The 57,671-nt window shown below is 57.2% G+C and carries 51 protein-coding genes; 34 read left to right on the top strand and 17 right to left on the bottom strand.

Translation table 11 applies throughout. From position 1 onward, the window contains the following. The first annotated feature begins 347 nt into the window (after nucleotides 1-347). From mrcB to fhuB, 5 genes are all read left to right on the top strand, one after another. Nucleotides 348-2,894: a bifunctional glycosyl transferase/transpeptidase gene (gene mrcB / locus EDF75_RS19710; protein ID WP_133600612.1), complete on the top strand. Its 2,547-nt coding sequence runs from the start codon at nucleotides 348-350 to the stop codon at nucleotides 2,892-2,894. Nucleotides 2,895-3,180: 286 nt separating this feature from the next. Next, complete coding sequence (fhuA, locus tag EDF75_RS19705; RefSeq protein WP_133600611.1) at nucleotides 3,181-5,433, top strand: ferrichrome porin FhuA; 2,253 nt, start codon at nucleotides 3,181-3,183, stop codon at nucleotides 5,431-5,433. Nucleotides 5,434-5,480: 47 nt separating this feature from the next. Beyond that, on the top strand, nucleotides 5,481-6,278 hold the full coding sequence (gene fhuC, locus EDF75_RS19700; RefSeq protein ID WP_133600610.1) for a Fe3+-hydroxamate ABC transporter ATP-binding protein FhuC: 798 nt from the start codon (nucleotides 5,481-5,483) through the stop codon (nucleotides 6,276-6,278). Further along, complete coding sequence (gene fhuD, locus EDF75_RS19695) at nucleotides 6,278-7,168, top strand: Fe(3+)-hydroxamate ABC transporter substrate-binding protein FhuD (protein WP_133600609.1); 891 nt, start codon at nucleotides 6,278-6,280, stop codon at nucleotides 7,166-7,168. The genes fhuC and fhuD overlap by 1 nt, the downstream gene beginning before the upstream one ends. Then, nucleotides 7,165-9,147 carry a Fe(3+)-hydroxamate ABC transporter permease FhuB gene (fhuB, locus tag EDF75_RS19690; RefSeq protein WP_133600608.1) on the top strand — a complete coding sequence of 661 codons (1,983 nt, stop codon included), beginning with the start codon at nucleotides 7,165-7,167 and terminating at the stop codon, nucleotides 9,145-9,147. Before fhuD ends, fhuB begins: the two co-directional genes overlap by 4 nt. Nucleotides 9,148-9,209: 62 nt before the next feature. On the opposite strand, the gene hemL is transcribed toward fhuB, so the two are convergent. Next, nucleotides 9,210-10,490: a glutamate-1-semialdehyde 2,1-aminomutase gene (hemL, locus tag EDF75_RS19685; protein WP_133600607.1), complete on the bottom strand. Its 1,281-nt coding sequence runs from the start codon at nucleotides 10,488-10,490 to the stop codon at nucleotides 9,210-9,212. 180 nt (nucleotides 10,491-10,670) lie between these two features. Here hemL and clcA point away from each other — a divergent pair, with 180 nt between their 5' ends. Continuing rightward, nucleotides 10,671-12,089 (top strand): H(+)/Cl(-) exchange transporter ClcA, encoded by a 1,419-nt coding sequence (gene clcA / locus EDF75_RS19680; RefSeq protein ID WP_133600606.1) that lies wholly within the window; start codon nucleotides 10,671-10,673, stop codon nucleotides 12,087-12,089. A gap of 82 nt (nucleotides 12,090-12,171) precedes the next feature. Beyond that, nucleotides 12,172-12,516: an iron-sulfur cluster insertion protein ErpA gene (gene erpA, locus EDF75_RS19675; protein WP_041144119.1), complete on the top strand. Its 345-nt coding sequence runs from the start codon at nucleotides 12,172-12,174 to the stop codon at nucleotides 12,514-12,516. A 91-nt stretch (nucleotides 12,517-12,607) separates the two neighbouring features. Here the strand turns inward: erpA and EDF75_RS19670 are convergent, their stop codons facing one another. Genes EDF75_RS19670 through mtnN form a run of 3 tightly spaced genes read right to left on the bottom strand, consistent with a single transcriptional unit; the run spans nucleotide 12,608 to nucleotide 14,758 of the window. Continuing rightward, nucleotides 12,608-13,231: a TRIC cation channel family protein gene (locus tag EDF75_RS19670; RefSeq protein WP_041144120.1), complete on the bottom strand. Its 624-nt coding sequence runs from the start codon at nucleotides 13,229-13,231 to the stop codon at nucleotides 12,608-12,610. 35 nt (nucleotides 13,232-13,266) lie between these two features. Beyond that, nucleotides 13,267-14,067 carry a vitamin B12 ABC transporter substrate-binding protein BtuF gene (gene btuF, locus EDF75_RS19665; protein ID WP_133600605.1) on the bottom strand — a complete coding sequence of 267 codons (801 nt, stop codon included), beginning with the start codon at nucleotides 14,065-14,067 and terminating at the stop codon, nucleotides 13,267-13,269. Further along, nucleotides 14,060-14,758 carry a 5'-methylthioadenosine/S-adenosylhomocysteine nucleosidase gene (gene mtnN, locus EDF75_RS19660; RefSeq protein ID WP_128879034.1) on the bottom strand — a complete coding sequence of 233 codons (699 nt, stop codon included), beginning with the start codon at nucleotides 14,756-14,758 and terminating at the stop codon, nucleotides 14,060-14,062. The genes btuF and mtnN overlap by 8 nt, the downstream gene beginning before the upstream one ends. An 86-nt stretch (nucleotides 14,759-14,844) precedes the next feature. On the opposite strand from mtnN, the gene dgt reads away from it, so the two are divergent. From dgt to EDF75_RS19645, 3 genes are all read left to right on the top strand, one after another. Next, entirely contained in the window at nucleotides 14,845-16,359 is a 1,515-nt protein-coding gene (dgt, locus tag EDF75_RS19655) for a dGTPase (RefSeq protein WP_133600604.1), read from the top strand. A gap of 135 nt (nucleotides 16,360-16,494) precedes the next feature. Next, nucleotides 16,495-17,934 carry a serine endoprotease DegP gene (gene degP, locus EDF75_RS19650; RefSeq protein WP_133600603.1) on the top strand — a complete coding sequence of 480 codons (1,440 nt, stop codon included), beginning with the start codon at nucleotides 16,495-16,497 and terminating at the stop codon, nucleotides 17,932-17,934. Between the two features lie 190 nt (nucleotides 17,935-18,124). After that, a complete protein-coding gene (locus EDF75_RS19645) occupies nucleotides 18,125-19,282 on the top strand; it encodes a CdaR family transcriptional regulator (RefSeq protein WP_041144125.1) in 1,158 nt (385 codons plus the stop codon). A gap of 92 nt (nucleotides 19,283-19,374) precedes the next feature. Here EDF75_RS19645 and EDF75_RS19640 read toward each other — a convergent pair whose 3' ends face one another. The 5 genes from EDF75_RS19640 to map form a co-directional block, all read right to left on the bottom strand. Then, nucleotides 19,375-19,764, bottom strand: a complete 390-nt coding sequence (locus tag EDF75_RS19640) for a DUF3461 family protein (protein WP_004858100.1) — start codon at nucleotides 19,762-19,764, stop codon at nucleotides 19,375-19,377. A gap of 107 nt (nucleotides 19,765-19,871) precedes the next feature. Continuing rightward, a complete protein-coding gene (dapD, locus tag EDF75_RS19635; protein WP_004872026.1) occupies nucleotides 19,872-20,696 on the bottom strand; it encodes a 2,3,4,5-tetrahydropyridine-2,6-dicarboxylate N-succinyltransferase in 825 nt (274 codons plus the stop codon). A 34-nt stretch (nucleotides 20,697-20,730) separates the two neighbouring features. After that, a complete protein-coding gene (glnD, locus tag EDF75_RS19630) occupies nucleotides 20,731-23,394 on the bottom strand; it encodes a bifunctional uridylyltransferase/uridylyl-removing protein GlnD (protein ID WP_133600602.1) in 2,664 nt (887 codons plus the stop codon). Next, nucleotides 23,375-23,641: a hypothetical protein gene (locus EDF75_RS19625; RefSeq protein ID WP_133600601.1), complete on the bottom strand. Its 267-nt coding sequence runs from the start codon at nucleotides 23,639-23,641 to the stop codon at nucleotides 23,375-23,377. The genes glnD and EDF75_RS19625 overlap by 20 nt, the downstream gene beginning before the upstream one ends. A 28-nt stretch (nucleotides 23,642-23,669) precedes the next feature. After that, entirely contained in the window at nucleotides 23,670-24,464 is a 795-nt protein-coding gene (gene map / locus EDF75_RS19620; RefSeq protein WP_041144127.1) for a type I methionyl aminopeptidase, read from the bottom strand. 323 nt (nucleotides 24,465-24,787) lie between these two features. On the opposite strand from map, the gene rpsB reads away from it, so the two are divergent. The 20 genes from rpsB (at nucleotide 24,788) to tilS (ending at nucleotide 48,684) form a co-directional block, all read left to right on the top strand. After that, nucleotides 24,788-25,513 (top strand): 30S ribosomal protein S2, encoded by a 726-nt coding sequence (gene rpsB, locus EDF75_RS19615; protein WP_041144128.1) that lies wholly within the window; start codon nucleotides 24,788-24,790, stop codon nucleotides 25,511-25,513. Between the two features lie 122 nt (nucleotides 25,514-25,635). Beyond that, nucleotides 25,636-26,487, top strand: coding sequence for a translation elongation factor Ts (tsf, locus tag EDF75_RS19610; RefSeq protein ID WP_095103655.1), 852 nt, complete (start codon nucleotides 25,636-25,638; stop codon nucleotides 26,485-26,487). Between the two features lie 147 nt (nucleotides 26,488-26,634). Further along, the gene (gene pyrH / locus EDF75_RS19605) at nucleotides 26,635-27,360 is read left to right on the top strand and encodes a UMP kinase (RefSeq protein ID WP_041144130.1); all 726 of its coding nucleotides are present in this window, start codon (nucleotides 26,635-26,637) and stop codon (nucleotides 27,358-27,360) included. Between the two features lie 292 nt (nucleotides 27,361-27,652). Then, nucleotides 27,653-28,210 (top strand): ribosome recycling factor, encoded by a 558-nt coding sequence (frr, locus tag EDF75_RS19600; RefSeq protein ID WP_041144131.1) that lies wholly within the window; start codon nucleotides 27,653-27,655, stop codon nucleotides 28,208-28,210. 238 nt (nucleotides 28,211-28,448) lie between these two features. Beyond that, nucleotides 28,449-29,651, top strand: coding sequence for a 1-deoxy-D-xylulose-5-phosphate reductoisomerase (gene ispC, locus EDF75_RS19595; protein WP_133600600.1), 1,203 nt, complete (start codon nucleotides 28,449-28,451; stop codon nucleotides 29,649-29,651). Between the two features lie 239 nt (nucleotides 29,652-29,890). Further along, nucleotides 29,891-30,649, top strand: coding sequence for a (2E,6E)-farnesyl-diphosphate-specific ditrans,polycis-undecaprenyl-diphosphate synthase (ispU, locus tag EDF75_RS19585; RefSeq protein ID WP_041147522.1), 759 nt, complete (start codon nucleotides 29,891-29,893; stop codon nucleotides 30,647-30,649). Between the two features lie 12 nt (nucleotides 30,650-30,661). Then, nucleotides 30,662-31,519: a phosphatidate cytidylyltransferase gene (gene cdsA / locus EDF75_RS19580; protein ID WP_133600599.1), complete on the top strand. Its 858-nt coding sequence runs from the start codon at nucleotides 30,662-30,664 to the stop codon at nucleotides 31,517-31,519. A gap of 11 nt (nucleotides 31,520-31,530) precedes the next feature. Beyond that, nucleotides 31,531-32,886, top strand: coding sequence for a sigma E protease regulator RseP (gene rseP / locus EDF75_RS19575; protein ID WP_041144134.1), 1,356 nt, complete (start codon nucleotides 31,531-31,533; stop codon nucleotides 32,884-32,886). A 31-nt stretch (nucleotides 32,887-32,917) separates the two neighbouring features. Continuing rightward, the gene (bamA, locus tag EDF75_RS19570; RefSeq protein WP_041144135.1) at nucleotides 32,918-35,347 is read left to right on the top strand and encodes an outer membrane protein assembly factor BamA; all 2,430 of its coding nucleotides are present in this window, start codon (nucleotides 32,918-32,920) and stop codon (nucleotides 35,345-35,347) included. A 122-nt stretch (nucleotides 35,348-35,469) separates the two neighbouring features. Then, on the top strand, nucleotides 35,470-35,955 hold the full coding sequence (skp, locus tag EDF75_RS19565; protein WP_041144136.1) for a molecular chaperone Skp: 486 nt from the start codon (nucleotides 35,470-35,472) through the stop codon (nucleotides 35,953-35,955). A 3-nt stretch (nucleotides 35,956-35,958) separates the two neighbouring features. Further along, entirely contained in the window at nucleotides 35,959-36,984 is a 1,026-nt protein-coding gene (gene lpxD / locus EDF75_RS19560; protein ID WP_041144137.1) for a UDP-3-O-(3-hydroxymyristoyl)glucosamine N-acyltransferase, read from the top strand. 151 nt (nucleotides 36,985-37,135) lie between these two features. Beyond that, nucleotides 37,136-37,591, top strand: a complete 456-nt coding sequence (gene fabZ / locus EDF75_RS19555; protein WP_004098761.1) for a 3-hydroxyacyl-ACP dehydratase FabZ — start codon at nucleotides 37,136-37,138, stop codon at nucleotides 37,589-37,591. Between the two features lie 3 nt (nucleotides 37,592-37,594). Next, on the top strand, nucleotides 37,595-38,383 hold the full coding sequence (lpxA, locus tag EDF75_RS19550; protein WP_045859740.1) for an acyl-ACP--UDP-N-acetylglucosamine O-acyltransferase: 789 nt from the start codon (nucleotides 37,595-37,597) through the stop codon (nucleotides 38,381-38,383). Continuing rightward, on the top strand, nucleotides 38,383-39,531 hold the full coding sequence (gene lpxB / locus EDF75_RS19545; protein WP_133600598.1) for a lipid-A-disaccharide synthase: 1,149 nt from the start codon (nucleotides 38,383-38,385) through the stop codon (nucleotides 39,529-39,531). The genes lpxA and lpxB overlap by 1 nt, the downstream gene beginning before the upstream one ends. Continuing rightward, complete coding sequence (rnhB, locus tag EDF75_RS19540; protein ID WP_045859735.1) at nucleotides 39,528-40,124, top strand: ribonuclease HII; 597 nt, start codon at nucleotides 39,528-39,530, stop codon at nucleotides 40,122-40,124. Before lpxB ends, rnhB begins: the two co-directional genes overlap by 4 nt. A 34-nt stretch (nucleotides 40,125-40,158) precedes the next feature. Continuing rightward, nucleotides 40,159-43,641, top strand: a complete 3,483-nt coding sequence (gene dnaE, locus EDF75_RS19535; protein ID WP_133600597.1) for a DNA polymerase III subunit alpha — start codon at nucleotides 40,159-40,161, stop codon at nucleotides 43,639-43,641. 12 nt (nucleotides 43,642-43,653) lie between these two features. Further along, the gene (gene accA / locus EDF75_RS19530) at nucleotides 43,654-44,613 is read left to right on the top strand and encodes an acetyl-CoA carboxylase carboxyl transferase subunit alpha (protein WP_041144142.1); all 960 of its coding nucleotides are present in this window, start codon (nucleotides 43,654-43,656) and stop codon (nucleotides 44,611-44,613) included. A gap of 113 nt (nucleotides 44,614-44,726) precedes the next feature. Next, nucleotides 44,727-46,865 carry a lysine decarboxylase LdcC gene (locus EDF75_RS19525; RefSeq protein WP_133600596.1) on the top strand — a complete coding sequence of 713 codons (2,139 nt, stop codon included), beginning with the start codon at nucleotides 44,727-44,729 and terminating at the stop codon, nucleotides 46,863-46,865. A 58-nt stretch (nucleotides 46,866-46,923) separates the two neighbouring features. Further along, entirely contained in the window at nucleotides 46,924-47,313 is a 390-nt protein-coding gene (locus EDF75_RS19520; RefSeq protein ID WP_041144144.1) for a VOC family protein, read from the top strand. Nucleotides 47,314-47,382: 69 nt separating this feature from the next. Beyond that, nucleotides 47,383-48,684, top strand: a complete 1,302-nt coding sequence (gene tilS / locus EDF75_RS19515) for a tRNA lysidine(34) synthetase TilS (protein WP_133600797.1) — start codon at nucleotides 47,383-47,385, stop codon at nucleotides 48,682-48,684. A gap of 15 nt (nucleotides 48,685-48,699) precedes the next feature. Here tilS and rof read toward each other — a convergent pair whose 3' ends face one another. Both rof and EDF75_RS19505 read right to left on the bottom strand, forming a co-directional pair. Beyond that, nucleotides 48,700-48,960 carry a Rho-binding antiterminator gene (gene rof, locus EDF75_RS19510; RefSeq protein WP_041144145.1) on the bottom strand — a complete coding sequence of 87 codons (261 nt, stop codon included), beginning with the start codon at nucleotides 48,958-48,960 and terminating at the stop codon, nucleotides 48,700-48,702. Further along, the gene (locus EDF75_RS19505) at nucleotides 48,947-49,147 is read right to left on the bottom strand and encodes a YaeP family protein (RefSeq protein WP_041144146.1); all 201 of its coding nucleotides are present in this window, start codon (nucleotides 49,145-49,147) and stop codon (nucleotides 48,947-48,949) included. The genes rof and EDF75_RS19505 overlap by 14 nt, the downstream gene beginning before the upstream one ends. 196 nt (nucleotides 49,148-49,343) lie before the next feature. Here EDF75_RS19505 and EDF75_RS19500 point away from each other — a divergent pair, with 196 nt between their 5' ends. The 3 genes from EDF75_RS19500 to nlpE are packed head-to-tail and all read left to right on the top strand — an operon-like array spanning nucleotide 49,344 to nucleotide 51,040. Continuing rightward, complete coding sequence (locus tag EDF75_RS19500) at nucleotides 49,344-49,889, top strand: YaeQ family protein (RefSeq protein WP_133600595.1); 546 nt, start codon at nucleotides 49,344-49,346, stop codon at nucleotides 49,887-49,889. Then, nucleotides 49,886-50,299 carry an alternative ribosome rescue aminoacyl-tRNA hydrolase ArfB gene (arfB, locus tag EDF75_RS19495; protein ID WP_133600594.1) on the top strand — a complete coding sequence of 138 codons (414 nt, stop codon included), beginning with the start codon at nucleotides 49,886-49,888 and terminating at the stop codon, nucleotides 50,297-50,299. The genes EDF75_RS19500 and arfB overlap by 4 nt, the downstream gene beginning before the upstream one ends. A 42-nt stretch (nucleotides 50,300-50,341) precedes the next feature. Further along, the gene (gene nlpE / locus EDF75_RS19490) at nucleotides 50,342-51,040 is read left to right on the top strand and encodes an envelope stress response activation lipoprotein NlpE (protein WP_132513250.1); all 699 of its coding nucleotides are present in this window, start codon (nucleotides 50,342-50,344) and stop codon (nucleotides 51,038-51,040) included. A 63-nt stretch (nucleotides 51,041-51,103) separates the two neighbouring features. Here nlpE and proS read toward each other — a convergent pair whose 3' ends face one another. From proS to metN, 6 genes are all read right to left on the bottom strand, one after another. Further along, nucleotides 51,104-52,822 (bottom strand): proline--tRNA ligase, encoded by a 1,719-nt coding sequence (gene proS / locus EDF75_RS19485; protein WP_133600593.1) that lies wholly within the window; start codon nucleotides 52,820-52,822, stop codon nucleotides 51,104-51,106. A 112-nt stretch (nucleotides 52,823-52,934) separates the two neighbouring features. Next, nucleotides 52,935-53,642 carry a tRNA (N6-threonylcarbamoyladenosine(37)-N6)-methyltransferase TrmO gene (tsaA, locus tag EDF75_RS19480; protein ID WP_133600592.1) on the bottom strand — a complete coding sequence of 236 codons (708 nt, stop codon included), beginning with the start codon at nucleotides 53,640-53,642 and terminating at the stop codon, nucleotides 52,935-52,937. Further along, nucleotides 53,639-54,046 carry an Rcs stress response system protein RcsF gene (gene rcsF / locus EDF75_RS19475; protein WP_128879023.1) on the bottom strand — a complete coding sequence of 136 codons (408 nt, stop codon included), beginning with the start codon at nucleotides 54,044-54,046 and terminating at the stop codon, nucleotides 53,639-53,641. Before rcsF ends, tsaA begins: the two co-directional genes overlap by 4 nt. Nucleotides 54,047-54,154: 108 nt before the next feature. Further along, nucleotides 54,155-54,970, bottom strand: coding sequence for a MetQ/NlpA family lipoprotein (locus tag EDF75_RS19470; RefSeq protein WP_133600591.1), 816 nt, complete (start codon nucleotides 54,968-54,970; stop codon nucleotides 54,155-54,157). A gap of 85 nt (nucleotides 54,971-55,055) precedes the next feature. After that, nucleotides 55,056-55,709 (bottom strand): methionine ABC transporter permease MetI, encoded by a 654-nt coding sequence (locus EDF75_RS19465; protein WP_041144154.1) that lies wholly within the window; start codon nucleotides 55,707-55,709, stop codon nucleotides 55,056-55,058. Next, entirely contained in the window at nucleotides 55,702-56,733 is a 1,032-nt protein-coding gene (gene metN, locus EDF75_RS19460; protein ID WP_133600590.1) for a methionine ABC transporter ATP-binding protein MetN, read from the bottom strand. Before metN ends, EDF75_RS19465 begins: the two co-directional genes overlap by 8 nt. Nucleotides 56,734-56,921: 188 nt before the next feature. Here metN and gmhB point away from each other — a divergent pair, with 188 nt between their 5' ends. Further along, nucleotides 56,922-57,488 carry a D-glycero-beta-D-manno-heptose 1,7-bisphosphate 7-phosphatase gene (gene gmhB, locus EDF75_RS19455; protein WP_041144156.1) on the top strand — a complete coding sequence of 189 codons (567 nt, stop codon included), beginning with the start codon at nucleotides 56,922-56,924 and terminating at the stop codon, nucleotides 57,486-57,488. The last annotated feature ends 183 nt before the right edge of the window (nucleotides 57,489-57,671 follow it).

The following is a 57,671-nucleotide window of genomic DNA, read 5'->3' as shown; positions in this document are numbered from 1 at the left end:
AAACATAATATTTTCTCTTTTGTTACGCTTTGACGGGGTAAAATGCTGGTTAAGCATATCCTGGTTTAGTGCTATCCTGTGTTCCCTGGACGATTAGTGCTATGTCCCAAAATTCTCTGCAGGTGAAGTATGTAAAGTGATGATTTATTTTATGATTTTTTTAACTAAACTCATGAGAATCGATCATAGCTGCGCCGTGAGACGCTGACCGCGTGAAGTACGGTCAATAGAAGGTCGCCTGCAGGAATAAGACCCCAAGGGCGTGAATTTGAGAGATATCTTCTTCCTCTGGCAGGGGGAAGCATTGAGAATCAGGCTTTTACGCCTGAAAGTTGCGGAGAAAAAGCATGGCGGGAGATGACCGCGAGCCTATCGGACGTAAGGGTAAACCCTCCCGTCCGGCAAAACAAAAAGTGACTCGTCGTCGGGTTCGGGACGAGGACTATGACGATGATTACGACGACGATTATGAGGACGAAGAGCCGATGCCGAAGAAAGCGAAAGGCAAAGGTAACAAGCCTCGGCGTAAACGTACCTGGCTGTGGCTGTTGATCAAGCTGGGTATCGTTGTCGCGGTGCTGGTTGCCGCCTATGGCGTCTACCTCGATCAGAAGATCCGCAGCCGCATTGACGGCAAGGTTTGGGAGCTTCCGGCAGCGGTGTATGGCCGGATGGTCAACCTTGAGCCCGATATGCAGGTCAGCAAAAACGAAATGGTGCGCCTGCTGAACGCCACGCAGTATCGTCAGGTGAGCGCGATGACGCGCCCGGGCGAATACACCGTGCAGGCCAACAGCATCGAGATGATTCGCCGTCCGTTTGATTTCCCGGACAGTAAAGAAGGGCAGGTGCGCGCGCGTCTGACCTTTGATGGCGATCGTCTGGAAACGATCGAGAACATGGAGAATAACCGCCAGTTTGGCTTCTTCCGCCTCGATCCGCGGCTGATCACCATGCTGCAGTCGGCCAACGGCGAGCAGCGCCTGTTCGTGAAGCGCAGCGGCTTCCCGGATCTGCTGGTTGATACCCTGCTGGCGACCGAAGACCGCCACTTCTACGAGCATGACGGCATCAGCCTGTACTCGATCGGTCGTGCGGTGCTGGCCAACCTGACGGCGGGGCGCACGGTGCAGGGCGCCAGTACCCTGACCCAGCAGCTGGTGAAAAACCTGTTCCTCTCCAGCGAGCGCTCCTACTGGCGTAAGGCCAACGAAGCCTATATGGCGCTGATCGTTGACGCCCGTTACAGCAAGGATCGGATCCTCGAGCTGTATATGAACGAGGTCTACCTCGGCCAGAGCGGCGATAACGAAATTCGCGGCTTCCCGCTGGCCAGCCTTTACTACTTTGGCCGTCCGGTGGAAGAGCTGAGCCTTGACCAGCAGGCTCTGCTGGTGGGGATGGTAAAAGGCGCATCGATTTACAACCCGTGGCGTAATCCGAAGCTGTCGCTTGAGCGTCGTAACCTGGTTCTGCGCCTGCTGCAGCAGCAGAACGTTATCGACCAGGAGCTGTACGACATGCTGAGCGCCCGTCCTCTGGGCGTGCAGCCGCGCGGCGGCGTCATTTCTCCGCAGCCGGCGTTTATGCAGATGGTGCGTCAGGAGCTGCAGGCGAAGCTGGGCGATAAGGTGAAAGATCTCTCCGGCGTGAAGATCTTTACGACCTTCGATTCCGTTGCCCAGGACGCGGCGGAAAAGGCGGCCACCGAAGGGATCCCGGTGCTGAAGAAGCAGCGTAAGCTGGCGGATCTGGAAACCGCAATGGTGGTGGTTGACCGCTATACCGGCGAGGTGCGGGCCATGGTCGGCGGCGCGGAGCCGCAGTTTGCGGGCTATAACCGCGCGATGCAGGCCCGCCGTTCGATTGGTTCTCTGGCCAAGCCGGCGACCTATCTGACCGCGTTAAGCCAGCCGAACCAGTACCGCCTGAATACCGCCATTGCCGATGCGCCGGTGACGATTCGTCTCTCCAACGGCCAGACCTGGTCCCCGCAGAACGACGATCGTCGCTTTAGCGGCCAGGTTATGCTGGTTGACGCGCTGACGCGTTCGATGAACGTGCCGACGGTCAACCTCGGGATGGCGCTGGGCCTGCCGGCGGTGATCGATACCTGGGTTAAACTGGGGGCGCCGAAAGACCAGCTCAGCCCGGTCCCGGCGATGATCCTGGGGGCGCTGAACCTGACGCCGATTGAAGTGGCGCAGGCGTTCCAGACCATCGCCAGCGGCGGTAACCGCGCTACGCTGTCGGCGCTGCGTTCGGTGATCGCCGAAGATGGCACCGTTCTGTATCAGAGCTATCCGCAGGCGGAGCGGGCGGTTCCTGCGCAGGCCGCGTACATGACGCTGTGGACCATGCAGCAGGTTGTGCAGCGCGGCACCGGTCGCCAGCTTGGGGCGAAATATCCGGGCCTGCATCTGGCAGGGAAAACCGGGACCACCAACAACAACGTCGATACGTGGTTCGCCGGTATTGACGGAAGCCAGGTGACGATTACCTGGGTGGGTCGCGATAACAACCAGCCGACGAAGCTGTACGGTGCCAGCGGCGCGATGTCGATTTATCAGCGCTATCTGGCTAACCAGACGCCAACGCCGCTGGTGCTGACGGCGCCGGAAGACGTGGTGGATATGGGCGTCGACGGCAGCGGTAACTTCGTCTGCAGCGGCGGAGTGCGTACGCTGCCGGTATGGACCACCGCGCCGGATGCGCTCTGTCGCCAGGGCGAGCAGATGCAGCAGCAGCAGCTGGAGCAGCAGCAGCAGAACAATCCGTTTAATCAGTCCGGCCAGCAGCCTCAGCAGCAGCAGCCGGCGACCCAGCAGCCGCCGAAGCAGGAAAAAAGCGACGGCGTAGCGGGCTGGATTAAGGATATGTTCGGCAGTAACTAACGACCCGCCAGCTTCTGCAGGCCGCCTCGCTGCGGCCTGCAAGCAGTGCGAATAGGTTGTTACAACATTAGCCCTTTGATACTTCAGTATTAGAGGGCTTTTTCATTTCTGTAGATTACTTAACAGTCACTTAACCCCACAATTACCGTCTGGTTATTTATTCAGCCTTTAGCATCTCAGCAGGGGCATATCGCTTGCCTTGCATTTCGCGTTTCGCCTATTATGTCAGCCGTCATAATAATAATTCTCGTTTACGTTATCATTCACCTTTATCAGAGATCTACCAATGGCGCGTCTAAAAACTGCTCAGCCAAATCACTCGCTGCGTAAAATCGCAGTCGTAGTAGCCACGGCGGTTAGCGGCATGTCTGTCTATGCACAGGCGGCAGTTGAACCGAAAAAAGAAGAAACCATTACCGTTACCGCAGCGGCTGCCCCGCTGGAGAGCGCCTGGGGTCCGGCAGCGACTATCGCCGCCAGACAGTCCGCCACGGCGACCAAAACGGATACGCCTATTCAAAAGGTTCCACAGTCTATTTCCGTGGTGACCGCCGAGGAGATGGCGCTGCATCAGCCGAAATCGGTTAAAGAAGCGCTGAGCTACACTCCGGGCGTTGCCGTCGGGACTCGTGGCGCGTCTAACACCTACGACTACCTGATTATCCGCGGTTTCGCTGCCGACGGCCAAAGTCAGAATAACTATCTGAATGGCCTGAAGATGCAGGGCAACTTCTACAATGACGCGGTGGTCGATCCCTATATGCTGGAGCGCGCGGAACTGATGCGCGGTCCGATTTCCGTTCTCTACGGAAAGAGCAACCCGGGCGGCCTGCTTAATATGGTCAGCAAGCGTCCGACGACGGAGCCGCTGAAAGAGATTCAGTTCAAAATGGGCACCGACAGCCTGTTCCAGACTGGCTTTGACTTCAGCGATTCGCTGGATGATGACGGCGTTTACTCTTATCGCTTAACCGGTCTGGCGCGTTCAGCTAACGCCCAGCAGAAGGGGGCTGAGGAACAGCGTTACGCTATTGCTCCAGCTTTCACCTGGCGTCCGGATGACAAAACCAACTTTACGTTCCTGTCCTACTTCCAGAATGAGCCGGAGACGGGCTACTACGGCTGGCTGCCGAAGGAGGGGACGGTGACGCCGTTGCCGAACGGCAAACGTCTCTCTACCGATTTCAATGAAGGCGCTAACAACAATACCTATTCTCGTAACGAGAAAATGGTTGGCTACAGCTTCGACCACGCATTCAACGATACCTTTACCGTGCGTCAGAACCTGCGTTACGCGCAAAATAAAGTCTCGCAGAACAGCGTCTACGGCTACGGCATGTGCTCCGATCCGCTCTACTCGAGCAACCCGAGCACCAGCCCTTGCGCCAGCGTCGCGCCATCTGAATGGGGCCACTATCTGACCCGTCAGTACGTTATCGATAATGAGAAATTACAGAACTTCTCCGTCGATACTCAGCTGCAAAGCAAGTTTGATACGGGTTCCGTAGAGCATACGCTGCTGACCGGCGTTGATTTCATGCGCATGCGTAACGATATCGACTCCTGGTTTGGCTATGCCGGTTCCGTTCCGCCGTCCGACATCTATAACCTCGACCGCGGCGACTTTGACTTTGGTTCGCACCCTGGCCCGTCCGGCGCCTACCAGGTGCTGAACAAACAGAAACAAACCGGCCTGTACGCGCAGGATCAGATGCAGTGGGACAAAGTGCTGGTGACTCTGGGCGGCCGTTACGATTGGGCTAAACAGGACTCCCTGAACCGCGTTTCCTCCACCCAGGACTCCAGAAATGATAAAGAGTTTACCTGGCGTGGCGGCGTTAACTATCTGTTCGATAATGGCGTAACGCCTTATTTCAGCTATAGCGAATCGTTTGAACCGGCTTCGCAAACGGGCGCAAGCGGCAATATTTTCGCCCCGTCTAAGGGTAAGCAGTACGAAGCTGGCGTGAAATATGTACCGAGCGATCGTCCGATCGTGGTTACCGGTGCCGTCTATCAGTTGACCAAAACCAACAACCTGATGGCCGATCCTGCGGGTTCGTTCTTCTCGGTTGAAGGGGGTGAGATTCGTTCACGCGGCGTCGAAATCGAAGCGAAAGCGGCGCTCTCTGCGAGCGTTAACGTGGTCGGTTCGTATACCTACACCGACGCGCAATACACCACGGATACCAACTACAAAGGCAATACGCCGGCACAGGTGCCAAAACATATGGCGGCGCTGTGGGGCGATTACACCATCTTTGACGGCCCGCTGTCCGGTCTGACTCTGGGTACCGGCGGTCGTTTCACCGGCTCCAGCTATGGCGATCCGGCGAACTCCTTCAAGGTGGGTAGCTACACGGTAGTGGATGCGTTAGTTCGTTACGATCTGGCTCGCGTCGGTATGGCGGGTTCCAACGTAGCGCTTCATGTGAACAACCTGTTTGACCGTGAATACGTCGCAAGCTGCTTTAACACCTATGGCTGCTTCTGGGGCGCAGAGCGTCAGGTCGTTGCCACAGCAACCTTCCGTTTCTAATCACTCACCGGGCGCGGTTCGCCGCGCCGTTAAACAAGTTGGCCGCTATGCAGGAAAACACTCCGCAATCCGATACCACGTTTTCGTTGAATCGCGTGACCTTTCGCGTACCTGGTCGTACGCTGCTGCATCCGCTTTCGTTAACCTTCCCGGCAGGAAAAGTGACCGGCCTGATTGGTCATAACGGCTCCGGCAAATCGACGCTGTTGAAAATGCTCGGTCGCCATCAGCCGCCGTCAGACGGCGAGGTGCTGCTCGACGGTCAGCCTCTCGATAGCTGGAGCAGCAAGGCATTTGCCCGCAAGGTGGCCTATCTGCCGCAGCAGCTGCCCGCGGCGGAGGGGATGACGGTGCGCGAGCTGGTGGCGATTGGACGCTATCCGTGGCACGGGGCGCTGGGGCGCTTTGGCGCGACCGATCGGCAGAAGGTCGAGGAGGCCATTGCGCTGGTCGGGCTGAAACCGTTGGCGCATCGGCTGGTTGATAGCCTCTCCGGCGGCGAGCGCCAGCGCGCGTGGATTGCCATGCTGGTGGCCCAGGACAGCCGCTGTCTGCTGCTGGATGAGCCCACCTCGGCGCTGGATATCGCCCACCAGGTTGACGTGCTGGCGCTGGTGCATCGCCTGAGCCAGCAGCGCGGCCTGACGGTGATTGCCGTGCTGCACGATATCAATATGGCGGCCCGCTACTGCGACTATCTGGTGGCCCTTCGCGGCGGCGAGATGATTGCTCAGGGCACGTCGACTGAGCTGATGCGTAGCGAAACGCTGGAACAAATTTACGGTATCCCGATGGGAATTCTGCCGCATCCGGCGGGCAGTGCGCCGGTAAGCTTCGTCTATTAATGGATAAAAATAACGTGATCACCCGTCGGCGTTTACTGACGGCGATGGCGCTATCGCCGCTGCTGTGGCAGATGTGCGGCGCGCGGGCGGCGACCGTCGATCCGCAGCGCATCGTGGCGCTGGAGTGGCTGCCGGTAGAGCTTCTGCTGGCGCTGGGCGTCGTGCCGTACGGCGTCGCCGATATCCCGAACTATCGCCTGTGGGTGAATGAACCGGCGCTGCCGGACTCGGTCATTGACGTCGGGCTGCGCACGGAACCCAATCTTGAACTGCTGACGCAGATGAACCCTTCATATATCGTCTGGTCGGCAGGCTACGGCCCGTCGTCAGAGAAGCTGGCGCGTATTGCGCCGGGGCGCGGATTTACCTTCAGCGACGGTAAGCGGCCGCTGATGATGGCGCAGCAGTCGCTCAACGAGATGGCCGAGCTTATCGGCAAGCAGCAGGCCGCGAAGCGCCATCTGGCTGAGTTCGACGCGCTGATGGACGAACTGCGCCCGCGCTTCGCCCGCCGCGGCAATCGGCCGCTGCTGATGATTAGCCTGCTCGACCCGCGCCACGTCCTGGTTTTCGGTGATAACTGCCTGTTTCAGGAAATCCTTGAGCGCTTTGGTATCAAAAACGCCTGGCGCGGGGAGAGCACCTTCTGGGGCAGCGTGACCGTCGGCATCGACCGGCTGGCGGCCTATAAGGATGTAGACGTGATCTGCTTCGACCACGGCAACGATAGCGAAATGGCGCAGCTGATGCGCTCCCCGCTGTGGCGGGCGATGCCGTTTGTCCGCGAAGGGCGCTTCCAGCGCGTTCCGGCGGTGTGGTTTTACGGCGCCACGCTCTCGGCGATGCACTTTGCCCGCGTGCTGGCGGAAGCGCAGGGAGGCCCGGCGTGAGATCGCGAATTTCTCCCCTGGCGGCCCTGCTGCTGGCCATACTGCTGATTGCCGCCTTCGCGCTCAGCCTTTTCAATCTCAGGATCGCGCTGCCGCAGAACGAGTGGCGTCAGGCGCTGTGGCAGCCGGATATCGATAATATCGCCCAGATGCTGTTTCACTACAGCCTGCTGCCGAGGCTGGCGGTGTCGCTGCTGGTGGGAGCGGGCCTGGGGCTGGTCGGCGTCCTGTTCCAGCAGGTGCTGCGCAACCCGCTGGCGGAGCCGACGACCCTTGGCGTCGCCACCGGCGCCCAGCTGGGGATGACGGTTACCGCGCTGTGGGCGATCCCCGGCGTGCTGGCCTCGCAGTTTGCCGCCCTGGCGGGCGCGTGCCTGGTCGGCGCGCTGGTGTTTGGCGTCTCCTGGGGCAAACGACTCTCGCCGGTGACCCTGATCCTCGCCGGCCTGGTGGTCAGCCTTTACTGCGGGGCGCTCAATCAGCTGATGGTCATTTTCCACCACGACCAGCTGCAGAGCATGTTCCTGTGGAGCACCGGCACCCTGACGCAAACCGACTGGAGCGTGGCGCAGCGGCTGTGGCCGCAGCTGCTCGGCGGCGCGATGCTCACGCTGCTGCTGCTGCGGCCTCTCACCCTGATGGGGCTGGACGACGGCGTGGCGCGCAACCTCGGCCTGGCGCTCTCCCTGGCGCGCCTCGGGGCGCTCTCTCTGGCGATTGTTCTCAGCGCGATGCTGGTGAATGCGGTGGGGATTATCGGCTTTATCGGCCTGTTTGCCCCGCTGCTGGCAAAAATGCTCGGCGCCCGTCGCCTGCTCTCGCGCCTGCTGCTGGCGGCGCTGATTGGCGCGCTGATCCTCTGGCTCTCCGATCAAATCATTCTGTGGCTTGCCCGCGTCTGGATGGAGGTGTCAACCGGATCGGTGACCGCGCTGGTCGGCGCGCCGCTGCTGCTGTGGCTGCTGCCGCGCCTGCGCAGTATTAGCGCCCCGGTGATGAATGCCGGCGATAAGGTGCTGGCGGAGCGGCAGAACGTGCTGTGGTTCGCCCTCGGCGGGCTGGTAATTCTGCTGCTGGCGGTGATTGCGGCGCTGGCCTTTGGCCGCGATGCGCAGAGCTGGCACTGGGCCAGCGGTACGCTGCTGGATCAGCTGATGCCGTGGCGCTGGCCGCGGATCCTGGCGGCCCTGTTTGCCGGGGTGATGCTGGCGGTGGCGGGCTGCATTATTCAGCGCCTGACCGGTAACCCGATGGCCAGCCCGGAAGTGTTGGGGATCAGCTCCGGCGCGGCGTTTGGCGTGGTCGTGATGCTGTTCTTTGTCCCCGGCAACGCCTTTGGCTGGCTGCTGCCAGCCGGCAGCCTCGGCGCGGCGGCGACGCTGCTGGTGATCCTGATTGCCGCCGGTCGCGGCGGCTTTTCGCCGCACCGGATGCTGCTGGCGGGCATGGCGTTGAGCACCGCTTTCACCATGCTGCTGATGATGCTGCAGGCCAGCGGCGATCCGCGGATGGCGCAGATTCTGACGTGGATCTCCGGCTCAACCTACGGCGCGACGCCGCAGATGGTGGCGTACAGCGGCTGTGCGATGCTGGTGCTGTTGGCCCTGGCGCCGCTGTGCCGCCGCTGGCTGACGATCCTGCCGCTCGGCGGCGAGGCGGCGCGTGCGGTCGGGGTTGCGCTGACGCCGTCGCGCATCGGCCTGCTGCTGCTGGCCGCCTGCCTGACGGCCACGGCAACGCTGACCATCGGTCCGCTAAGCTTTGTCGGTCTGATGGCGCCGCATATTGCGCGCATGATGGGGTTCCGCCGCACGATACCGCATATGGTGATGTCCGGGCTGATTGGCGGCCTGCTGCTGGTGTTTGCCGACTGGTGCGGGCGGATGATCATGTTCCCGTATCAGATCCCGGCAGGGCTGCTGTCGACCTTTATCGGCGCGCCGTACTTTATCTATTTGCTGAGGAAGCAGAGCCGCTAGCTTATCGCGGCGATGGGCCGTTATTCCGGGCGAGGCGTGATGCCCGCCCGGGAGCGCGTGGGCTACAGTTTGGCGAACGCGCGGCGCGCGGCGGCGATGGTATCGTTGATATCGTCTTCGCCGTGGGCAACGGACATAAATCCGGCTTCAAACGCCGAAGGCGCCAGATACACGCCCTCTTCCAGCATCAGGTGGAAGAAGCGCTTGAAGCGCTCAACGTCGCACTTCACCACGTCCTGATAGCAGGTGACGCTTTCGGCGTCGGTGAAGAAGATACCGAACATGCCGCCAACGTTATTCACCACCAGCGGAATACCCGCGTCGCGCGCGGCGTCCAGCAGCCCCTGGGCCAGCTGGTTGGTTAAATCCGTCAGCGTCTCGTGAACTCCCGGCTGCGCCACTTCGGTTAAGCAGGCGAAGCCCGCCGCCATGGCGATCGGGTTGCCGGACAGGGTGCCCGCCTGATAGACCGGGCCGGTCGGCGCCAGCGCATCCATCACCTCGCGACGGCCGCCGAAGGCGCCTACCGGCATGCCGCCGCCGATGATTTTGCCCAGGCAGGTCAGGTCAGGGACCACATCGTAGTAAGACTGGGCGCCGGCGAGGGCAACGCGGAAGCCGGTCATCACTTCGTCAATAATCAGCAGGGCGCCAAATTCGTCGCACAGCGCGCGCAGGCCCGGCAGGAACTCCGGCTGCGGCGGGATGCAGTTCATATTGCCGGCTACCGGTTCAACGATAATGCAGGCAACGTCGTGCGGATACAGCTCGAACGCCGCGCGGACCGACGCCAGGTCGTTATAGGTGCAGGTCAGGGTGTGTTTGGCGAAATCGGCCGGTACGCCCGGGGAGTTCGGCTGGCCGAGGGTCAGGGCGCCGGAGCCCGCTTTGACCAGCAGGCAGTCGGCGTGACCGTGGTAGCAGCCTTCAAATTTGATGATTTTGTCACGGCCGGTAAAACCACGCGCCAGGCGAATGGCGCTCATGGTAGCCTCGGTGCCGGAGTTAACCATCCGCACCATATCCATCGTCGGCACCAGCTCCGTCACCAGCGCCGCCATTTTCACTTCCATTTCCGTCGGTGCGCCGAAGCTCAGGCCGCGCTGCGCCGCTTCAATGACCGCATTACGAATGGCCGGATGGTTGTGACCGAGCACCATCGGGCCCCAGGAACCGACATAATCGATATAGGCTTTACCGTCGACGTCGTACAGATAGGCGCCGTCCGCACGTTCGATAAACAGCGGCGTGCCGCCAACGCCGCTAAAGGCTCGTACCGGCGAGTTAACGCCGCCGGGGATAAGCTCACGCGCGGCGCTATAGAGAGTTTCAGATTTGCTCATTGCTTGGTTCCTGATTCGTGAAAAATGTTTTGCCGGTTATTCTAAGTTATTCCAGGATAGTTATGAAAGTTTTGCCCAATTGAAACAAAGCGCCAGCGGTGAATTTTTTCCGCGACGGGGGGCGTTCTGGCAGTTAAAATGCCCGCTGTACTATTTGTATGACTATTAACCGACGAGAGTATGAAAGCACAAGCCTCCTCTTTTGAAGCAAAACAAATCGTGCGCCTGCGTCGCGGCGACGTCGTTCGCCGCCTGGTTCAGCGGGATAAAACGCCGCTGGCGGTGCTGTTAATGGCCGCCGTCGTCGGAACCCTGGCCGGGCTGGTGGGCGTCGCTTTTGAAAAAAGCGTCAACTGGGTGCAGAACCAGCGCATCGAAACCCTGGTGCAGGTGGCGGACTACCGTTTCCTGGTCTGGCCGCTGGCCTTTATCACCTCCGCGCTGCTGGCGATGGTCGGCTACTTTCTGGTGCGTCGCTTTGCGCCTGAGGCGGGCGGCTCGGGGATCCCGGAAATCGAAGGGGCGCTGGAAGAGCTGCGGCCGGTTCGCTGGTGGCGGGTGCTGCCGGTGAAGTTTATCGGCGGGATGGGAACCCTGGGCGCCGGCATGGTGCTGGGCCGGGAAGGGCCGATGGTGCAGCTCGGCGGGAATCTTGGGCGCATGGTGGTGGACGTATTCCGCATGCGCAGCCCCGAAGCGCGCCATACGCTGCTGGCAACCGGCGCCGCTGCGGGCCTCTCCGCCGCGTTCAACGCGCCGCTGGCGGGGATCCTGTTTATTATTGAAGAGATGCGCCCGCAGTTCCGCTACAACCTGATCTCTATTAAGGCCGTATTTACCGGCGTGATTATGTCGAGCATCGTATTTCGCATCTTTAACGGGGAAGGGGCGATTATCGAGGTCGGTAGGCTGAGCAATGCGCCGGTCAACACCCTGTGGCTGTATCTGATTCTGGGGATGATTTTCGGCGCGATTGGCCCGTTGTTTAACACCCTGGTGCTGCGTACCCAGGATATGTTCCTGCGTCTTCACGGCGGCGATCTCAAAAAGTGGGTGCTGATTGGCGGCCTGATCGGCGGCAGCTGCGGTATTCTCGGGCTGATCCAGCCTGCGGCTGCCGGGGGTGGATTTAACCTCATTCCGATTGCCGCGGCGGGTAACTTCTCCGTTGGCCTGCTGCTGTTTATTTTTATCGCCAGGGTGATAACCACGCTGCTGTGCTTCTCCTCCGGCGCGCCCGGCGGGATTTTTGCGCCGATGCTGGCGCTGGGAACCCTGCTGGGCACGGCGTTCGGTATGGCGGCGACGCCGCTGTTTCCGGGCTATCATCTCGATCCGGGCACCTTTGCCATCGCCGGAATGGGCGCGCTGCTCGCCGCCTCGGTGCGCGCGCCGCTGACCGGAATTGTGCTGGTGCTGGAGATGACCGATAACTATCAGCTCATTTTGCCAATGATTATTACCTGCCTCGGCGCAACACTACTGGCTCAATTTCTGGGGGGTAAACCCTTGTATTCAACTATCCTTGAAAGAACGCTGGCGAAACAGGCCGCTGAACAGGAGGCAAAAGCGCGTGCGGTTGCTGGGGAGAATACTTGAACGATTTACCAGGGTATTAGATAATGGCTCAAAAGGTCCGGTTATTCTTTAAGCGGATCGGCAGTATTAATGGGAGCATAAAATGAGTGATGATGTCGTGTTGCCGCTGGAGTTTACCGAAGCCGCAGCCAAAAAAGTAAAATTCCTGATTTCTGATGAAGACAACCCGAACCTGAAGCTGCGCGTTTATATCACCGGCGGCGGCTGCAGCGGTTTCCAGTACGGCTTCACCTTCGACGATCAGGTTAACGAAGGGGATATGACCATCGAGAAACAGGGCGTTGGCCTGGTGGTTGACCCAATGAGCCTGCAGTATCTGGTCGGCGGCGCCGTCGATTACACCGAAGGCCTCGAAGGTTCACGTTTTATCGTGACCAACCCGAATGCGAAAAGCACCTGCGGCTGCGGATCTTCGTTTAGCGTTTGATTCGATCCCGCCGAAGTGGGGCCCATGGACGGGCCGCGCAGCCGGCACCTCTTCCCCGACTGCGGCCAGCTTACGCCGCAAAGCCCGCGCTCTAACGCCCGTTATCATCCAGCGCAAACGTCGGCAGCTTCAGGTGCCAGCGGATTGCCGCCAGCCGAATGACCAGCGTCACGGCCATCCCCATCATCGCCGAGTTTTGCAGCGACACGTGAAACGTATCGTAGGCCGTTGCGTGCACGATACCGCCGACAATGCAGGCCGTGGCATAGATTTCGGTACGTAAAATCATCGGGATTTCACGCGCCAGCACGTCGCGAATAATGCCGCCGCCGACGCCGGTCACCACCCCCATGCAGACCGCGACCAGCGGGCCGCTGTGGGCAATAAAGGCCTTATTGACGCCGATGCCGACAAATACCGCCAGGCCGACGGCGTCGAGCACCGGCAGTATCCATTTCGGCAGCCGGCGCGGCTGGCGTACCAGCAGGATAGTCAGCATGCTGGTCACCATGGCCACCACCAGGTCCGTTGGGTCTTTAACCCAGAACACCGGGCCGTTGGCGAGCGCCATATCGCGGATCGTCCCGCCGCCCACGGCGGTCACCACTCCCAGCACCAGCACGCCGAAAGGGTCCATCCGCAGTTTGCCGGCCAGCAACACGCCGGAGATCGCAAATACGGCGGTGCCAATAATATCCAGCCAATAGACAAGCATCGTCAGTTCCCGCTTAGCGCCTGGTTAACAGGCGATTATTTTACCTGCTCGAGCGCAGTACAGAGTTGTTTTGCGGCGAGGATAATACGTGGGCTCGCGCGTTCAAACCAGTCGCTATGCAGCGCAATCAGCGAAATTTTTAACTGATTATGCCAGTAGCGTTCGACTTCGGGAATTTTGCGGGCATCGCCGGTGATGACAATAGCCTGCGGCTGTCTGGCGAGAACCTGCTCGCGGCTGACCTGGGGCCAGGGCGCTTTACTGGCAGCGAAAATATTCTCCCCGCCGCACAGCGTCAGAACCTGATCCTGAATCGATCCCTGGCTGCTGGTAAAAAGAGGGTTGCTGCCAAACTGGAGAAAGACGCGCTTCTTCGGAAGGTGGGCGTAGCGGGCCTTCAGCGCGCGATAGTCGTCCTGCATCTGCTGCGCCGCCTGGCGGGCCTTTTCCGGCTGAGGGCTCCACTGCGCCAGCTGTCGTAGGGTGGTGATAATCTCTTCGATGGTGGCGGTATCGACCCAGATGACCTTGATACCGAGAGCGCTTAGCTGATTAACCTGCCGCTCGGCGTTGCCTCCGCGCCACGCCAGGACCAGATCGGGCCTGAGGGCGACAATGCGCTCCAGGTTCATCCCCTGCCAGCTGGAAACCTGCTCGATGCCGGCGGCCTCCGGCGGGTAGTCGGAATAGCTGCTGACGCCAACCGGCGTGATGCCGGCCGCAAACGCCAGCTCGGTATTGGCCGGGGATAGCGTAATCACCCGCGGCGCGGCAAAGAGCCACGCCGGGGCCAGCAGCAGCAGGGCGGCAAGCGCCTGTTTTAGCGATTTAGCCACGCGTCAGGTTCTGCACCAGATTTTCCACCATCAGGGTGGACTGCCTGGCGGCGACGGCGAGGAACTCGTCGAAGCTCAGATGGGACTGCTGATCGGCAACGTCGGAAATGGCGCGAACCACCACGAACGGGACGCCGAAGTTATGGCAGACGTGCGCGATGGCGGTGGCTTCCATTTCGACCGCTACGGCCTGCGGGAAGTTATGGCGGATTTTCGCCAGCCCGACGGAGCCGTTGATGAACGCGTCGCCGCTGACGATCAGACCGCGTACCGCGTTAAGATTCAGCGCTTCGATGCTGCTTTGCGCGGCGGCAATCAGCTTATCGTCGGCTTTGAAGCCCGCCGGGCAGCCCGGCAGCTGGCCGTATTCGTAGCCGAATGCGGTCACGTCGGCGTCATGGTAGCGGGTTTCGTCGGAGATAACGATATCACCGACTTTTAGCGTTGGCTCAAGACCGCCCGCGGAGCCGGTGTTGATAATCACGTCCGGCTTGCAGACTTCCAGCAGCAGCGCCGCGCCCATCGCCGCGGCAACTTTACCGATCCCCGATTTCAACAGGGCGACGTCGGTACCGTGAAGCTGGCCGGTATAAATTTCGCTGCCGCCAAGGGTGATAGTCTGGCGGTTTTCGATTTTGTCGCGCAGAAGGGTAACTTCTTCTTCCATAGCGCCAATAATGCCGATTTTCATAGATTTACTCGCGATGTGTCAGGTTTAGTTGCATAGTCTATCATGCACTCAAAGGGAAACGTTATTGCTCGCGAGCGGGAGAGGCTATGGCAAAGATTGATTTTCGCAACAAGATTAACTGGCGCCGACGCTATCGCTCGCCGCAGGGCGTCGAAACTGAGCGTGAAATCCTGCGTATTTTCGAAAGCGATCGCGGGCGCATTATTAACTCCCCGGCCATTCGCCGTTTACAGCAGAAAACCCAGGTCTTTCCGCTGGAGCGCAACGCGGCGGTGCGCACCCGGCTTACCCACTCTCTCGAAGTGCAGCAGGTTGGACGCTACATTGCCAAAGAGGTGCTGAGCCGGCTGAAGGAGCAGCAGCTGCTGACGGCCTACGGCCTGGATGAGCTCGGCGGGCCGTTCGAGAGCATCGTCGAGATGGCGTGCCTGATGCACGACATCGGCAACCCGCCGTTTGGCCATTTTGGCGAGGCGGCAATCAATGACTGGTTCAGCCAGCGCCTCGCGCCGGAGGATGCGGCTAACGAAGCGCTGCCCAACGATCGCTGCACGGTTGAGGTGCTGCGCCTGCGGCCGGGCGAAGCGTCGCTAAACGCGCTGCGCGGTAAGATCCGCCAGGATCTGTGCTGGTTTGAGGGCAACGCGCAGGGGATTCGTTTAGTACATACGCTAATGCGAATGAATCTTACCTGGGCGCAGGTTGGCTGTATTCTTAAATATACCCGCCCGGCCTGGTGGCGCGGTGACGCGCCTGCCAGCCACAGCTATTTAATGAAGAAACCTGGTTATTATTTAGCCGAAGAAGGCTATATTGCGAGGTTACGTAAAGAACTGGATCTGGCTCCTTACAATCGCTTTCCTTTAACGTGGATTATGGAAGCGGCGGACGATATCTCATATTGCGTCGCCGATCTTGAAGATGCGGTAGAAAAACGAATTTTCAGCGTAGAGCAACTCTATCAGCATCTGTACGACGCGTGGGGGCAGCATGAAAAAGGTTCGTTATTTTCCCAGGTGGTAGAAAATGCGTGGGAAAAATCACGTTCTAATTCCCTAAGTCGGAGTACAGAAGATCAGTTCTTTATGTATTTACGGGTGAATACGCTAAATAAACTGGTGCCGTATGCGGCCCGACGCTTTATAGATAACATCGCGAAGATTTTTACCGGTGATTTTAATCACGCGCTGCTTGAGGATGATAGCGACTGCAGTCAGCTGCTGGAGCTATATAAAAACGTGGCGATAAAACATGTGTTTAGCCATCCGGATGTTGAGCAGCTGGAATTGCAGGGCTATCGCGTTATTAGCGGGCTGTTAGACATCTATAAGCCGCTGCTGAAATTGTCGCTGGAGGAGTTCAGCTTATTAGTCGAAAAAGAGAGAGTGAGAAGTCTGCCTATCGCTTCGCGACTATTTCAGAAACTTTCCACGCGACATCGGCTGGCCTACGTGGAGGCAGTAAACAAAATTCCGGCAGATTCCGCAGAGTTTCCGCTGATGGAATACTATTATCGCTGCCGCCTGATCCAGGACTATATTAGCGGGATGACGGACCTGTATGCATGGGATGAATATCGGCGGCTGATGGCGGTAGAATAGGTACAGGTTTTGTAAAGACGGACAATAATTTTTTACTTTTTGGCAGTGCTTAATTCCGGAACTTAGCGCGATAAAATGACTCTGATAGTCACTTACATAGCAATTCTGCGTTATCTAAAATCGAGATTGAGACATATGAAAAAAACCACGTTAGCAATGAGTGCACTGGCTCTGAGTTTAGGTCTGGCGTTATCCCCGCTCTCTGCGAGCGCGGCAGAAACAGCTTCTTCGGCGACTAATGCGCAGCAGATGCCGAGTCTGGCCCCGATGCTGGAAAAAGTCATGCCGTCGGTCGTCAGCATCAACGTTGAAGGCAGCACCACCGTGAACACGCCGCGGATGCCGCGTAACTTCCAGCAGTTCTTCGGCGACAACTCGCCGTTCTGCCAGGACGGTTCACCGTTCCAAAGCTCTCCGTTCTGTCAGGGCGGCGGGCAGGGCGGCGGCGCGCCGGCTGACGGCGGCCAGCAGCAGAAATTTATGGCGCTGGGCTCCGGGGTCATTATTGATGCGGCGAAAGGCTATGTCGTCACCAATAACCACGTTGTGGACAATGCGACGACCATCAAAGTGCAGCTCAGCGACGGGCGCAAGTTTGACGCCAAAGTGGTGGGTAAAGACCCGCGTTCTGATATTGCGCTGATTCAGATTCAGGATCCGAAAAACCTGTCGGCAATCAAGCTGGCTGACTCCGACGCCCTGCGCGTCGGCGACTACACCGTGGCGATCGGTAACCCGTTCGGTCTGGGTGAAACCGTGACCTCCGGTATTGTTTCCGCTCTCGGCCGCAGCGGCCTGAACGTGGAAAACTACGAAAACTTTATCCAGACCGATGCGGCGATTAACCGCGGTAACTCCGGCGGTGCGCTGGTGAACCTGAACGGCGAGCTGATCGGTATCAATACCGCGATCCTCGCGCCGGACGGCGGCAACATCGGCATCGGCTTTGCCATCCCGAGCAATATGGTGAAAAACCTGACCGAGCAGATGGTCAAATATGGCCAGGTGAAACGCGGTGAGCTGGGGATCATGGGGACCGAACTGAACTCCGAGCTGGCAAAAGCGATGAAGGTCGATGCCCAGCGTGGCGCCTTCGTCAGCCAGGTGATGCCGGGTTCTGCCGCGGCGAAGGCCGGAATCAAAGCCGGGGACGTGATCACCTCGCTGAACGGTAAACCGATCAGCAGCTTTGCCGCACTGCGCGCGCAGGTCGGAACGATGCCTATCGGCAGCAAGGTCGAGCTTGGCCTGGTGCGCGATGGCAAACCGGTAACCGCGACCGTCGAACTGCAGCAGAGCAACCAGACTCAGGTTGATTCCAGCACCATCTTCAACGGTATCGAAGGGGCTGAAATGAGCAACAAGGGCCAGGATAAAGGCGTGACGGTCAATAACGTCAAGGCCGGGACTCCTGCGGCGCAGATTGGCCTGAAGAAAGGCGATATTATCGTCGGCGCTAACCAGCAGCCGGTGAAGAATATTGCCGACCTGCGCAAAATCTTCGACGCTAAACCGTCGGTGCTGGCGCTGAATATTCAGCGCGGTGATAGCACTATCTACCTGCTGATGCAGTAATCTCTGTCGGCTACACCGGCCCCTTCTCCTCGCCCGAGGGAAGGGGCTTTTTTTACCCTGTACCGCTGGCGAACCGTCATTCTGTGATTCCTTCCACAACTCCATACTTCTCTCCCGCGCTTTGTGCATACGCACAATGCAGCGCTAACCCAACTCTTTTATGCTGATGCCCTGCTCACGGGAGGGTTACATGGCTGGCTGGCATCTTGATACCAAAATGGCGCAGGATATTGTGGCGCGTACCATGCGCATCATTGATACCAATATCAACGTAATGGATGCCCGTGGGCGCATTATCGGCAGCGGCGATCGCGAGCGTATTGGTGAATTGCACGAAGGCGCGCTGCTGGTCCTCTCGCAGGGACGTATTGTCGATATCGATGATGCGGTGGCCCGTCACCTGCACGGCGTACGCCAGGGGATCAACCTGCCGCTGCGTCTGGAAGGGGAAATCGTCGGCGTCATCGGCCTGACCGGCGAGCCTGAAACGCTGCGCAAGTATGGCGAGCTGGTATGCATGACCGCAGAGATGATGCTGGAGCAGTCCCGACTGATGCACCTGCTGGCTCAGGACAGCCGCCTGCGTGAAGAGCTGGTGATGAACCTGATTCAGGCGGAAGAGAACACCCCGGCGCTCACCGAATGGGCGCAGCGCCTGGGAATCGACCTGAATCAGCCGCGGGTGGTGGCAATGATTGAGGTCGATAGCGGCCAGCTGGGCGTGGATAGCGCCATGGCGGAGCTGCAGCAGCTGCAGACGGCTCTGACCACCCCGGATCGCAATAACCTGGTGGCGATTGTCTCATTAACGGAGATGGTGGTTCTTAAGCCCGCGCTCAACGCCTTTGGCCGCTGGGATGCGGAAGATCACTGCAAACGGGTTGATCAGCTTATCGCCAGAATGAAGGAAAACGGCCAGCTGCGTTTCCGCGTGGCGTTAGGCAACTTCTTTACCGGGCCCGGGAGCATCGCGCGTTCGTATCGTACCGCCCGCACCACCATGATGGTCGGCAAGGAGCGCATGCCGGAGAGCCGGAGCTATTTTTATCAGGATTTGATGCTGCCGGTGCTGCTCGATAGCCTGCGCGGCGGCTGGCAGGCCAACGAGCTGGCCCGTCCGCTGGTTCGCCTGAAGGCGATGGACAATAACGGTCTGCTGCGGCGCACGCTGCAGGCCTGGTTTCGCCATAACGTTCAGCCGCTGGCGACCTCAAAGGCGCTGTTTATTCATCGTAATACGCTGGAGTACCGGCTGAATCGTATTTCAGAGCTGACGGGGCTGGACCTGGGCAGTTTCGACGATCGGCTGCTGCTGTATATTGCGCTGCAGCTGGATGAACAGAGGTAGAGAATAATCCCGGATGATGGCGAGAACGCCTTATCCGGGCGGCTGTACACATAGCCCCGACGGGCATCGCCGGCCAGGGAAGGGGAGCAGACTTACTTGTTGCGGGTCAGTTTTTCCAGATCGGCTTCAATTTCGCTGATCTTATGGGTGACCACGCTTTCCAGATGACGCAGATCGTCAAGGATCTTACGTTTCAGATCGACTTCAGTGCGATCGCGCTGGCAGATCTGATCGAGTTCATCGATAACGTAGCGCAGGTTGGGACTGATCTCCTGCACTTCTTTATAACCCTGGCCTACGCCATCGGCGACCACGGTCTTACGCTGACGCGGATACTTAAACTTAACGCTTTTGGCGAAGAATTCGCCCTTGTCCTTCTGAAAATAAATTTTCAGAATGTCGTTGTTAGCTTCCTGCCGCAGGCTATAGCGATCGATTTCATCAGGATTGGTAATGCCAAGACTTTTCAGATTATCGTACATAACGGTACCTTTGATATCATCATAACCTTTGAATAATTAACGAAAAAACCGTTCTTCGCCAGCGTCAAATATAAAAAAAGCGGGATATCTCCCGCTTTTTATACTGTTTAGTCGATGGTACGCAGCAGTTCGTTAATGCCGACCTTGCCGCGAGTTTTTGCATCAACCTTCTTCACGATCACTGCGCAGTACAGGCTGTACTTGCCATCTTTCGACGGCAGGTTGCCGGAAACCACCACTGAGCCGGCCGGTACGCGACCGTAGAAGACTTCGCCGGTTTCGCGGTCGTAGATTTTGGTGCTCTGGCCGAGGTACACGCCCATGGAGATAACGGAACCCTCTTCGACGATAACGCCTTCGACAACTTCAGAACGCGCGCCGATAAAGCAGTTATCTTCGATGATGGTTGGGTTAGCCTGCAGCGGCTCCAGCACGCCGCCGATACCCACGCCGCCGGAGAGGTGCACGTTTTTACCGATCTGCGCGCAGGAGCCGACGGTAGCCCAGGTATCAACCATGCTGCCTTCGTCAACGTAGGCGCCGATGTTGACGTAGGACGGCATCAGCACGGTGTTGCGGGCAATGAACGCGCCCTGGCGAACGGCCGCCGGCGGAACCACGCGGAAGCCCTCTTTCTGGAAACGCGCTTCATCGTAGTCGGCGAATTTCATCGGTACTTTATCGAAGTAGCGGCTTTCCGCACCGTCGATAACCTGGTTATCGTTAATACGGAAAGAGAGCAGAACCGCTTTCTTCAGCCACTGGTGGGTGACCCACTGGCCATCGATCTTTTCAGCGACACGCAGAGCGCCGGAATCAAGCAGGGAAATGACCTGGTTAACCGCTTCGCGGGTTACGGTATCCACATTTGCCGGCGTGATGTCGGCGCGACGCTCAAAGGCGGACTCAATAACATTCTGTAATTGCTGCATTGTTTACTCTTTCTCTATTACACATAAAAGTTCGTTACCCTTTATCGTTTGGATTGAGGGCCTCTGTCAACCGTTGTTGTACTTCTTGTTGCAGCGCATTATTAAGCGCACGCCGGTCTGCCGTGGCGATTATAAATAAATCTTCTACTCGCTCACCAATTGTCGTAATTCTGGCCCCGTGAAGGGAAATATTGAGGTCGGCGAAGACCTGGCCGACCCGGGCCAGCAGGCCAGGCTGATCGAGCGCAATCAGCTCAAGAAACGATTTTCGGTCGGTATGCGTTGGCAGGAAATTGACCTCGGTGGCGACGGAAAAATGGCGTAATTTTGCCGCCTGCCGACGCGGGGCCGGCGGCTGCCAGCTGCGCTGAGTAATGGTCTGCTCCAGCCCAAGACGGATCATCTCATGGCGATCGGCGGACAGCGGGCTGCCGTCCGGTTCGAGCACAATAAAGGTGTCCATCGCCATCCCGTCGCGGGTGGTAAAGACCTGGGCGTCGTGAACGCTCAGATTTCGGCGGTCAAGTTCACCACAGACGGCGGCGAACAGATACGGTCGATCCGGGCTCCAGATAAAGATTTCGGTGCCGCCGCGCGTGGCCTGCGAGCTGAGCAGGATCATCGGTTTATTGAGATCGTGCCGGAGCAAATTACGCGCATGCCAGGCGAGCTGATTTGGCGTGTGGCGCACGAAGTAGTTGGCCCGGCAGCGGTTCCAGATTTGATGCAGGGCCTCTTCATTAATGTTTTCCATCCGCAGCAGCGCCAGCGCCTGCAGCTGATGATGGCGAACCCGTTCGCGCATATCCGGCGTGCTTTGCATTCCACGACGCAGCTGTTTTTCGGTCGCAAAATAGAGCTCACGCAGCAGGCTCTGCTTCCAGCTGTTCCACAAGGTTTCGTTGGTGGCGCAGATGTCGGCTACGGTCAGGCAGACCAGATAGCGCAGGCGGTTTTCCGTCTGCACTTCTTCCGCGAACTGCTTGATGACCTCGGGATCCTGAATATCACGGCGCTGGGCGGTGACGGACATTAACAGATGATGGCGAACCAGCCAGGCGACCATCTGAGTTTCTCGCGAGTTCAGGCCGTGCAGTTCGGCAAACTTCAGGACGTCCTGGGCACCCAGCACCGAGTGATCGCCGCCGCGGCCTTTAGCAATGTCGTGGAACAGGGCGGCAATCAGAATCAGCTCAGGATGGGTCAGGCGCGGCCACAGCTCAACGCACAGCGGGTGGCGGCTGCGGGTTTCCTCTTTGGCAAAACTCTCCAGCTTGAGCAGCACGCGGATTGTGTGCTCGTCTACCGTGTAGGCGTGGAACAGATCGAACTGCATCTGGCCGACGATATGCGACCACTGCGGCATATATGCCCACAGCACGCTGTGGCGGTGCATCGGCAGCAGCCCGCGGCTCACCGCACCCTGGTGGCGCAGCATGCTGAGAAAAATGGTTCGCGCTTCCGGGATATAGCACAGCGGCTGCGTCAGGTGGCGGCGCGCGTGGCGCAGGTGGCGCAGCGTCGTGGAGTAGATGCCGGTGATGCTGCTGTTGCGCACCATAATATAGAACATGCGCAGAATAGCCTGCGGCTCGCGGATGAACAGCGTATCGTCGCGCAGATCGATAAGCGAGCCGCGCAGCTGGAAATCATCGTCAATCGGCCGCGGCTTTTCGTCTTCGGTCAGCGCCAGGATGGCCTCATCAAACAGCTGCAGCAGCATGTGGTTCAGCTCGCTTACCCGGCGGGTGACGCGGAAGAAATCTTTCATCATGTGCTCGATGGGCTGGTTTCTTTCGCCTTCATAGCCTAAGCGACGCGCCACGCTGAGCTGGCGGTCGAAGAGCAGGCGGTTATCGTAGCGGGTTAGCTCCAGGTGCAGGGCGAATCGAATTCGCCACAGCTGGTGCAGGCATTCGTTGAGCTCGTTGCGCTCCGCCTCCGTCAGGAAGCCGAAGCCGACCATCTCATCCATCGAGGTGGCGCCGAAGTGGCGGCGGGCGACCCACTGCAGGGTATGGATATCCCGCAGGCCGCCGGGGCTGCTTTTCACGTCCGGCTCGAGGTTATAGCTGGTGCCGTGATAGCGCTGATGGCGTTCGTTCTGTTCCTCTACCTTGGCGGCGAAGAATTTCTCCGACGGCCAGAAGCCGTCGCTAAAAATGTGCTTTTGCAGCTCAAGAAACAGCGCGACGTCGCCGATCAGCAGGCGCGATTCGATCAGGTTGGTGGCGACGGTGAGGTCGGATAAGCCTTCCAGCAGGCACTCTTCGAGGGTGCGCACGCTGTGCCCGACCTCCAGCTTGACGTCCCACAGCAGCGTCAGCAGCTCGCCGACCTTCTGCGCCTGTTCGTCGGAGAGTTTTTTGCGGCTTAAGATCAGCAGGTCGACGTCGGAAAGCGGGTGCAGTTCACCGCGACCGTAGCCGCCTACCGCCACCAGAGCCGTGTCGCAAACCGAGCCGAAGCCGTACTCCACCCACAGGCGCTGCAGCAGCTGGTCGATAAACTCGGTGCGGGCTTCAATCAGCCGCTCGGCGGCGGTGCCGGCATCGAAAGCCTCACCCAGCCAGCGCTGGAAAAGCTCGAGATGGGTCTTAATCGCCGCGCAGTTCAAATCATCCTGCGGCCAGGCGCCCGGATTCTCAGGTTGGCCCGAGAGGGCAGGGGGGAGAGTGTCAGGTAAAGAGTTGCTCATCGCGCCACCATAAGAAAAAAATATCGCCTATAAAAAATCGCCGGGAGCGATTTTTAACGTCGCTTGCGGCGGCCCGTAGGGTGGCGGGCAGGAAGCCCGTCATACAAAATTGCCGGGAGCGATTTTTAACGTCGCCCGCGGCGGCCCGTAGGGTGACGGGCAGGAAGCCCGTCATACAAAATTGCCGGGAGCGATTTTTAACGTCGCCCGCGGCGGCCCGTAGGGTGACGGGCAGGAAGCCCGTCATAAAAAAGCCGGCGGGCGCCGGCTTTTCGTTATTCGTTATGCGAGATTATCGCCGGGATGGTGTCATCCTTGCGTAACGTCAGAATTTCGCAGCCGTTATCCGTCACCACAATAGTATGCTCGTACTGGGCAGACAAGCTCCGGTCTTTCGTTTTCACCGTCCAGCCGTCTTTCATGCTGCGGATCTCTTTCTTGCCGGCGTTGACCATCGGCTCGATGGTAAAGGTCATTCCCGGCTTGAGCACCACGTTGGTCTCCGGCGAGTCGTAGTGCAGCACCTGCGGCTCTTCATGGAAGCCGCGGCCAATGCCGTGCCCGCAGTATTCACGCACCACGGAAAAACCTTCCGCTTCGACAAACTTCTGAATCGCCGCACCGATGGCCCGCAGGTTGATGCCGGGTTTGACCATCTTCAGGGCCAGATAGAGACTCTCCTGAGTGACGCGGCACAGACGCTCGCCGAGGATCGTCGGTTTGCCGACGATAAACATTTTGGAGGTGTCGCCGTGGAACTCATCCTTAATGACCGTGACGTCAACGTTGACGATATCGCCGTCTTTCAGCCGTTTTTCATCGTCCGGGATACCGTGGCACACCACTTCGTTAATCGAGATACACACCGATTTCGGGAAGCCGTGGTAGCCGAGGCAGGCGGAGATCGCTTTCTGCTCGTTGACGATGTAATCGTTGCAGATGCGGTCCAGCTCGCCGGTGCTGACGCCCGGTTTTACATAGGGTTCAATCATTTCGAGCACTTCGGCGGCCAGGCGGCCCGCGACGCGCATTTTTTCGATGTCTTCAGATGTCTTGATAGAAATAGCCATGGATTGTGTCCAGCTGTGTCGATTTTTTCGACAATAATAGAGTAAGTCCCGCCAATGTTAACAGTCCGGGCGACCTGGTGCCAAATTGAGAATCATTAACAGCACTCAGCGTCAACAAGAGTTGGTGTCCAGTCCTGTTTTGTGGTATAAAGCGCGCCGGACTTCCGTTCCATTTCGTACTACACAGGATGGACTGAAGCGACAAATCTCACTTTGTGTATATAACACACACGTATCGACACATATTCCGGGGTGCCCTTTGGGGTCGGTAATATGGGATACGTGGAGGCATAACCCCAACTTTATCTATAGAGGTTTTAAACATGGCAACTGTTTCCATGCGCGACATGCTCAAGGCTGGTGTTCACTTTGGTCACCAGACCCGTTACTGGAACCCGAAAATGAAGCCTTTCATCTTCGGCGCGCGTAACAAAGTTCACATCATCAACCTTGAGAAAACTGTACCGATGTTCAACGAAGCTCTGGCTGAACTGAACAAGATCTCTGCTCGTAAAGGCAAGATCCTGATCGTTGGTACTAAGCGCGCTGCAAGCGAAGCGGTAAAAGACGCTGCTAACAGCTGCGATCAGTTCTTCGTGAACCATCGCTGGTTGGGCGGTATGCTGACTAACTGGAAAACCGTTCGTCAGTCCATCAAACGTCTGAAAGACCTGGAAACTCAGTCCCAGGACGGTACTTTCGAGAAGCTGACCAAGAAAGAAGCGCTGATGCGTACTCGTGAACTGGCCAAGCTGGAAAACAGCCTGGGCGGTATCAAAGACATGGGCGGCCTGCCGGACGCACTGTTTGTTATCGATGCAGACCACGAACACATCGCTATCAAAGAAGCAAACAACCTGGGTATCCCGGTATTTGCTATCGTTGATACTAACTCCGATCCGGACGGCGTAGATTTCGTTATCCCGGGTAACGACGATGCAATCCGCGCTGTTAGCCTGTACCTGGGTGCAGTAGCTGCAACCGTGCGTGAAGGTCGTTCTCAGGATCTGGCTTCTCAAGCGGAAGAAAGCTTCGTAGAAGCTGAATAATAAGGTCTAGCCCTTATTTAGTACCGTGTATAAATAGGGGCCTATATTTGGCCCCTTTTTCACTTTTAAACCTGTTTGGTTCCTGGAACCAGGCAGGTCATATCTCTCCCGAGGATTAAAGAATGGCTGAAATTACCGCATCCCTGGTAAAAGAGCTGCGCGAACGTACTGGCGCAGGCATGATGGATTGCAAAAAAGCGCTGACTGAAGCTAACGGCGACATCGAGCTGGCAATCGAAAACATGCGTAAATCCGGCGCGATCAAAGCGGCGAAAAAAGCAGGTAACGTTGCTGCTGACGGCGTGATCATCACCAAGATCGACGGTACCTACGGCATCATTCTGGAAGTTAACTGCCAGACTGACTTCGTAGCGAAAGATGGCGGTTTCCAGGCTTTTGCTAACAAAGTACTGGACGCAGCGGTTGCTGGCAAAATCACTGATGTTGAAGTGCTGAAAGCACAGTTCGAAGAAGAGCGCGTTGCGCTGGTTGCTAAAATCGGTGAAAACATCAACATCCGTCGCGTTGCTGCCCTGGAAGGCGAAGTTCTGGGTTCATACCAGCACGGCGCACGTATCGGCGTTCTGGTTGCCGCTAAAGGCGCAGATCAGGAGCTGGTTAAACAGCTGGCTATGCACATCGCTGCAAGCAAGCCGGAATTCGTTAAGCCAGAAGACGTTTCTGCTGAAGTGGTAGAGAAAGAGTACCAGGTTCAGCTGGACATCGCGATGCAGTCCGGTAAGCCGAAAGAGATCGCAGAGAAAATGGTTGAAGGCCGTATGAAGAAATTCACCGGCGAAGTTTCTCTGACCGGCCAGCCTTTCGTTATGGACCCAAGCAAATCTGTTGCTCAGCTGCTGAAAGAGCACAACGCAGACGTGACTGGCTTCATCCGCTTTGAAGTGGGCGAAGGCATCGAAAAAGTTGAGACTGACTTTGCAGCAGAAGTTGCTGCGATGTCCAAGCAGTCTTAATTTTTTAAAAGGAGCCGCCTGAGGGCGGCTTCTTTTTGTGCCCATTTTGTAAATTCAGCCAACCCTTATAGTGGCTGCGCTGAAAAGCGACATACAATGTCGCCAGAATTAACTCATCTCACTCGTTGACAGTCTCAGGAAAGAAACATGGCTACCAATGCAAAACCCGTCTACAAACGTATTCTGCTTAAGTTAAGTGGCGAAGCTCTGCAGGGTTCGGAAGGCTTCGGTATTGATGCAAGCATACTTGACCGTATGGCTCAGGAAATCAAAGAACTGGTTGAACTGGGTATTCAGGTTGGCGTAGTGATTGGTGGCGGTAACCTGTTCCGTGGTGCTGGTCTGGCGAAAGCGGGAATGAACCGCGTCGTGGGCGACCACATGGGCATGCTGGCAACGGTCATGAACGGCCTTGCAATGCGTGACTCCCTCCATCGCGCCTATGTGAACGCTCGCTTGATGTCAGCGATTCCGCTGAACGGCGTTTGTGATAACTACAGCTGGGCAGAGGCGATCAGCCTGCTGCGTAATAACCGCGTCGTTATTCTGGCTGCGGGTACCGGCAACCCGTTCTTCACGACCGACTCCGCAGCCTGCCTGCGCGGGATTGAAATTGAAGCTGACGTGGTGCTGAAAGCGACCAAAGTCGACGGCGTGTTTACCGCTGACCCGGCTAAAGACCCGTCTGCCACCATGTACGATCAGCTGAGCTACAGCGAAGTGCTTGATAAAGAGCTGAAAGTCATGGATCTGGCCGCCTTTACCCTGGCGCGTGACCATAAATTGCCGATTCGCGTATTCAACATGAACAAACCCGGCGCGCTGCGCCGCGTGGTGATGGGCGAAAAAGAAGGTACGTTAATTACGGAATAATTTCCGTAATACGCTTCACCGTTCAGACCGTCTCTGCGTTGGCCGTCTTTGCTCACCTCAGCCGCTGACTTCAGTAAGCTGCTGGGGGGGAGCTCGCTCCGCCGTCGCCTCGATACAACGTGAATGATTTTGTGTAGAAATGAAGGTAAGATTCCGCTCTACCTTAGTAGCGGCTTTTTACTCAGACGCGCCCAGGGCGTCGTCATGAATTAAACGGGACTATACTTAGCTCACCTGATAGCAGCTGTGCGGCGTTTAGTCTGCCTGAGACAAGTTTCCAAGGATTAGTAACGTGATTAACGACATCAGAAAAGATGCTGAAGTGCGCATGGAAAAATGCGTTGAAGCGTTCAAAAACCAAATCAGCAAAATACGCACGGGTCGTGCTTCCCCCAGCCTGCTGGACGGCATCGTCGTGCAGTATTACGGTACGCCTACGCCGCTGCGTCAGCTGGCAAGCGTAACGGTTGAAGACTCCCGTACTCTGAAAATCAACGTGTTCGACCGCTCCCTGAGCCCGGCCGTTGAAAAAGCGATCATGGCTTCTGACCTCGGTCTGAACCCAAGCTCTGCGGGCAGCGATATCCGCGTTCCGCTGCCTCCGCTGACCGAAGAGCGTCGTAAAGATCTGACCAAGATCGTACGCGCAGAAGCCGAGCAGGCTCGCGTGTCGGTACGTAACGTTCGTCGCGACGCTAACGATAAAGTGAAAGCGCTGCTGAAAGACAAAGAGATCAGCGAAGATGACGATCGCCGTTCTCAGGACGACGTGCAGAAAATGACTGACGCCGCCATTAAGAAAGTGGATGCGGCGCTGGCAGATAAAGAAGCGGAACTGATGCAGTTCTGATTTCCTGCCGTTATGCCCGTCCTCATTGCCGTTTGATGAACGGGACGGACGTACAGTCTGAAACGCCGTACAGAAGACCGAACGCTCAGCTCCAGGAATTGCGTTGAAAAGGTCGGCCCTGTAGCCTTTGGCACTCTTGTTGAAGGCGATACATTGCCTGCCCGCCTCCTGACTGCTGATGCGCGAGGGCTTGCTGGCGGCGTTTTTTTTATCCTGTCTTACTTCTTCTGGACGCCTCATGAAGCACTTAACCGTTCTTGGTTCGACCGGTTCAATTGGCTGCAGCACGCTGGATGTCGTGCGCCATAACCCCGATCGCTTTTCCGTCGCCGCGCTGGTCGCGGGGAAAAATGTCGACCGTATGGTTGAACAATGTCTGGAATTCACCCCCCGCTACGCGGTCATGGATGATGCGAAAAGCGCCGAGTCTCTGCGTATTGCACTGCGCGAACGCGCCAGCCGTACCGAAGTCCTGAGCGGTCAGCACGCCGCGGCGGAAGTCGCCGCGCTGGATGACGTTGACCAGGTCATGGCGGCGATTGTCGGTGCCGCAGGGCTGGTTCCTACGCTCGCGGCCATTCGCGCCGGAAAAACGGTGCTGTTGGCCAACAAAGAGGCGCTGGTGACCTGCGGTCGTCTGTTTATGGACGCCGTGCAGCAGTCCGGCGCGCGCCTGTTGCCCGTTGATAGCGAACATAACGCTATTTTTCAGAGTATGCCGGAAACAATTCAACACAATCTGGGATACGCTGACTTAACGCAGAACGGCGTCTCGTCGATTCTGCTGACCGGTTCCGGTGGTCCTTTCCGGGAAACAGCAATCTCTGAGCTGGCGGCGATGACGCCGGATCAGGCCTGCCGCCACCCTAACTGGTCAATGGGACGCAAAATTTCTGTCGATTCCGCCACGATGATGAATAAGGGGCTGGAGTATATCGAAGCCCGTTGGCTATTCAACGCCTCGGCGCAGCAGATGGAAGTGCTGATTCACCCGCAGTCCGTTATCCATTCAATGGTGCGCTATCGCGATGGCAGCGTTCTCGCACAGCTCGGTGAGCCGGATATGCGTACGCCGATCGCCCACACTATGGGATGGCCGCAGCGCCTGAACTCCGGGGCTGAAGCGCTGGATTTCTGCCGTCTGAGCAATCTGAGCTTTGCCGCGCCGGATTACGGACGCTATCCGTGCCTGAAGCTGGCGATGGAGGCATTTGATGTCGGTCAGGCGGCGACGACGGCGCTGAATGCTGCCAATGAAATTTCGGTAGCCGCGTTCCTCGCTACGGAGATTCGCTTCACCGATATTGCGGCGGTTAACCTGGCGGTGCTGGAGCAGCTGGCGCTGGATGAGCCGCAAAGCATTGAAGAAGTTCTGATTATCGATGCTCAGGCGAGAGCCGCTGCTCACCGGCAGCTGAAACATCTGGCGGCGCGGGGCTGACCGACGCAATACGTTGTGATATTTGTGGGCGCTGGGCTTCAGTGATATAGTCTGCGCCACCCGATCGTTGTCTAAGATTGCGGTGGCCGTGGCATGACACGGCTTTTTTGCGTAAAGCTCTTGGTTGTTCTCTGCGATTAGCCGCGGCCTCGGCACTGGATAAAAATGCGTATATAGCGCTGACCGGTTGCTTGCGTTTAGCGGCGTGGCTAATCCTTATTATGGACTTAAAACGCGTTATGTTGTCTGCTAATCAAACTGTCAGCGAAATATCACCTGTACATGGCTGCCGTCATGTCGCCATCATTATGGATGGCAACGGACGCTGGGCGAAACAGCAAGGGAAAATTCGCGCATTCGGCCATAAGGCCGGAGCGAAGTCAGTCCGTCGCGCAGTTTCCTTCGCGGCGAACAATGGTATTGAAGCGTTGACGTTATACGCATTCAGCAGTGAGAACTGGAACCGTCCGGCGCAGGAAGTCAGCGCGCTGATGGAGCTGTTCGTCTGGGCGCTGGATAGCGAAGTCAAAAGCCTGCACCGGCATAACGTTCGCCTGCGGATCATCGGCGAAACCACGCGTTTTAATGCTCGCCTGCAGGAGCGGATCCGCAAAGCGGAAGCGCTCACTGAGAACAACACGGGCTTAACGCTGAATATTGCGGCGAACTACGGTGGGCGCTGGGATATCATTCAGGGCGTCCGCAATCTGGCCGAACAGGTAAAAAACGGGTTACTTCAGCCCGAACAGATCACGGAAGACATGCTGAGTCAGCAGGTCTGTATGCATGAACTGGCACCTGTAGATTTAGTTATTAGGACCGGGGGAGAGCATCGAATCAGTAATTTTTTGATTTGGCAAATTGCCTATGCCGAACTTTACTTTACCGATGTTCTTTGGCCCGATTTTGCTGAACAGGACTTTGAAGGTGCACTCCATGCCTTTGTTAATCGAGAGCGTCGTTTCGGCGGCACTGAGCCGGGTGGCAGCAATGCCTGATGGGGGTCACTTTTGCTGAAGTATCGCCTGATATCGGCTTTTGTTTTGATCCCCGTGGTGATTGCGGCGCTTTTCCTGTTGCCGCCTGCGGGTTTCGCCATCGTCACGCTGGTCGTTTGTATGCTCGCCGCGTGGGAGTGGGGGCAGCTGAGCGGCTTCACCTCAACGACCCAACGCGTCTGGCTGGCGCTGCTCTGCGGCCTGCTGCTGGCGCTGATGCTTTTCCTGATGCCTGAGTATCACTATGACGTCCATCAACCGGTGGTTGAGTGGTCGCTATGGGCATCGCTGGGCTGGTGGATTGCGGCCCTGCTGCTGGTCCTTTCCTACCCGGCTTCCGCTGCCTTCTGGCGGAACTCTAAAACGCTGCGCCTGGTTTTTGGCATTCTGACCATTGTTCCGTTTTTCTGGGGCATGCTGACGCTGCGCGCCTGGCACTACGCGGATAACCACTACAGCGGCGCGCTGTGGCTACTGTACGTGATGATTCTGGTTTGGGGCGCGGACTCCGGTGCCTATATGTTTGGCAAAATGTTCGGTAAGCATAAGCTGGCGCCGAAGGTTTCACCGGGCAAAACCTGGCAGGGCTTTTTTGGCGGGCTGGTTACCGCAGCAGTTATTTCCTGGGCGTACGGCCAGTGGGCGAATCTCGATGTTACGCCGGCGGTACTGCTCATTTGCTCTATCGTTGCGGCGCTGGCTTCGGTGCTCGGCGATCTGACGGAAAGTATGTTTAAGCGAGAGGCCGGCATCAAGGATAGCGGGCATCTGATTCCCGGACACGGCGGAATTCTGGATCGTATCGATAGCCTGACGGCGGCGGTACCGGTATTCGCGTGTCTGCTATTGTTGGTCTTCAGGACGATTTGACGGAAGGTTTTATGCTAAGCGTTCTCTGGAATTTGGCCGCCTTTATCATTGCGCTGGGCGTATTGATCACCGTGCATGAGTTTGGCCATTTCTGGGTGGCTCGTCGCTGCGGCGTTCGCGTTGAACGCTTCTCCATCGGCTTTGGCAAAGCGCTATGGCGGCGCTCTGACAAGCAGGGGACGGAATTCGTTATCGCCCTTATCCCACTCGGCGGTTACGTCAAGATGCTCGACGAGCGCGTCGAGCCGGTGGCGCCAGAGATGCGCCACTACGCTTTCAATAATAAAACCGTCGGTCAGCGCGCAGCGATAATCGCCGCCGGACCGATCGCGAACTTCATTTTTGCCATCTTTGCCTACTGGCTGGTGTTTATCATCGGCGTCCCTGGCGTTCGTCCGGTTGTTGGTGAAATAGTGCCCGATTCGATTGCCGCACACGCACAAATTGCAAAAGGAACGGAACTTAAAGCGATAGATGGCATCGAAACGCCTGATTGGGATGCTGTGCGTATGGCGCTGGTAACGAAGATCGGAGACCAGCAAACAATAGTTTCGGTCGCCCCTTTCGGGACCAGCCAACGCCAGGATAAAATCCTCGATTTACGCCACTGGGCGTTTGAACCGGACAAACAGGATCCGGTGACATCGCTGGGCATTCAGCCCCGGAGCGCGCAGGTTGATACGGCTCTGGCAGAAGTACAATCGAATTCGGCAGCGCAGAAGGCGGGTTTGCAAGCGGGCGACAGGATCGTTAAAGTCGATGGTCAACCGTTAACGCAGTGGATGACGTTTGTTAATCTGGTGCGTGATAATCCCGGTAAAGCGCTGGTTCTGGACATCGAACGGCAGGGGAGTCCTCTGTCAGTGACGCTGACACCAGATTCGAAGTCCGGTAGTAAAGGTCAGGCTGAGGGATTTGCAGGGGTTGTGCCTAAGGTCATCCCGCTGCCCGATGAATATAAGACAGTTCGTCAGTACGGGCCGTTTGCCGCCATCGCTGAAGCCACGGATAAAACCTGGCAACTGATGTCGTTAACGGTCAGGATGCTGGGTAAATTGATAACCGGTGATGTCAAACTGAACAACCTCAGCGGGCCGATCTCTATCGCCCAGGGGGCTGGAATGTCAGCGGAGTTTGGGTTGATTTACTATCTGATGTTCCTTGCGCTGATAAGCGTGAACCTCGGAATAATCAACCTGTTCCCGCTTCCCGTCCTGGACGGGGGGCACCTGCTGTTTTTAGCGATTGAAAAGCTAAAAGGCGGGCCGGTATCCGAGCGAGTTCAAGACTTTAGTTATCGCATTGGCTCAATACTGCTGGTGTTGTTAATGGGGCTTGCACTTTTCAATGATTTCTCTCGGTTGTAAGAGAGTTTGTTAGGAAGAACGCATAATAACGATGGCGATGAAAAAGTTGCTCATAGCGTCGCTGCTGTTTAGCAGCGCAACCGTATACGGTGCTGAAGGGTTCGTGGTGAAGGACATTCATTTCGAAGGCTTGCAGCGTGTCGCTGTTGGTGCGGCCCTCCTCAGTATGCCAGTGCGTCCTGGCGATACGGTGACCGATGATGATATCAGTAACACCATTCGTGCTCTGTTTGCCACCGGCAACTTTGAGGACGTTCGCGTCCTGCGCGATGGTGATACCCTGCTGGTGCAGGTGAAAGAGCGCCCAACGATTGCCAGCATCACTTTCTCCGGTAACAAGTCGGTGAAGGATGACATGCTCAAGCAAAATCTTGAGGCATCCGGCGTGCGCGTTGGGGAGTCCCTTGACCGTACTACGCTCGCTGATATCGAGAAAGGGCTGGAAGATTTCTACTATAGCGTCGGTAAGTACAGCGCCAGCGTAAAAGCTGTCGTCACGCCGCTGCCGCGTAACCGCGTCGACCTGAAGCTGGTGTTCCAGGAAGGCGTCTCGGCGAAAATCCAGCAAATCAATATCGTCGGTAACCATGCATTCAGCACGGACGAACTGATCTCTACCTTCCAGCTGCGCGATGAAGTGCCGTGGTGGAACGTGGTTGGCGATCGCAAATACCAGAAGCAGAAACTGGCAGGGGATCTCGAAACTCTGCGCAGCTACTACCTGGATCGCGGCTACGCACGTTTCAACATCGACTCCACCCAGGTGAGCCTGACGCCGGATAAAAAAGGTATCTACATCACCGTGAACATCACCGAAGGCGATCAGTACAAGCTCTCGGGCGTGCAGGTGACGGGCGATCTGGCGGGGCATTCGGCGGAAATCGAAGCGTTGACCAAAGTCGAGCCGGGCGAGCTGTATAACGGCGCCAAAGTGACCAAAATGGAGAATGATATTAAGAAACTCCTCGGTCGCTACGGTTACGCCTATCCGCGCGTGCAGTCGCAGCCGGAAATCAACGACGCCGACAAGACCGTGAAGCTGCACGTTAACGTCGATGCGGGGAACCGCTACTACGTGCGTAAAATTCGCTTTGAAGGCAACGACACCTCGAAAGATTCCGTTCTGCGTCGCGAAATGCGCCAGATGGAAGGGGCGTGGCTGGGCAGCGACCTGGTTGACCAGGGTAAAGATCGTCTGAACCGTTTAGGCTATTTCGAAACCGTTGATACCGATACGCAGCGCGTGCCGGGCAGTCCGGATCAGGTCGACGTGGTCTATAAGGTCAAGGAGCGTAACACCGGTAGCTTCAACTTTGGTATCGGCTACGGTACTGAAAGCGGCGTAAGCTTCCAGGCGGGCGTTCAGCAGGACAACTGGTTGGGTACCGGCTATTCCGTTGGAATTAACGGCACCAAAAACGATTACCAGACCTATACTGAACTGTCGGTCACTAACCCGTACTTCACCGTTGATGGCGTTAGCCTCGGTGGTCGTGTGTTCTATAACGACTTCGATGCGAACGATGCGGACCTGTCCGACTATACCAACAAGAGCTACGGTACGGACGTTACGCTGGGCTTCCCGGTTAACGAATACAATACGCTGCGTGCGGGCGTGGGTTATGTCCATAACTCCCTGTCTAACATGCAGCCGCAGGTGTCGATGTGGCGCTACCTGAACTCAATGGGTCAATATCCGAGCAACACGGACGATAAAAACTCATTCAGCGCCAACGACTTCACCTTTAACTACGGCTGGACGTATAACAAGCTGGACCGCGGCTTCTTCCCGACGGAAGGTTCACGCGTTAACCTGAATGGTAAAGTGACCATTCCGGGTTCAGACAACGAATACTACAAAGCCACGCTGGATACCGCGACCTACGTGCCGATCGATAACGATCACAAATGGGTTGTGCTGGGACGTACCCGCTTCGGTTACGGTGACGGCCTTGGCGGCAAAGAGATGCCGTTCTACGAGAACTTCTACGCCGGTGGTTCAAGCACCGTGCGCGGGTTCCAGTCGAACACCATTGGTCCGAAAGCGGTTTATTTCCCGGCCAATAGTCGTCACGATGGCGATGACAACTATGACAGCAACTGTAAGAGCACCGAATCTGCACCTTGTAAGTCTGATGATGCGGTCGGCGGTAACGCCATGGCGGTTGCCAGCCTGGAGCTGATTGCTCCGACGCCGTTTATCAGCGATAAGTATGCTAACTCGGTCCGTACCTCCTTCTTCTGGGATATGGGTACCGTGTGGGATACGCACTGGGATTCGAGCGCGTACGGTGGCTATCCGGATTATGGCGATCCGAGCAACATCCGTATGTCCGCAGGTATTGCGGTACAGTGGATGTCGCCGTTGGGGCCGTTGGTATTCTCCTACGCCCAACCGTTTAAAAAGTACGAGGGAGACAAAGCCGAGCAGTTCCAGTTTAACATTGGTAAAACCTGGTAACTGTGGGCGACAAAGGAATGTAAGTGCAGTATCGCGCTGACTTTAGGCGATAACTTCGGTTGTCGCCTGGCCACGCAAATAACGGTACCCCTGGGTACTCATGGGATGGTAAGGAGTTAATTGTGAAAAAGTGGTTATTAGCTGCAGGTCTGGGTTTAGCAATGGTAACTTCCGCACAGGCGGCAGATAAAATTGCAATGGTAAACATGAACAGCCTGTTCCAACAGGTTGCCCAGAAAACAGGCGTTTCTAATACGCTGGAAAACGAGTTCAAAGGCCGCGCGAGCGAGCTGCAGCGTATGGAAGGTGACCTGCAGTCTAAAATGCAGCGTCTGCAGTCCATGAAGCCGGGCGCCGATCGTACCAAGCTGGAAAAAGACGTAATGGCTCAGCGCCAGACTTTCTCTCAGAAGGCACAGTCTTTTGAGCAGGATCGTTCACGTCGTTCTAACGAAGAACGTGGCAAGCTGGTTACCCGTATCCAGACCGCTGTGAAAAGCGTCGCGAACAGCCAGAGCATCGATCTGGTTGTAGATTCTAATGCCGTTGCATACAACAGCAGCGATGTAAAAGACATCACCGCTGATGTGCTGAAACAGGTTAACTAAGTAATGCCTTCAATTCGACTGGCTGATCTTGCGCAGCAGTTGGATGCAGAATTACACGGTGATGGCGATATCGTCATCACCGGCGTTGCATCCATGCAGGCCGCAAAAGCGGGCCATATTACGTTCATGGTAAATCCTAAATACCGTGATCGCCTGGCCGATTGCCAGGCTTCTGCCGTTGTTATGACGCAGGATGATTTACCTTTTGCCCACGGCGCCGCGCTGGTAGTGCGTAATCCCTACCTGACCTACGCCCGCATGGCTCAAATACTTGATACCACGCCGCAGCCGGCGCAGAATGTCGCGCCCAGCGCGGTCATCGATGCCACGGCGAAGCTGGGTAAGAACGTAGCGATCGGTCCTAACGCCGTTATCGAATCCGACGTAGAGCTCGGTGATAACGTGGTTATCGGCGCCGGATGCTTCGTTGGTAAAAAGACAAAAATTGGTGCCGGCTCGCGTTTATGGGCCAACGTCACCGTTTATCACGAGATTGAGATCGGCGAAAATTGCCTGATCCAGTCCGGCACGGTGATCGGTGCCGACGGTTTCGGTTACGCCAACGATCGCGGTAACTGGGTGAAGATCCCGCAGCTGGGTCGCGTCATTATTGGCGATCGCGTGGAGATCGGCGCCTGTACTACCATCGACCGCGGTGCGCTGGATGACACCTCGATCGGTAATGGCGTCATTATCGACAACCAGTGCCAGATTGCGCACAACGTCGTGATTGGCGACAATACCGCCGTTGCTGGCGGCGTTATCATGGCGGGCAGCCTGAAAATCGGCCGCTACTGCATGATTGGCGGTGCCAGCGTGATCAACGGCCATATGGAAATCTGTGACAAAGTGACCGTCACGGGGATGGGGATGGTTATGCGTCCTATCACCGAACCTGGCGTTTACTCTTCGGGTATCCCGCTGCAACCGAATAAGGTTTGGCGTAAAACAGCCGCGCTGGTGATGAATATTGATGATATGAGCAAGCGACTCAAAGCAGTTGAGCGCAAGGTTAATCAACAAGATTAGCGCACCCAGCCAAACGCGAAATCATGCCACGTAGCCGATAAAGCGGCTGCCTGGAAGGTGAAGCGTGAAAATTTTCGGCCTGTTGCATTCATAAGATTGCCGCAGGCCGTGTTATTATTGCCTTTTAGTATATTTAGACAGGAAGAGTATTTTGACTACTGACACTCATACTCTGCACATTGAAGAGATTCTGGAACTTCTGCCTCACCGTTACCCGTTCCTGCTGGTAGACCGCGTGCTGGATTTTGAAGAAGGTCGTTTTCTGCGCGCAGTAAAAAATGTTTCTGTTAACGAGCCGTTTTTCCAGGGGCATTTCCCTGGTAAACCGATTTTACCAGGCGTACTGATTCTGGAAGCTATGGCCCAGGCCACCGGCATTCTGGCATTCAAAAGCGTGGGTAAGCTCGAGCCGGGCGAACTGTACTATTTTGCCGGGATTGATGAAGCGCGTTTCAAACGTCCGGTAGTGCCAGGCGATCAGATGATTATGGAAGTCACTTTTGAGAAAACTCGCCGCGGCCTGACGCGTTTTAAAGGCGTCGCGACGGTTGACGGGAAAGTGGTTTGCGAAGCAACGATGATGTGTGCGCGTAGCCGGGAGGCCTGATACGTGATTGATAAAACCGCCTTTATTCATCCTTCAGCCATTGTAGAAGAAGGTGCCGTTATCGGTGCTAACGCTCACATTGGTCCGTTTTGTATTGTTGGTGCTAACGTCGTGATTGGCGAAGGTACCGTACTGAAGTCTCATGTTGTTGTTAACGGTCATACCACGATTGGCCGCGATAATGAGATCTATCAGTTCGCTTCCATCGGCGAAGTTAACCAGGATCTGAAATATGCTGGCGAACCGACGCGCGTGGAAATTGGCGATCGCAACCGCATCCGCGAAAGCGTCACCATTCATCGCGGTACAGTACAGGGCGGTGGATTAACGAAGGTGGGCAGCGATAACCTGCTGATGATCAACGCCCACGTGGCGCATGATTGTACGGTTGGCGATCGCTGCATTCTGGCCAATAACGCGACCCTTGCCGGGCACGTCTCGCTGGATGATTACGTTATCATCGGCGGTATGACCGCGGTGCATCAGTTCTGCATCATCGGTGCCCACGTGATGGTTGGCGGCTGCTCCGGCGTTGCGCAGGACGTTCCGCCGTTCGTTATTGCTCAGGGCAACCACGCGACGCCGTTTGGCGTTAACATCGAAGGCCTGAAACGCCGCGGCTTCAGCCGTGAAGCGATCACCGCAATTCGTAACGCGTATAAGCTGCTCTACCGCAGCGGCAAAACGCTGGACGAAGCCAAGCCGGAAATCGCCGAACTGGCGGCTCAGCATCCTGAAGTTCAGCCATTTTACGACTTCTTTGCCCGCTCAACCCGCGGCCTGATTCGTTAATGGCTGTACAGCGTCCCCTGACTATTGCCTTGGTCGCCGGAGAAACCTCCGGCGATATTCTTGGTGCCGGTCTGATCCGCGCGCTCAAGGCGCGCATTCCCGATGCGCGCTTTGTTGGCGTGGCGGGGCCGCTAATGCAGGCCGAGGGCTGCGAAGCCTGGTATGAAATGGAAGAGCTGGCGGTGATGGGCATTGTTGAAGTGCTCGGTCGCTTACGCCGCCTGCTGCACATTCGCGCCGATCTCACCCGCCGCTTCGGCGAGCTGCGTCCCGACGTTTTTGTTGGCATCGACGCGCCGGACTTCAATATCACCCTCGAAGGCAACCTGAAAAAGCAGGGCATCAGGACTATCCATTACGTCAGCCCGTCCGTTTGGGCATGGCGACAAAAACGCGTTTTCAAAATTGGCAGATCGACCGATCTGGTGCTGGCATTTCTGCCTTTCGAAAAAGCGTTTTACGATAAATTTAACGTTCCCTGCCGCTTCATCGGCCACACCATGGCGGATGCGATGCCGCTGGATCCGGATAAAGGCGCCGCGCGCGACCGCCTGGGTATTGCCCGGGACGCGCACTGCCTGGCGCTGCTGCCGGGGAGCCGCGGGGCAGAAGTTGAAATGCTCAGCGCGGACTTCCTCAAAACCGCGCAGATTTTGCGCGACAGCTATCCCGATCTGCAGGTGCTGGTCCCGCTGGTGAACGCCAAAAGGCGCGAACAGTTTGAACGTATCAAAGCCGAAACGGCGCCGGATCTCCCGGTTCACCTGCTGGATGGTCAGGCGCGTGATGCGATGATCGCCAGCGATGCCGCGCTGCTCGCCTCCGGGACGGCGGCGCTGGAGTGCATGCTGGCCAAATGTCCGATGGTCGTTGGCTACCGCATGAAGCCGTTTACCTTCTGGCTGGCGAAGCGGCTGGTGAAAACCGATTACGTTTCGCTACCCAACCTGCTGGCCGGGCGCGAGCTGGTTAAAGAGCTGCTGCAGGATGAGTGTCAGCCGCAGCTGCTCGCCGATGCGCTGAGGCCGCTGCTGGCCGACGGCAAAACCAGCCATGAAATGCACGACACCTTCCGCGCGCTGCATCAACAAATTCGCTGCAATGCTGATGAGCAGGCGGCGGACGCGGTACTGGAGTTAGTAAAATGATTGAGTTTGTCTATCCGCATACCCACCTTGTTGCCGGTGTTGATGAAGTTGGACGCGGGCCGCTGGTGGGTGCGGTCGTCACCGCAGCGGTGATCCTCGATCCGGCAAAGCCGATTATTGGCCTGAATGACTCCAAAAAATTAAGCGAAAAGCGTCGCCTGGCGCTGTTCGATGAGATCAAAGAGAAGGCTCTGTCATGGAGCCTTGGCCGCGCGGAGCCGCACGAGATTGACGAGCTGAATATCCTGCACGCAACGATGCTGGCCATGCAGCGCGCCGTCGCCGGCTTACACATTGCGCCGGAGTTCGTGCTGATTGACGGTAACCGCTGTCCGCCGCTGCCGGCCCCGTCGCTGGCGGTTGTTAAAGGCGATAGCCGGGTGGCGGAAATCAGCGCGGCGTCTATTCTGGCTAAAGTCACGCGCGATGCGGAGATGGTGACGCTGGATCGGCAATTTCCTCAATACGGCTTTGCGCAGCATAAAGGCTATCCCACCGCTTTCCATCTGGAAAAGCTGATAGAGCATGGCGCAACAGAGCATCATCGGCGCAGTTTCGGCCCGGTAAAACGCGCGCTGGGCCTCGCGTCCTGAATCAATACGCAATCAAGTAACGCGGAATCTGAAGATGGCTGAACCACGTTTCGTACACCTCAGGGTGCACAGCGACTATTCCATGATCGATGGGCTGGCGAAAACCGGGCCGCTGGTGAAAAAGGCGGCCGCGTTAGGCATGCCGGCGCTGGCGATCACCGATTTTACCAACCTGTGCGGGCTGGTGAAGTTCTACGGAGCGGGACACGGAGCCGGGATCAAGCCGATCGTCGGCGCAGATTTTCACGTCCAGTGCGATCTGCTGGGCGATGAGCTGACCGAAATTACCGTCCTGGCGGCCGATAACGCCGGTTACCAAAACCTCACCCTGCTGATTTCCCGCGCCTATCAGCGCGGTTACGGCGCTCTCGGGCCGTGGATCGACAGGGAGTGGCTGGTTGAGCATCAGGAAGGGCTGATTCTGCTCTCCGGCGCGCGCAAAGGCGACGTCGGCGTGTGCATGACGCGCGGCAACGCGGCGCTGGTTGAACAGTGCGTCGATTTCTACGAAGAGCACTTCCCCAATCGCTACTATCTGGAGCTTATCCGCACCGGTCGGGCGGACGAAGAGACCTATCTGCACGCTGCCGTCCAGCTGGCGGAGGAGCGCGGGCTGCCGGTGGTGGCGACGAACGACGTGCGCTTCCTCGAGACCGGCGACTTCGACGCGCATGAAATCCGCGTGGCGATCCATGACGGCTTTACCCTCGACGATCCGAAGCGCCCGCGTAACTATTCGCCGCAGCAGTATATGCGCAGCGAAGATGAGATGTGCGAGCTGTTCTCCGATCTCCCCGAGGCGCTGGAAAATAGCGTAGAAATTGCCAAACGCTGCAACGTCACCGTGCGTCTTGGCGAATACTTCCTGCCGCAGTTCCCGACCGGCGAGATGACGACTGAAGATTTCCTGGTCTTGAAATCGAAAGAGGGTCTGGAAGAGCGCCTGGAATTCTTGTTCCCCGACGAAGCCGTGCGCAAAGAGAAGCGCCCGGAATATGATGAACGTCTGGATATCGAGCTGCAGGTTATCAACCAGATGGGCTTCCCTGGCTACTTCCTGATCGTAATGGAATTTATCCAGTGGTCGAAGGATAACGGCGTGCCGGTCGGCCCAGGCCGCGGCTCCGGCGCCGGCTCGCTGGTTGCGTATGCGCTGAAAATTACCGATCTCGATCCGCTGGAGTTCGATCTGCTGTTCGAACGCTTCCTGAACCCGGAGCGCGTGTCGATGCCCGACTTTGACGTCGACTTCTGTATGGAGAAGCGCGATCAGGTTATCGAACACGTCGCGGACATGTACGGCCGCGATGCGGTATCGCAGATTATTACCTTCGGTACGATGGCGGCGAAAGCGGTTATCCGCGACGTCGGCCGCGTGCTGGGCCATCCGTATGGCTTCGTCGATCGCATCTCAAAACTGGTCCCGCCGGATCCGGGTATGACCCTGGCGAAAGCGTTTGAAGCCGAACCGCAGCTGCCGGAGATCTACGAAGCTGACGAAGAGGTCAAGGCGCTGATCGATATGGCGCGCAAGCTGGAAGGCGTCACGCGTAACGCCGGCAAGCACGCGGGCGGGGTGGTTATCGCCCCGACCAAAATCACCGATTTTGCCCCGCTATACTGCGATGAGGCCGGGCAGCATCCGGTGACCCAGTTTGATAAGAACGACGTGGAATATGCGGGCCTGGTGAAGTTTGACTTCCTCGGCCTGCGTACGCTGACGATCATCAACTGGGCGCTGGAGATGATCAACAAGCGGCGCGCGAAGAACGGCGAAGAGCCGCTGGATATCGCCGCCATTCCGCTGGAAGATAAGAAAAGTTTTGATATGCTGCAGCGCTCGGAAACCACCGCGGTTTTCCAGCTTGAATCGCGCGGCATGAAAGACCTGATCAAACGTCTGCAGCCGGACTGCTTCGAAGATATGATCGCCCTCGTGGCGCTGTTCCGTCCCGGTCCGCTGCAATCAGGGATGGTGGATAACTTTATCGACCGTAAGCACGGGCGGGAGGAGATCTCCTATCCGGACGTGCAGTGGCAGCATGAGTGTCTGAAGCCGGTGCTTGAGCCGACCTACGGCATTATCCTGTACCAGGAACAGGTCATGCAGATCGCGCAGGAGCTTTCCGGCTATACGCTCGGCGGCGCGGATATGCTGCGTCGTGCGATGGGTAAGAAAAAGCCGGAGGAGATGGCCAAGCAGCGCGGCACCTTCGAGGAAGGGGCAAAGAAAAACGGCGTTGATGGCGAGCTGGCGATGAAAATCTTCGACCTGGTGGAGAAATTCGCCGGTTACGGATTTAACAAATCGCACTCCGCGGCCTATGCGCTGGTCTCCTACCAGACGCTGTGGCTGAAGGCGCACTATCCGGCGGAGTTTATGGCCGCGGTAATGACGGCGGATATGGACAACACCGAGAAGGTGGTTGGGCTGGTGGATGAGTGCTGGCGGATGGGGCTGAAAATCCTGCCGCCTGACATTAACTCCGGCCTGTACCATTTCCACGTTAATGACGAGGGTGAAATCGTCTACGGCATTGGGGCCATTAAAGGCGTCGGCGAAGGTCCGATCGAGGCGATTATCGAAGCGCGTAACGAAGGCGGCTATTTCCGCGAGCTCTTCGACCTTTGCGCCCGCACCGATACCAAAAAGCTCAACCGGCGGGTGCTGGAAAAACTGATTATGTCCGGGGCGTTTGACCGCCTCGGGCCGCATCGCGCGGCGCTGATGAATTCGCTTGGCGACGCCCTGAAGGCCGCCGATCAGCACGCAAAAGCCGAGGCCATTGGCCAGGCCGACATGTTCGGCGTGCTGGCGGAAGAGCCGGAACAAATCGAGCAATCCTACGCGAACTGCCAGCCGTGGCCGGAGCAGGTGGTGCTCGATGGCGAAAGGGAGACCCTGGGGCTGTATCTGACCGGTCACCCGATCAACCAGTATTTGAAAGAGATTGAGCGCTACGTAGGTGGCGTCAGGCTCAAAGACATGCATCCGACCGATCGTGGTAAAGTGACCACGGCGGCGGGGCTCGTTATTGCTGCGCGGGTAATGGTCACCAAGCGCGGCAATCGTATCGGCATCTGTACTTTGGATGACCGTTCCGGGCGTCTGGAGGTGATGTTATTCACCGACGCTCTGGATAAATATCAGCAATTGCTGGAAAAAGACCGCATACTTATCGTCAGCGGACAGGTCAGCTTTGATGACTTCAGCGGGGGGCTTAAAATGACCGCCCGTGAAGTGATGGACATTGACGAAGCCCGGGAAAAATATGCTCGCGGGCTTGCTATCTCGCTGACGGACAGGCAAATTGATGACCAGCTTTTAAACCGACTCCGTCAGTCTCTGGAACCCCACCGTTCGGGAACTATTCCAGTGCACCTCTACTATCAGAGGGCGGATGCGCGCGCGCGGCTGCGCTTCGGCGCAACATGGCGCGTCTCTCCGAGCGATCGTTTACTCAACGATCTGCGTGGCCTTATCGGCTCGGAGCAGGTGGAACTGGAGTTTGACTAATACAGGAATACTATGAGTCTGAATTTCCTTGATTTTGAACAGCCGATTGCAGAGCTGGAAGCGAAAATCGATTCCCTGACTGCAGTAAGCCGTCAGGATGAGAAACTCGATATTAACATCGATGAAGAAGTGCATCGTCTGCGCGAAAAAAGCGTAGAGCTGACGCGTAAAATCTTCGCCGATCTCGGCGCATGGCAGGTTGCTCAGCTGGCACGCCATCCACGTCGCCCATACACCCTGGATTATGTCCGCCTGGCGTTCGACGAGTTTGACGAACTGGCCGGCGACCGTGCCTACGCTGATGATAAAGCTATCGTCGGCGGTATTGCGCGACTGGACGGGCGTCCGGTGATGATTATCGGCCACCAGAAAGGGCGCGAGACGAAAGAAAAAATTCGTCGCAACTTTGGCATGCCGGCACCGGAAGGCTACCGTAAGGCGCTGCGTCTGATGGAGATGGCCGAGCGCTTTAAAATGCCCATCATCACCTTTATCGACACCCCTGGCGCCTACCCGGGCGTGGGCGCGGAAGAGCGCGGCCAGTCGGAAGCGATTGCCCGTAACCTGCGTGAAATGTCGCGCCTGAGCGTACCGGTCATCTGCACCGTTATCGGTGAAGGCGGCTCCGGCGGCGCGCTGGCGATTGGCGTCGGTGACAAAGTGAATATGCTGCAGTACAGCACCTATTCCGTTATTTCACCGGAAGGCTGCGCGTCCATTCTGTGGAAAAGCGCGGACAAAGCCCCGCTGGCGGCTGAAGCCATGGGGATCGTTGCCCCGCGCCTGAAAGAGCTGAAGCTTATCGACTCCATTATTCCGGAGCCGCTGGGCGGCGCGCATCGCAATCCGGAAGCCATCGCTGCAAGCCTGAAAGCGCAGCTGCTGGCCGATCTGGCGGACCTCGATATCCTGAGCGAAGAAGAGCTGTTAAACCGTCGCTATCAGCGGCTGATGAACTACGGCTACGCCTGATTATTCCTTGCGTTATGCAGTAAAAAGGGCCGGACTTTCCGGCCCTTTTTTATGTGCGATACGCAGGCGCGGTTGCTATGATGCCTGCCTTAGGTCAATTCCAGGAGGAATGCGTGAATATCATTGCCATCATGGGTCCCCACGGCGTCTATCACAAAGACGAACCGATTAAAGAACTGGAAGCCGCTCTGCAACAGCAAGGCTTTCAGACCATCTGGCCGCAGAATAGCGCCGACCTGCTGCAGTTTATCGAACACAATCCGCGGATCTGCGGCGTCATTTTTGACTGGGATGAGTATAACGTCGAGCTGTGCAGCGATATTAATCAGCTCAACGAATATCTGCCGCTGTACGCGTTTATCAACGCGCATTCGACGATGGACGTCAGCGGCCAGGATCTGCGCATGACGCTGTGGTTCTTCGAGTATGCTCTCGGCCTGGCGCAGGAGATTGCCACCCGCATCGGCCAGTACACCCGCGAGTATCTCGACAACATCACGCCGCCGTTTACCAAAGCGCTGTTCAACTATGTGCAGGAGGGAAAATATACCTTCTGCACGCCGGGACATATGGGCGGCAGCGCCTACCAGAAAAGCCCGGTAGGCTGCCTGTTTTATGATTTCTTTGGCGGCAATACGCTCAAGGCCGACGTCTCTATTTCCGTGACGGAGCTGGGATCGCTGCTCGATCACTCCGGGCCGCACCTGGAGGCGGAAGAGTATATCGCCCGCGCCTTCGGTGCGGAGCAGAGCTATATGGTGACTAACGGCACCTCAACGTCGAACAAAATTGTCGGCATGTACTCTGCCCCGGCGGGGAGCACGCTGCTTATCGATCGCAACTGCCATAAGTCGCTGGCGCACCTGCTGATGATGAGCGACGTCGTGCCGCTGTGGCTGAAGCCGACGCGCAATGCGCTGGGGATCCTCGGCGGCATCCCGAAGCGGGAGTTTACCCGCGACAGCATTCAGCACAAGGTGAGCACCACGGGCGGGGCGCAGTGGCCGGTACATGCGGTGATCACCAACTCCACCTACGACGGCCTGCTGTATAACACCACCTGGATAAAAGAGACGCTCGACGTCCCCTCTATCCACTTTGACTCCGCGTGGGTGCCCTATACCCATTTCCACCCGATTTATCAGGGGAAGAGCGGCATGAGCGGCGATCGCGTCCCGGGCAAGGTTATCTTTGAAACCCAGTCGACGCACAAAATGCTGGCGGCGCTGTCGCAGGCTTCGCTGATCCATATTAAAGGTAGCTATGATGAAGAGACCTTCAATGAAGCCTTTATGATGCATACCTCTACCTCGCCGAGCTATCCCATCGTCGCCTCGATTGAAACCGCCGCGGCAATGCTGCGCGGGAACTCGGGCAGGCGCCTGATCCAGCGCTCGATAGAGCGGGCGCTGGATTTCCGCAAAGAGGTACAGCGCCTGCGCGAAGAGGCAGACGGCTGGTTCTTTGATATCTGGCAGCCGGAAGATATTGCCGAGACCCGATGCTGGCCGGTCGCTGCCGGCGAGCAGTGGCACGGTTTTCAGGATGCCGATGACGACCATATGTTCCTCGATCCGGTTAAGGTGACGATCCTGACGCCGGGTATGGATGAGCAGGGCAATATGGATGACGAAGGCATCCCGGCCGCGCTGGTGGCGAAATTCCTCGATGAGCGCGGCGTGGTGGTGGAAAAAACCGGGCCCTACAACCTGCTGTTTCTTTTCAGCATCGGCATCGACAAGACCCGGGCGATGGGGCTGCTGCGCGGCCTGACGGAGTTTAAACGCGCCTACGATCTTAATCTGCGGGTGAAGAATATGCTGCCGGATCTCTACGCCGAAGATCCGGATTTCTACCGCAATATGCGCATTCAGGATCTGGCCCAGGGGATCCATCGCCTGATCCGTCAGCACCAGCTTTCGCAGCTGATGCTAAGCGCCTTCGACGTCCTGCCGGAAATGAAGATGACGCCGCACCAGGCCTGGCAGCGGCAAATCAAAGGCGAGGTGGAGACCATTGAGCTGGAAAATCTGGTCGGACGCATATCCGCTAACATGATCCTGCCGTATCCGCCGGGCGTGCCGCTGCTGATGCCCGGGGAGATGATTACCGAGGAGAGCCGAGCGGTGCTCGATTTCCTGCTGATGCTGTGTTCCATTGGGCGCCATTATCCGGGCTTTGAAACCGACATTCACGGAGCGAAGCGCGACGAGGATGGCGTCTATCGGGTACGGGTCTTAAAAAACGATTAGGTGCTTGCGCCGCGGCGGTGCGGGTAACCTGGCTGATATCAATACGAGGATGTTTACTATGCTGGGTCTAAAACGGGTTCACCATATTGCGATTATTGCGAGCAGCTATGCGCAGAGCAAAGCCTTCTACTGCGATATTCTCGGGTTTACGCTGCAGAGCGAGTTCTACCGTGAAGAGCGCGACTCGTGGAAGGGGGATCTGGCGCTGAACGGGGAGTATGTCATTGAACTCTTCTCCTTTCCTTCGCCTCCGGCCCGCCCGTCGCGCCCTGAGGCCTGCGGCCTGCGTCACCTGGCCTTCAGCGTGGATGATATTGACGCGTCGGTGGCCCACCTCGAGGCCCACGGCGTGAAGTGTGAAGCGATACGTATCGATCCCTTCACCGATAAGCGCTTTACCTTCTTTAACGACCCTGACGGCCTGCCGCTGGAAATTTATCAGCAGTAGTCCTTGCCAGAGATGGCCCCGGCCGGTAACGTGCCGGGCTATCTCCCCTCAGCCAGCACTATCATGAAGATGACCCCAGATATTGCGCAAAACCTTCAGCCGCACCGCCAGTTTTTGGTGGCCTTCAGCGGCGGCCTCGATTCAACGGTTCTACTCCACCAGCTGGTCTGCTGGCGCGCGCAGGATCCGACGTTAAGGCTGCGAGCTATCCATATTCATCATGGCCTGAGCGCCAACGCCGACGATTGGGTCGCGCACTGCCAGCAGCTGTGCCAGCAGTGGCAGGTCCCGCTGGTGGTCGAGCGCGTGGTGCTGGCGGATACCGGCCTGGGGGTCGAGGCGCACGCCAGGGAGGCGCGCTACCTGGCCTTCCGCACGGCGCTCGAGCCGGGGGAGGTGCTGGTGACGGCCCAGCATCTCGACGATCAGTGTGAAACCTTCCTGCTGGCGCTCAAGCGCGGCAGCGGCCCGACCGGGCTGTCGGCGATGGCCGCGTCTTCCGCCTTTTCTGATACTCTGCTGCTGCGTCCGCTGCTCAATACCCGCCGGGAAGCGCTACGTCAGTGGGCGCTGCGCCATCAGCTCAGCTGGATTGAGGATGAGAGCAACCAGGACGATACCTACGATCGCAACTTTCTGCGTTTGCAGATTATTCCTCGGCTTAGCGCCCGCTGGCCGCACTTCGCCGAGTCGGTAGCCCGCAGCGCCGACCTCTGCGCTGAACAGGAGAGCCTGCTGGACGAGATGCTGGCAGAAGAGCTGGCGTCGCTGATGGCGGATGACGGAACCTTAGCGATTGAACCTCTGGCCGCCGCCAGCGCCGCGCGCCGCGCCGCTCTGCTGCGCCGCTGGCTGGCGTGGCACAACGCGCCGATGCCATCCCGCGAGATGCCGGAACGGATCTGGCGTGAGGTTGCTCAGGCGCGGGAGGATGCGTTTCCCTGCCTGCGTCTCGGTGACTTTACCGTTCGCCGCTACCGGCAGCGGCTGTGGTGGGTGAAATATCTCCCCGGCCAGACGGAGGCGGTGCTCTCATGGCCCGATAGCCGGCAGCCGCTGCGGCTGCCGGAGGGGATGGGGGAGCTGTCGCTGCTTGCCGGAGGGCCGCTGCGCGCTCCGCTCGCCGGCGAAGCGGTGACGGTGCGCTTTCGCGCCGGCGGGAATCTGCATATCGTCGGGCGCCACGGCGGGCGCAAGCTGAAGAAAATCTGGCAGGAGCTGGGTATCGCGCCCTGGCGCCGCGATACCACGCCGCTGCTGTTTTACGGCGAAACGCTCATTGCTGCCGCGGATTTGCTGTTTATTACCCGTGAAGGGGAAGCGCAGGATAGCGAGGGCGTACGGCTGGTATGGAGGAAAACGGGCGGCTAGGCCACCCGTTTTTATTCAGGACTCACTCACCACCACGGTACCGATTTCCGGGTGGCTGAAGCTGGCGATGGTATCGAGGCGTAGCTCGCGACTGTTGTCGCCAAGTTCCACCACCAGATACTCGATATTTTTGCGCGAGATAAGATCGTTTGCCTTCGCCTGCAGCTGCTCACCATCTTTGAGCGCCAGCGTCAGCACCAGATGATGCTGGCAGGCAAGTTCGAGATTGTCATAATCATCGCAGTTGATGGGTTGATAAGTATCATTCATTGACATAATCGCTCACCAGTAAGTTTGCTGCCGCATAGGCGGCCTTTTCCCTGACTGACTCCGAAAGGGCCTCATCCGCCGCAATTTCATTCAATACTTTCAACACGCAACCCAGCGCATTCGGGATATACCCCAGGTCTCCGCTGGCTATTTCCGCATACCGCTTGCGTATTAACTCACAATATTGGTCCACATGCCCTCCTGTCAGTATTCTGACTCAACCGTGGGATGCAAGTTTAAGCCTACGAAGATAAACTCTGTTTAGCAAGGTGACTATACCATAGTCATTTAAGCAATATCAGCAGGATGAAAAGCGATCCCTCGATTGTCGACAGCCTTTTGTCGCCAGTTTCGCTACAATGTACGCCATTTTTTTCAGGAGTTTTTTCATGGCGCTGAAAGCGACGATTTATAAAGCGACGGTAAATGTAGCCGATATGGATCGCAACCGGTTTATTGATGCCAGCCTGACGCTGGCGCAGCATCCGTCTGAAACCCAGGAGCGCATGATGCTGCGCCTGCTGGCGTGGATTAAGTATGCCGACGAGCGGCTGCAGTTTACCCGCGGCCTCTCCTCGGATGACGAGGCCGAGCTGTGGCTGCTCAACGACCATCTGGGGGTCGATCTATGGATTGAGCTCGGATTACCGGACGACAAGCGGATTAAAAAAGCCTGCTCGCGTTCGCAGGAAGTGGCATTGTTTGCCTACAATAGCCGGGCGGCCGAGGTTTGGTGGCAGCAGAATAAGAGTAAAATGGCGCAGTTCAGCAAGCTGACGGTCTGGTATCTGGACGATGCGCAGCTGGAGCAGCTTAGCGCCTTTGCCGATCGCACGATGATATTGCAGGCGACAATTCAGGACGGCAGCATCTGGTTATCTGACGCTAAGAATAATCTGGAAATTCATTTAGCGGCCTGGCAGCCGGCTGCATGATTACCTTTAGCCGCAGTGTCTCTATTGCGGAGGATGAAGTCTCCCTGACGGGGATCCGCGCGCAGGGCGCGGGCGGTCAGCACGTGAATAAAGCGTCAACCGCGATCCACCTGCGCTTTGATATTAAGGCTTCGAGCCTGCCTGAGTACTACAAGGAGCGTTTGCTCACCGCCAGTCACCACTTAATTTCTGCCGACGGTGTGGTTATCATTAAGGCTCAGGAATACCGCAGCCAGGAGATGAATCGCGAAGCGGCGATCGCTCGCCTGATTGCGCTGGTACAAGAATTAACCGTAGCGCAAAAAAGTCGCCGGGAAACGCGACCAACCCGAGCATCAAAAGAGCGTCGGCTTGCTTCTAAGTCGCAAAAATCATCGGTCAAAGCGCTGCGTGGGAAAGTTCGTCAGTAGGCGATGCGACGAACGGGTGGCATGGATTATAAGGAATTTACAGTGAAGAAAATCATATTCTCAGTGGCGGCAGCCTGTTCGCTCTTTGCGCTGTTTGGCTGCAATCATCGGGCAGAAGTTGAGACGCTGCAGCCGGCGGCGATGACGGAGCTGAAGCCGATGCAGCAGAGCTGGCGCGGGATACTGCCGTGCGCCGATTGCGAAGGCATTGAAACCTCGCTGTTTCTCGAAAAAGACGGCAGCTGGGTGATGAATGAACGCTACCAGGGCGTGACCCGTGAGCCGTCATCGTTCGCGTCGTACGGTACCTGGGCCCGCACCGCGGACAAGCTGGTATTGACCGATAGCAAAGGGGAGAAATCCTACTATCGCGCGAAGGGCGACAAGCTGGAGATGCTCGATCGCGAAGGCAACCCGATTGAGTCAACGCTGAACTACACCCTTGAGTCGGTGAAAGCCAGCCTGCCGACCACGCCGATGGCGATGCGCGGCATGTATTTCTATATGGCTGATGCGGCGACCTTTACCGATTGCGCCACCGGCAAACGAACTGCGGTTGCCAATAATGCCCAGCTTGAGCGTGACTATGCCGCCGCGCGCGGAACGGATACGCGTCCGGTGCTGCTGGTGGTGGAAGGGCACTTTACCCTCGAGCCTAACCCTGACAGCGGTGAAATGGTGAAAACGCTGACGGCGGATAAGGACGTGAAGTTTATCCCCGGCAAAGACTGTAGCCAGTAAGAAAGTTGCTCCGATAAAAAAAGGCCTCGCAAATGCGAGGCCTTTTTGCATTCAGGCGCGGAATTAACCTTTAATGGCGTTAACCAGGTAGTTCACGATGTCGCCCGTTTTGATCAGCTGTTTTTCACCGACGCGACGATGCTTATATTCGATATCGTCGTTGTCGAGGTTGCGGTCGCCCAGCACGATGGTGTGCGGAATACCGATCAGCTCCATATCGGCAAACATCACGCCCGGACGCTCTTTACGGTCGTCCATCAGGACTTCAATACCCTGGGCGCGCAGTTCGCTATACAGCTTCTCAGCCAGCTCCTGCACGCGGTAGGATTTGTGCATGTTCATCGGCAGAATCGCCACCTGGAAAGGCGCGATAGCTTCCGGCCAGATGATGCCGCGATCGTCAAAGTTCTGCTCGATAGCTGCGGCTACCACGCGGGTTACCCCGATGCCGTAGCAGCCCATCGTCAGCACCTGGTTGCGGCCATCTTCGCCCTGCACCGAGGCGTTCAGCGCCTGGGAGTACTTGGTGCCCAGCTGGAAGATGTGGCCGACTTCGATGCCGCGTTTGATCAGCAGCGTACCCTGACCGTCCGGGCTCGGGTCGCCGGCGACAACGTTACGGATGTCGGCAACTTCCGGGGTGGCAACGTCGCGATCCCAGTTGATGCCGAAGTAGTGTTTGCCATCAACGTTAGCGCCAGCGGCGAAATCGCTCATAACCGCAACGGTACGGTCGATAACGACCGGAACCGGCATGTTGACCGGACCCAGAGAGCCAGGGCCCGCTTTGACGATCGCGCGGATTTCTTCTTCGGTGGCGAAAGTCAGCGGGCTGGCAACCTGCGGCAGTTTCTCCGCTTTGACTTCGTTCAGCTCGTGGTCACCGCGAACCAGCAGGGCAACCAGCGGATAAGCGCTGCCTTCCACCGCTTTAACCAGCAGCGTTTTCACGGTCTTCTCAACCGGCAGATTAAACTGCTCAACCAGCTCGGCGATGGTTTTGGCGTTCGGCGTATCGACCAGCGTCATTTCCTGAGCGGCGGCGGCGCGCGGCTCTTTCGGCGCGATGGCTTCGGCAAATTCGATATTGGCGGCGAAGTCGGAGCTGTCGGAGAAGATCACGTCATCTTCGCCGCTCTGCGCCAGAACCTGGAACTCGTGCGATGCGCTTCCGCCGATAGAGCCGGTGTCAGCCTGTACCGCGCGGAAATCGAGACCCATGCGGGAGAAGATTTTGCTGTAGGCGGCATACATCGCATCGTAGGTTTCCTGCAGCGATTCCTGAGTCGTATGGAAAGAGTAGGCGTCTTTCATCAGGAACTCGCGCGAACGCATCACGCCAAAGCGCGGGCGAACTTCATCGCGGAACTTGGTCTGGATCTGGAAGAAGTTCAGCGGCAGCTGCTTATAAGAGTTCAGCTCGTTGCGGATCAGGTCAGTGATCACCTCTTCATGCGTTGGGCCGAGGACGAACGGGCGATCGCCGCGATCGACGAAGCGCAGCAGTTCCGGACCGTATTGCTCCCAGCGACCGCTCTCCTGCCACAGGTCTGCCGGCTGAACGACCGGCATAGACACCTCGATAGCACCGGCGTTGTTCATCTCTTCACGCACGATGTTTTCGACTTTTTTCAGAACGCGCAGGCCGGTTGGCAGCCAGATGTATAATCCGGAGGCCAGCTTGCGGATCATCCCGGCGCGCAGCATCAGCTGATGGCTGATGACTTCGGCGTCGGCAGGTGTCTCCTTTTGGGTGGAGAGCAGATATTGGCTAGTACGCATGTTGTTACGGTTCCATTTGGACGATCGGAACAGGCTGGAGGGCCAGCCTGAAACAAAAAAAGTGGTTTAGTTTACCAGTGTGGCAAAGATGCCAAAAGAGAGGAAAATAAAATTAGCGTGGTTCCAGAGAAAAGACTTCAAAACCGGACGCAATCACGCGCCAGCGCACGTTAAAATCGAGCAGCCAGACGGCGTAAGTTTTTCCTGCTTCTTCCTCTTTACGATAGGCCGGGCGCGGGTCCTGCGCCAGAACTTCGCGAATGAACGCTTTAAGCCGCGGGTAGCGCTTTTCCAGCAGCGCAAGCTGCGCGTCCATCTCCGGCGTAAAGCTGACCGTCATTTCCGCCAGCGGCGCCTGCTGGGCGTAGCTGGCGCTGGCATCCGGCAGCGCTTCGGCAAACGGCAGATAGGGTTTGATATCAACGACCGGCGTACCGTCGACCAGGTCGAGGCTGCCTAGCTCAAGTATCACCCGATCTTTCTGGCAGCGAACGCCCTTGAGCTCGACCAGCGACATGCCGATGGGGTTTGGCCGGAAGGTTGAGCGCGTGGCGAAAACGCCCATTCGCGCATTGCCGCCGAGGCGAGGAGGGCGCACGGTAGGCCGCCAGCCGCCGTCCATGGTTTGATGAAAAACAAACAATACCCACAGATGGCTGAAGTTTTCCAGGCCGCGCACGGCGTCGGCCTGGTTATAGGGGGGCAGAAGATGCAGCTCGCCGCCGCCGTTTTTAACCAGCCCGGGCTGGCGAGGTACGGCAAACTTTTCTTTATACGGCGAGCGAATAACGCCTATCTGCGCAAACTCAAAAGAACTCATTGCGCCGAAACGTTAAGCGCAGAGCCAAGGCAAACGGCCTGGCGGTAGCATCCCGGCGTACCGCTGGTGACTTCGCATCTGTGCAGCAGGACCGCGTTAGCTTTCATTTTCGCGGCGTTAATTTGCAGACGCTTGCGGGCGGTAGGGATGTTCGGCGGTGAATCCTGATTTGAGGCCTGGCATGACTCACCGGTGACTTCACCCAGGTCGCGGAAAGGCTTGCCGACCAGCGCTGACGCATCGGTATAGATCCTTACCGGTGCCGGGCGTACGGCTTTGGGTTTTGCCGGTTCCGATTTGGCAGGTGCCGTTGCCGTGCTTTGTACAGGTTCGACGGGAGATCTGCTTAGCATAGAGCAACCGCTTAACATGAGTGCTAACAAACAGACCGGTAAAGCACGCATAGTATTTCCTCAATGAATAATAAAACAGGGCGCTATTGAATCAGGTGCTTGCATAAATGACAAGACGGGCATAAAGCCCGTCCTGAATGATATTACGGTGAAAAAAGATTACCAGCCTTTCACTGCACCGCCGTTAAAGATTTTATTCGCGGCTTCGTAAACTTCATCGCTCTGGTAAGCCTGAACAAATTTCTTAACATTTTCCGCGTCCTTGTTGTCTTCGCGAGCAACAATCAGGTTTACGTACGGAGAGTCTTTATCTTCGACAAAAATACCGTCTTTTGCCGGGGTCAGGCCAATCTGGCTTGCATAGGTGGTATTGATAACCGCCAGGGCAATCTGCGCATCGTCGAGGGAGCGCGGCAGCTGCGGTGCTTCCAGCTCAACAATCTTCAGGTTTTTCGGGTTATCAATGATATCCAGAGAGGTCGGCAGCAGGCCAACGCCTTCTTTCAGCTTGATCAGACCCGCCTGCTGCAGCAGCAGCAGGGAACGGCCGAGGTTAGTCGGATCGTTAGGAATGGCAATCTGGGAGCCCGGCTGCAGTTCGTCGAGGGTTTTAATTTTCTTGGAGTAGCCGGCAATCGGATAAACAAAGGAGTTACCGACGGCAACCAGCTTATAGCCGCGGTCTTTAATCTGCTGGTCGAGGTAAGGCTTGTGCTGGAAGGCGTTAACGTCGATGTCGCCTTTGCTCAGCGCTTCGTTCGGCAGAACGTAGTCGTTGAACGTGACCAGCTCAACGTCGAGACCATATTTCTCTTTAGCGACTTTCTGCGCCACTTCAGCAACCTGCTGCTCAGCACCCACGATGACGCCGACTTTAATATGGTTCGGATCTTTTTCATCCTGGCCGCAGCCCACCAGAGCCAGAGAACCGATCAACGCGCCTACTGCCGCAAAGGTTTTAAAATTAAAGGCCATGCTATTTCCTTCCTGTAAGAGTCTGTGTGTACACGCGTCGTCCAGGCCGCGCGGAGGCGCCCTGAACGATGTTGTGTCGATAATGTTATTTGTGAGTCACAGCCCGGACGATACGGTCGCCAGAGAATTGAATTAAATAAACCAGAATAACCAGTAATACCAGCACGGTATTCATTACCGTGGCGTTGTAGCCGATGTAGCCGTACTGATAGCCAATCTGCCCCAGACCACCGGCGCCGACCGCACCGCCCATGGCGGAATAGCCGACCAGGGTAATGAGCGTGATCGTCGCGGCGTTTACCAGACCCGGCAGCGCTTCAGGCAGCAGGACCTTACGCACGATCTGCATCGGCGTGGCGCCCATCGCGCGGGATGCTTCGATAAGACCCGTCGGGATCTCAAGCAGCGCGTTCTCCACCATGCGGGCGATAAACGGCGCGGCGCCAACGGTCAGCGGCACAATGGCCGCCTGCAGGCCGATGGACGTACCGACAATCACGCGGGTAAAGGGAATCATCCACACCAGCAGGATAATAAAAGGTATCGAGCGGAAGATGTTCACCAGCGCCGACAGGGTTCGGTAGAGTTTGGCGTTAGCGGCAATCTGCCCCGGGCGGGTGACGTACAGCAGCACGCCCACCGGCAGACCGAGGACAAAACCGAAAAAGCCGGAGACAAAGGTCATTGCCAGCGTTTCCCACACGCCGCGCAACAGCAGCCAGATCATTGCCTCAGACATATCCCAGTACCTCTACTTTTACATGATTTTCCTGCAGCCAGGCGATTGCCGCCCGGGTATCTTCCTGCGTGCCGTGCATCTCGGTCAGCATAATGCCGAACTTCACGCCGCCGGCGTAATCCATCTGCGCGCTGATAATGTTGTTATTCACATTAAAGCGACGGGCGGTTTCAGAGAGCAGCGGAGCATCGACGGAGTGGCCGGTAAACTCCATGCGCAGCATCGGGACGCTATCGGGGAGCGCGGTTGGCTTCAGGCGTGCCTGATAGTCATCCGGAATATCCAGATGCAGCGTTGATTGAATAAACTGCTGTGCCAGCGGGGTTTTCGGATGAGAGAAGACTTCGCTCACCGTATCCTGCTCGATTAGCTGCCCGTTGCTGATGACCGCGACGCAGTCGCAGATACGTTTGACGACGTCCATCTCGTGGGTGATCAGCAGGATCGTCAGGCCGAGGCGGCGGTTGATATCCTTCAGCAGCTCCAGAATAGAGCGGGTGGTCGCCGGATCCAGCGCGCTGGTGGCTTCGTCACACAGCAGAACCTTCGGATTACTGGCCAGGGCACGGGCAATCGCCACGCGCTGCTTCTGTCCACCCGAGAGGTTGGCGGGGTAGCTATCATGCTTGTCGGACAGGCCGACGAGATCCAGCAGCTCGGTCACGCGACGTTTAATCTCCGCCGGCGGGGTATTGTCGAGCTCGAGGGGGAGCGCCACGTTGCCGAAAACGGTACGCGATGACAGCAGGTTAAAGTGCTGGAAAATCATGCCTATCTGGCGGCGTGCGCGGGTGAGCTCTTTTTCAGAAAGCGCGGTAAGCTCCTGCCCACCCACCTGTACGCTGCCCTGGGTGGGGCGCTCGAGGAGGTTTACGCAACGAATCAGCGTACTCTTACCGGCGCCGGATGCGCCGATAACGCCGTAAATCTGCCCGGCAGGAACATGCAGGCTGACGTCGTTCAGCGCCTGTATGGTGTGGTTCCCCTGCTGGAACACTTTGGTGATATTCGAAAGTTTAATCATCAGTTATTTATTATCGTTTAGCCGTTTGCCGTGGCATTTTCTTCTGCCGTGTCCAGGCGATGCCTGTCAATGAAATGGATGTTAAGGCATCCAGACGTCTAAATCAATCCGACTCTGTATAATGAGCACTTTCTTGCGTCAGGAAACATGCGATACTAATCAGACTAGCCTTTATCAGGAGTAAACCGGTGGCACAGTCAGTACCCGCAATTTTTCTCGACCGTGATGGCACGATTAATGTCGATCACGGCTATGTCCACGAAATCGATAATTTTGAGTTTATCGATGGCGTAATTGATGCAATGCGTCAATTAAAGGAGATGGGCTTCGCCCTGGTGGTGGTCACCAACCAGTCCGGTATCGCTCGCGGTAAGTTTAGCGAAGCGCAGTTTGAAACGCTGACTGAATGGATGGACTGGTCGCTGGCCGACCGCGGCGTCGATCTGGACGGTATCTACTATTGTCCGCATCACCCGCAGGGCACCGTTGAAGAATACCGCCAGACCTGCGATTGCCGTAAGCCGCATCCGGGGATGCTTATCTCCGCGCGTGACTACCTTAATATAGATATGGCCGCTTCTTATATGGTAGGCGACAAAGTTGAAGATATGCAGGCAGCTCTGGCGGCGGATATTGGCACTAAAGTGCTGGTGCGCACCGGCAAGCCGGTCACGGCTGATGCGGAAAGTGCCGCTGACTGGGTGCTTAATAGCCTCGCAGACCTGCCGGCAGCCATCAAAAAGCAGCAAAAATAAGCATTACGTATAAAAGATGAGCGGTTGAAATAAAATTGTATTTTTCCGCTTGTCATTCCCGGCGGGCTCCCTATAATGCGCCTCCATCGACACGGCGGATGTGAATCACTTCACAGCAACTAGCCGGTTCGGTTGAAGAGAAAAATCCTGAATTAAAGGGTTGACTCTGAAAGAGGAAAGCGT

The organism is Klebsiella sp. BIGb0149, from assembly GCF_004362605.1.
In the GTDB taxonomy this organism is placed as follows: Bacteria; Pseudomonadota; Gammaproteobacteria; order Enterobacterales; family Enterobacteriaceae; genus Klebsiella; species Klebsiella terrigena.
Note: the sequence above shows the minus strand (reverse complement) of the source record. Positions and strands in the feature narration are given on the sequence as shown.

What these genes read in the sequence shown, in the direction of transcription:
- mtnN (WP_128879034.1), bottom strand. Translation starts at nt 14,758, where the DNA reads ATGAAAATCGGCATTATTGGCGCTATGGAAGAAGAAGTTACCCTTCTG.
- fhuC (WP_133600610.1), top strand. Translation starts at nt 5,481, where the DNA reads ATGCAGGAAAACACTCCGCAATCCGATACCACGTTTTCGTTGAATCGC.
- fhuA (WP_133600611.1), top strand. Translation starts at nt 3,181, where the DNA reads ATGGCGCGTCTAAAAACTGCTCAGCCAAATCACTCGCTGCGTAAAATC.
- rpsB (WP_041144128.1), top strand. Translation starts at nt 24,788, where the DNA reads ATGGCAACTGTTTCCATGCGCGACATGCTCAAGGCTGGTGTTCACTTT.
- dapD (WP_004872026.1), bottom strand. Translation starts at nt 20,696, where the DNA reads ATGCAGCAATTACAGAATGTTATTGAGTCCGCCTTTGAGCGTCGCGCC.
- arfB (WP_133600594.1), top strand. Translation starts at nt 49,886, where the DNA reads ATGATTACCTTTAGCCGCAGTGTCTCTATTGCGGAGGATGAAGTCTCC.
- EDF75_RS19465 (WP_041144154.1), bottom strand. Translation starts at nt 55,709, where the DNA reads ATGTCTGAGGCAATGATCTGGCTGCTGTTGCGCGGCGTGTGGGAAACG.
- rseP (WP_041144134.1), top strand. Translation starts at nt 31,531, where the DNA reads ATGCTAAGCGTTCTCTGGAATTTGGCCGCCTTTATCATTGCGCTGGGC.
- erpA (WP_041144119.1), top strand. Translation starts at nt 12,172, where the DNA reads ATGAGTGATGATGTCGTGTTGCCGCTGGAGTTTACCGAAGCCGCAGCC.
- metN (WP_133600590.1), bottom strand. Translation starts at nt 56,733, where the DNA reads ATGATTAAACTTTCGAATATCACCAAAGTGTTCCAGCAGGGGAACCAC.
- tsaA (WP_133600592.1), bottom strand. Translation starts at nt 53,642, where the DNA reads ATGAGTTCTTTTGAGTTTGCGCAGATAGGCGTTATTCGCTCGCCGTAT.
- degP (WP_133600603.1), top strand. Translation starts at nt 16,495, where the DNA reads ATGAAAAAAACCACGTTAGCAATGAGTGCACTGGCTCTGAGTTTAGGT.
- map (WP_041144127.1), bottom strand. Translation starts at nt 24,464, where the DNA reads ATGGCTATTTCTATCAAGACATCTGAAGACATCGAAAAAATGCGCGTC.
- EDF75_RS19520 (WP_041144144.1), top strand. Translation starts at nt 46,924, where the DNA reads ATGCTGGGTCTAAAACGGGTTCACCATATTGCGATTATTGCGAGCAGC.
- ispC (WP_133600600.1), top strand. Translation starts at nt 28,449, where the DNA reads ATGAAGCACTTAACCGTTCTTGGTTCGACCGGTTCAATTGGCTGCAGC.
- EDF75_RS19470 (WP_133600591.1), bottom strand. Translation starts at nt 54,970, where the DNA reads ATGGCCTTTAATTTTAAAACCTTTGCGGCAGTAGGCGCGTTGATCGGT.
- tilS (WP_133600797.1), top strand. Translation starts at nt 47,383, where the DNA reads ATGACCCCAGATATTGCGCAAAACCTTCAGCCGCACCGCCAGTTTTTG.
- ispU (WP_041147522.1), top strand. Translation starts at nt 29,891, where the DNA reads ATGTTGTCTGCTAATCAAACTGTCAGCGAAATATCACCTGTACATGGC.
- tsf (WP_095103655.1), top strand. Translation starts at nt 25,636, where the DNA reads ATGGCTGAAATTACCGCATCCCTGGTAAAAGAGCTGCGCGAACGTACT.
- EDF75_RS19625 (WP_133600601.1), bottom strand. Translation starts at nt 23,641, where the DNA reads ATGACGGGCTTCCTGCCCGTCACCCTACGGGCCGCCGCGGGCGACGTT.
- fhuD (WP_133600609.1), top strand. Translation starts at nt 6,278, where the DNA reads ATGGATAAAAATAACGTGATCACCCGTCGGCGTTTACTGACGGCGATG.
- mrcB (WP_133600612.1), top strand. Translation starts at nt 348, where the DNA reads ATGGCGGGAGATGACCGCGAGCCTATCGGACGTAAGGGTAAACCCTCC.
- accA (WP_041144142.1), top strand. Translation starts at nt 43,654, where the DNA reads ATGAGTCTGAATTTCCTTGATTTTGAACAGCCGATTGCAGAGCTGGAA.
- glnD (WP_133600602.1), bottom strand. Translation starts at nt 23,394, where the DNA reads ATGAGCAACTCTTTACCTGACACTCTCCCCCCTGCCCTCTCGGGCCAA.
- rof (WP_041144145.1), bottom strand. Translation starts at nt 48,960, where the DNA reads ATGTCAATGAATGATACTTATCAACCCATCAACTGCGATGATTATGAC.
- rnhB (WP_045859735.1), top strand. Translation starts at nt 39,528, where the DNA reads ATGATTGAGTTTGTCTATCCGCATACCCACCTTGTTGCCGGTGTTGAT.
- EDF75_RS19640 (WP_004858100.1), bottom strand. Translation starts at nt 19,764, where the DNA reads ATGTACGATAATCTGAAAAGTCTTGGCATTACCAATCCTGATGAAATC.
- dnaE (WP_133600597.1), top strand. Translation starts at nt 40,159, where the DNA reads ATGGCTGAACCACGTTTCGTACACCTCAGGGTGCACAGCGACTATTCC.
- pyrH (WP_041144130.1), top strand. Translation starts at nt 26,635, where the DNA reads ATGGCTACCAATGCAAAACCCGTCTACAAACGTATTCTGCTTAAGTTA.
- lpxD (WP_041144137.1), top strand. Translation starts at nt 35,959, where the DNA reads ATGCCTTCAATTCGACTGGCTGATCTTGCGCAGCAGTTGGATGCAGAA.
- hemL (WP_133600607.1), bottom strand. Translation starts at nt 10,490, where the DNA reads ATGAGCAAATCTGAAACTCTCTATAGCGCCGCGCGTGAGCTTATCCCC.
- EDF75_RS19645 (WP_041144125.1), top strand. Translation starts at nt 18,125, where the DNA reads ATGGCTGGCTGGCATCTTGATACCAAAATGGCGCAGGATATTGTGGCG.
- EDF75_RS19500 (WP_133600595.1), top strand. Translation starts at nt 49,344, where the DNA reads ATGGCGCTGAAAGCGACGATTTATAAAGCGACGGTAAATGTAGCCGAT.
- lpxB (WP_133600598.1), top strand. Translation starts at nt 38,383, where the DNA reads ATGGCTGTACAGCGTCCCCTGACTATTGCCTTGGTCGCCGGAGAAACC.
- bamA (WP_041144135.1), top strand. Translation starts at nt 32,918, where the DNA reads ATGGCGATGAAAAAGTTGCTCATAGCGTCGCTGCTGTTTAGCAGCGCA.
- EDF75_RS19670 (WP_041144120.1), bottom strand. Translation starts at nt 13,231, where the DNA reads ATGCTTGTCTATTGGCTGGATATTATTGGCACCGCCGTATTTGCGATC.
- clcA (WP_133600606.1), top strand. Translation starts at nt 10,671, where the DNA reads ATGAAAGCACAAGCCTCCTCTTTTGAAGCAAAACAAATCGTGCGCCTG.
- rcsF (WP_128879023.1), bottom strand. Translation starts at nt 54,046, where the DNA reads ATGCGTGCTTTACCGGTCTGTTTGTTAGCACTCATGTTAAGCGGTTGC.
- proS (WP_133600593.1), bottom strand. Translation starts at nt 52,822, where the DNA reads ATGCGTACTAGCCAATATCTGCTCTCCACCCAAAAGGAGACACCTGCC.
- dgt (WP_133600604.1), top strand. Translation starts at nt 14,845, where the DNA reads ATGGCAAAGATTGATTTTCGCAACAAGATTAACTGGCGCCGACGCTAT.